Source organism: Ramlibacter alkalitolerans (assembly GCF_016722765.1).
In the GTDB taxonomy this organism is placed as follows: Bacteria; Pseudomonadota; Gammaproteobacteria; order Burkholderiales; family Burkholderiaceae_C; genus Ramlibacter; species Ramlibacter alkalitolerans.
The window spans coordinates 278,984-334,414 of the sequence record NZ_JAEQND010000003.1; the positions used below are offsets into that span (position 1 = coordinate 278,984).

Genomic DNA, 55,431 nt, shown 5'->3' on the forward strand with positions numbered 1-55,431 from the left:
GCGCCGCGCGATGGCGAACTGGTCGAAGTGAGCGGGCGGCTGGGCGTATACGAGCAGCGGGGCGACCTGCAACTGGTGGTCGAGAGCATGCGCCGGGCCGGGCAGGGCGCGTTGTTCGAGCAGTTCTTGCGCCTGAAGGCGAAGCTCGAAGCCGAAGGCCTGTTCGAGGCCGGCCGCAAGCGCCCGCTGCCCTTGCTGCCGCGCGGCATCGGCATCGCCACTTCGCTGGGCGCGGCGGCGCTGCACGACGTCGTGACGTGCCTGCGCCGCCGTGCGCCGCACGTGCCGGTGGTGCTCGCGCCCGCGGCGGTGCAAGGGATGCAGGCCCCTGCAGAACTCGTCGCAGCGCTCGAATCGCTGTACCGGCTGGCGGGCCGCGGCACGATCGACGCGATCCTGCTGGTGCGCGGCGGCGGCTCCATGGAGGACCTGTGGGCCTTCAATGACGAACGGCTGGCGCGCACCATCGTGCGCAGCCCCGTGCCGCTGGTGAGCGGCGTGGGGCACGAGACCGACTTCACGATCGCCGATTTCTGCGCCGACCTGCGCGCGCCCACGCCGACGGCCGCGGCGGAACTCGCGGCGCAGCCGCGCGAGGCGTGGCTGGGGGCGCTGCGCATCCTGCACGAGCGGCTGCAGGAAGCTGCGCAGCGCCGACTCGACCGGGCGGAGCAGCGACTCGACCAGGCGGCGGCGCACCTGGGCCGGCCGTCCGCGCGCACCGCCCAGCAGCACCTGCGCATCGAACGCCAGGCGCAGCGCCTGCGGCTGGCGCTGGCGTCGCGGCTGCGGCGCGCGCAGGAGGAACTGCGCGCCGCCCGCGACGGCCTGCGCGGCGGCATCGCCGAGCGCGTGAGCCGCGCGGCGCGCCAATGCGAGCGCGTGGAGATGCGGCTGGAACTGCTCGATCCGCGCCTCGTGCTGCAGCGGGGCTATGCGCTGCTGACGGATGCCGCCTCGGGCCAGCCACTCACGAGCGCGCGCGCCCTGCACGAAGGGCAGGCCGTGCGGGCCGCCCTTGCGGATGGCGAGGTTGATCTTCGCGTGGCGCCGCGAAGCGGGAATCCTTCCTAGAATCGGCGGTTCGACACCACAACCAGCGAAAGAAGAGCCATGGAACACGTCCTGCCCCCCCTGCCGTATCCCATCGACGCACTGGCCCCGCACTATTCCCGCGAGACGCTCGAGTATCACCACGGCAAGCACCACAACGCGTACGTGGTGAACCTGAACAACCTGCAGAAGGGCACCGAGTTCGAGAACATGCCGCTGGAGGACATCATCCGCAAGTCCTCGGGCGCCATCTACAACAACTCCGCCCAGGTGTGGAACCACACCTTCTTCTGGAACTGCATGAAGCCCGAGGGCGGCGGCGAGCCCACCGGCGCGCTGGCGCAGGCGATCACCGGCAAGTGGGGCAGCTACCAGGCGTTCCGCGAAGCCTTCGTGAAATCCGCCGTCGGCAACTTCGGATCAGGCTGGACCTGGCTGGTGAAGAAGGCGGACGGCACGGTGGACATCGTCAACACCGGCGCCGCGGGCACGCCGCTGACCACCGCCGACCGCGCGGTTCTGACGGTGGATGTGTGGGAACACGCGTACTACATCGACTACCGCAACCTGCGCCAGAAGTTCGTGGAGACCTTCCTGGACAAGCTGGTGAACTGGGAATTCGCGGCGAAGAATTTCGGTTGATCGGGCGCTGCGCGCAATGACGGAAGGGCCGCTTGCGCGGCCCTTCCTGCTGGGGTTCGCAGGGCTCACCGCCAGCCTACCGCCGGACCGCCGTGCGTAGGCTGGCGGTGAACCGCGAAGCGCGTGAACCCCAGCGACCCCTCAACGAAAGATCGGCCCCCCCAGCTTCGTCCCCGCCTTGATCCCCTTCTTGGCGAACCACCCCTTGTTCATCTCCAGCACGTAGCGCACGGGCTTGTCGGAGCAGTGCGCATCGAGCGTCTGCGGCTTCATCTCGTCGGTGTTGACGATGGTGCCGTCGTCGGCGACGAAGGCGATGGCCAGCGGCAGCAGCGTGTTCTTCATCCAGAAGCACTGCTGGCTCGGCGCCTCGAACACGAACAGCATGCCCTCGTGCTGCGGCATCTCCTTGCGGTGCATCAGCCCCGTCATGCGCTGCTCGTCGGTGGCGGCGACCTGCGCGTCGATCACGTGCATGCCGGCGGTGAGCTTCACGCGCGGCAGGTTCATCTGCGGCTCCTGCGCGTGCGCGAGGGGGGCCAGCAGCAGGGCGGCGAGGGCGAGGGACTTCATCATGCGGCGATTGTGCGGTGGAAACAAAAATGCCCGCGCGCGGCGGGCATTCCGGGCCGGGACCCAGGACTCAGTTCTTGTCCTTCTTGGCGGTCTTCTTGCTGGACTTCTTGGCGACCTTCTTGGTGGCCTTGGCGTCCTTCTTGGCGTCCTTCATGTCCGCCTTGGCATCGGCCTTGACTTCCGTCTTGGCAGCCGAGGCACCAGCCATCGGGGCACCGGCGTGCGAAGCGGCGAAGGCGGTGGACATGGCGAACACGGAGGCGGCCAGGACGGCGAGCAGCTTGCTCATGGAAAATCCTTTCAGGGTTGGGAAGTTCTTTTCTTACCTCCCGTACCACCGGGCGGCCCATCCGTAACGGAGCGGAGCAGCGGCCGGTTGACAGCCGCCGCGAAGGCGGCACTCAGGGTCATCCCGAGCCCACCAAGACAAAGGCCCGCCAGGGGCGGGCCAGTGACGCGGCCGCGCGATGCGGCCGGCAAGGGGAAGCAGCCGATTACGACTTCTTCTCTTCCTTCTTCTCTTCCTTCTTCACTTCGGCCTTCGGGGCGGCCTTCTTGGCCTTCTTGTCGGCCTTGGCGACCTTCTTTTCTTCCTTCTTGGCTTCGGCCTTGACTTCGGCCTTCTCTTCCTTCTTCTCGGCCTTCACGACGGCCTTTTCTTCCTTCTTCGCTTCGACCTTGGCCGGAGCAGCGGCGGCGGCCGGGGCGGCGGCGGCGGCCGGGGCGGCGGCGGGGGCCTGGGCGAACACGGCAGCGGAGAACAGGCCGGCGATGAGGGTGGCGAGCAGCTTGGTCATTGGATTCCTTGGGAGCTTTCGTTTTGAAAAAAATGCCCAACGCGATGTCAGACCCTCCGCCAACGCGGCAATGCGGCGGCCGGTTGACACAACCGCGGCAGACCTTGATCTGGCGCATTCTTCGCTGCAAGGAAGCCGACAGCTTCGCCGCTAGAATCCGCTCGTTTCCCCCGCCGGCCCGCCCGGTGCGGCACATCCGATCCCTTCCGGAGACGTTTCCCCCATGGCTTACCAGCACATCCAGGTCCCCTCGCAGGGCCAGAAGATCACCGTGAACGCCGACATGTCGCTGAACGTGCCGGACCAGCCGATCATTCCCTACATCGAGGGCGATGGCACCGGCCTGGACATCACCCCCGTGATGCTGAAGGTGGTGGATGCCGCGGTCCAGAAGGCCTACGGCGGACAGAAGAAGATCCACTGGATGGAGATCTTCGCCGGCGAGAAGTCGACCCGCGTCTACGGCCCGGACGTCTGGCTGCCCGACGAAACCCTGCAGGCGGCGCGCGAGTACGTCGTCTCGATCAAGGGCCCGCTGACCACGCCGGTCGGCGGCGGCATCCGCTCGCTGAACGTGGCGCTGCGCCAGGAGCTGGACCTGTACGTCTGCCTGCGGCCGATCCAGTACTTCCGCGGCGTGCCTTCGCCCGTGAAGGCGCCCGAGAAGACCAACATGGTGATCTTCCGCGAGAACTCGGAAGACATCTACGCCGGCATCGAGTACGAGGCCAACACCGACAAGGTCAAGAAGCTGGTCGATTTCCTGATCAAGGAAATGGGCGTGAGCAAGATCCGCTTCCCGCAGACCTCCGCCGTCGGCATCAAGCCGGTGTCCGTCGAAGGCACCGAGCGCCTGGTGCGCAAGGCGATCCAGTACGCCATCGACAACGACAAGCCCAGCGTGACGATCGTGCACAAGGGCAACATCATGAAGTTCACCGAGGGCGGCTTCCGCGACTGGAGCTACGCGCTGGCGAAGAAGGAGTTCGGCGCGGTGGAGATCGACGGCGGCCCCTGGTGCAAGTTCAGGAACCCGAAGACGGGCAAGGACATCATCGTCAAGGACTCGATCGCCGACGCCTTCCTGCAGCAGATCCTGCTGCGCCCGGCGGAATACAGCGTGATCGCCACGCTGAACCTCAATGGCGACTACATCTCCGACGCCCTGGCGGCGCAGGTCGGCGGCATCGGCATCGCGCCCGGCGCCAACCTGAGCGACACGGTCGCCATGTTCGAGGCCACGCACGGCACCGCGCCGAAGTACGCCGGCAAGGACTATGTGAACCCGGGTTCCGAGATCCTGTCGGCCGAGATGATGCTGCGCCACATGGGCTGGACCCAGGCCGCCGACCTGATCATCAGCTCCATGGAAAAGTCCATCCTGTCCAAGAAGGTCACGTACGACTTCGCGCGCCTGATGGAGGGCGCCACGCAGGTGTCGTGCTCCGGCTTCGGGCAGGTGATGATCGACAACATGTAGCGCGGCGCCTTGCGAGCCGCCATTCAATAGCCGGACCCAGAGGACGCAAAGGGTACGCAAAGGACGCAAAAGACATCCCTTCAAAGGTTTTCTTTGCGTTCTCTGCGTACCCTTTGCGCCCTCTGCGTCCGGCTGTTGCATTGGTGCCCCTCAAGCGTCCGCGATGCACATTGATTGATGCGCGTCAGAACGCGGGCCGGTACGCGCGCGTATCGTCGGCGGCATCCGTCCCTTCCGGGCGCGGCAATCCACTCCATGTCCGTCGTACCAACACCTCCAGCCAATCCCTTCGAGCTGGTCTGCCCGGCGGGCAGCCTGCCCGCCCTCAAGGCCGCCGTCGACGCCGGCGCCGACTGCGTCTACATGGGGATGCGCGACGCCACCAACGCGCGCAACTTCGCCGGCCTGAACTTCGACCGCGCCGCGACCGAGAACGGCATCCGCTATGCCCACGAGCGCGGCAGCAAGGTGCTGATGGCCATCAACACCTATCCGCAGGCGGGGCAGGGCGAACGCTGGCGCAGCGCCGTGGATACCGCGGCGCAACTGGGCGTCGATGCCGTCATCGTCGCCGATCCGGGCCTGCTGCAGTACGCCGCCCGCCAGCACCCGCAGCTGCGGCTGCACCTGTCGGTGCAGGGCTCGGCCACCAATTACGAAGCGATCAACCTTTATCGCGAGCAGTTCGGCATCCAGCGCGCCGTGCTGCCGCGCGTGCTGTCGCTCGAGCAGGTCAAGCAGCTGGCGCAGCGCACGCAGGTCGAGATCGAGGTGTTCGGCTTCGGCAGCCTGTGCGTGATGGTGGAGGGGCGCTGCCAGCTGTCGTCCTACGTCACCGGCGAGTCGCCCAACACGCACGGCGTGTGTTCGCCGGCCAAGGCGGTGCGCTGGCAGGAAACGCCGCGCGGCCGCGAGGCGCGCCTGGGCGGCGTGCTGATCGACGTCTACGGTGAAGGCGAGAACGCCGGCTACCCCACGCTGTGCAAGGGCCGCTTCGATGTCGACGGCGAACAGAACTACTACGCCATCGAGGAGCCGACCAGCCTCAACACGCTGGACCTGCTGCCGCAGCTGATGAAGATCGGCGTGCGTGCGATCAAGATCGAGGGCCGCCAGCGCAGCCCCGCCTACGTCGCGCAGGTCACGCGCATCTGGCGCGAGGCGATCGACCAGTGCGTGGCCGCCGGCCACCGCTACGCCGTCAAGACCCAATGGATGGCGGGCCTCGACCAGCTCGCCGAAGGCCAGCAGCACACGCTCGGCGCCTACCACCGTTCCTGGAAATAAGAAGAAGTCCCATGAAGCTGTCCCTGGGCCCCCTGCAGTACTACTGGCCGCTCGCGAACGTGCAGGCCTTCTACGCCGGCATCGCCGACACGCCGGTCGACATCGTCTATCTCGGCGAGGCCGTGTGCTCGCGCCGGCACGAGGTGAAGCTGGCCGACTGGCTGGAGATCGCGCACATGCTGCGCGGCGCCGGCAAGGAGGTGGTGCTGTCCACGCAGGTGCTGCTGGAGTCCGGCGCCGACGTCACCGGGCTGCACAAGATCGCCGCCAACGGCGAGTTCCACGTCGAGGCCAACGACATGGGCGCGGTGCACTGCTGCGCGGGCAAGGTGCCCTTCGTCGCCGGCCCGCACCTGAACATCTACAACGGCGACACGCTGCGCTGGGTGGCGGGGCTGGGCGCGGCGCGCTGGGTCATGCCGGTGGAGATGAAGCGCGAGGACCTCGCCACGCTGCACAGCGAGCGCCCCGAGGGCCTGGAGACCGAGGTGTTCGCCTTCGGTCGCCTGCCGCTCGCCTTTTCCGCCCGCTGCTTCACGGCGCGCCACCTGAACCTGCCCAAGGACGACTGCGGCTTCAGCTGCATCGCCCACCCCGACGGCCAGGTGCTGCGCACGCGCGAGAACGAGCCCTTCCTCGTGCTCAACGGCATCCAGACGCAGTCCGCGCGCGTGCACTCGCTGCTGGGCGACCTGCCGTCGCTGGCGCAGGCCGGCGTCGACGTGGTGCGCCTGTCGCCGCAGTCGCAGCACATGCCGCAGATCATCTCCCTGTTCGATGCGGTGCGGCGCGGCACGACGAGCCCCCGCGCGGCGCATGCCGCCAGCCTGGAACTCCTCCCTGACGAGCCCTGCAACGGCTACTGGCACGGCCGCTCCGGCCTCGAGCAGGTGACCGAGGCCTTCGCATGACCACGCCGCTCTTCTCGCTTTCCGCCTTGCCCGAGTGCCCGAAGCCGATCGCCGCGGTGCTCGAGCGCCTGCCGTCGTTCCCGGGTTCGCTGGTGCTGGCCACCGCGCTCAACGCCATCCTGGCGCCGCAACTGCCGGAAGACGTCAAGCAGATGATGTCCGGCCGGCGCTTTCGCATCCATGTGCGCGACGCGCGCCTGTCGTTCGACTTCGCGTGGAACGGCAGCCGCTTCACGCCCCTGTCGCGCCAGGCGCAGCCGGACCTGACGATCAGCGCCAGCGGCCCCGATTTCCTGCGCATCGCGCGCCGGCAGGAAGACCCGGACACGCTGTTCTTCAACCGCCGCCTGAGCATGGAAGGCGACACCGAACTGGGGCTGGTCGTGAAGAACACGCTCGACGCCCTGGAGCTGCCGGTGTTCGATCTCTCGCGCTTCACGCGCGGCCGCGGCGCGCCCAGGCCTTGACGTACCGCGACCTGCGCGAATTCGTCGCCCAGCTGGAGCAGGGCGGCGAGCTGAAACGCGTCGCCCAGGCGGTGTCGCCGCACCTGGAAATGACGGCCGTCTGCGACCGCGTGCTGCGCGCCGGCGGCCCGGCGATCCTGTTCGAGAACCCGACGGGGCACCGCATCCCCGTGCTGGCCAACCTGTTCGGCACGCCGCAGCGCGTGGCGCGCGCCATGGGCGTGCCCGACCTGAAGGGCGTGCGCGTGTTCGGCGAACTGCTGGCGCGCCTGAAGGAGCCCGAGCCGCCGCGGGGCTTCAAGGAGATGCTGGGCCTGGGCGACCTGCTCAAGCGCCTGTGGCACATGGCGCCGCGCGAGGTCGGCAAGCCGGCCTGCCAGCAGCAGGTGTTCGAAGGCCCCGACGTCGATCTCACGCGGCTGCCGATCCAGCATTGCTGGCCCGGCGACGTGGCGCCGCTCATCACCTGGGGCCTGGTGATCACTCGGGGGCCCAACAAGGCCCGCCAGAACCTGGGCATCTACCGCCAGCAGGTGCTCGCGCGCAACAAGGTGATCATGCGCTGGCTGCCGCACCGCGGCGGCGCGCTCGATTTCCGCGACCATGCGCTGGCGCATCCGGGGCAGCCGTATCCCGTCGCGGTGGCGCTGGGCGCCGATCCGGCCACGCTGCTGGGGGCGGTCACGCCGGTGCCCGACTCGCTCTCCGAATACCAGTTCGCGGGCCTGCTGCGGGGCAGCCGCACCGAGGTGGCGCCGGCGCTGGGCGTGCCGCTGAACATCCCGGCGACGGCGGAGATCGTGCTCGAAGGCCACATCCAGCCGGATCCGAATCACACCAGTGGCTACGAGCACGCGCTGGAGGGCCCCTACGGCGACCACACGGGCTACTACAACGAGCAGGCCGCCTTCCCGGTGTTCACGATCGACCGCATCACGCAGCGGCCGGACGCGCTCTACCACTCCACCTACACCGGCAAGCCGCTCGACGAGCCCGCGGTGCTGGGCCTGGCGATGAACGAACTGTTCATCCCGCTGCTGCAGCGGCAGTTCCCCGAGATCGTCGACTTCTACCTGCCGCCGGAAGCCTGCAGCTACCGCATGGCGGTGGTGAGCATCCGCAAGGCCTACCCGGGGCACGCGCGGCGGGTGATGATGGGCGTGTGGAGCCACCTGCGCCAGTTCATGTACACCAAGTTCGTGCTGGTCGTCGACGACGACATCGACGTGCGCGACTGGCGCGAGGTGATGTGGGCCCTGTCCAGCCGGATGGACCCGGCGCGCGACACGATGACGATCGAGAACACGCCCATCGACTATCTCGACTTCGCCTCGCCGGTGGCGGGCCTGGGCAGCAAGATGGGCATGGACGCGACCAACAAGTGGCCGGGCGAGACCCAGCGCGAATGGGGCCGCACGATCCGCATGGATCCCGACGTCACGGCGCGCGTGCAACGCCTGTGCGAGGACCTGGGCTGCTAGGCTTCACGATCGCGCGTGGGAAGCGGCTGTTGCAGGCCTCGTTGCAGTCCGGTCACCGCGCGGCCGGGAATCCAGCTGGTAGACCAGCATCCGACAAGCAGGGAAACGCCATGCGTCCTTCCATCCTCCTGGCCGCCGTGGCGGCCCTCGTGGCTGCTGCACCGGCCCTGGCCGACCTGCCGTGGATGGTCCGGCAGCAAGGCGGCTACGAGTACAAGCCGCAGTACCGCCCGGCGCAGGTCGCGGGCACCTCCCGTTGCAACAGCCGCGCGGTCGGCGGCGTCCTGGCCGGCATCGTGGGCGGCGCGCTGGGCGAGCAGATCGGCCGCGGCGAAGGGCGCACCCTCGCCACCGTCGGTGGCGCGGTCGCCGGCGTGCTGGTGGGCGGCGAGGTCGGGCGCCGCATGGACGCGGCCGACCACGCCTGCGTCGGCGAGGTGCTCGAAGTCGCTCCGGAGGGCAGGCAGGTGCAGTGGCAGGACGGCGGCAGGCGCTACACGGTCGTGCCGGGCAAGGTCAATTACGTGCAGGGCGCCTATTGCCGGCCGTACACGCTGACGGTCCACACCGGGCGCAGTCCGCAGCGCCAGCGCGGAACCGCCTGCCGGCGCCCGGATGGCGTGTGGATGGCGGGCTGACGCAGCCGCAATCGGGGAGAAAGGCCCGGGACTGGGCATCGTGGCCGCAGCAGTGCGCCCGTGCGGGATGAGCCTCTCGCGTTCCTCCGGGCGAGCTGCAAAAGCGCCGAGAGCCGCCCGCAGGCGGCTCCGGAATCTCACGCGCTCAGGGCGTCAGGCCTTGTTGGCGTGGTCGCTGTGGCCGCCGGCCGCATGGAACTGCGGCGCGCGGACCTTCGGCTGGCGCGGCGGCCGATCGGTGGGGGCAGGCTGCGTCTGGATGACGCCAGGCTGCGCCTGGATGTTCTGCGCGAGCTGGCCCTTGGGACCTTGCTGGATGTCGAAGCTGACGCGCGACCCCTGCTTGAGAGTCTTGAAGCCCTCCATCGTGATCGCCGAAAAATGCGCGAACACATCCGAGCCACCGCCATCGGGTTCGATGAACCCGAAGCCCTTGGCATCGTTAAACCACTTCACAGTTCCGGTCGCCATGATGCGCGCCCCCGTTTATTGTTCCCTCAGTGATCGTCGAGTCTCCTAGAACACCGCTCATCTGTCAACATTTTCACTTAGTCAATCGCAAGTGCCCGTCAGGAAACGTTTTTTTATTTCCAAGCTCCCTGCGCGCAGGCCGTCGAAATCAAGCTGGCACGCATGTCGCTTGAATGTGACGGGACCGTCTCCAATTCACCTAGGGTCTACGGGCGGCGATGGCGCTCGATAGAATGATTTTCATGGCCAGTCAGACACCACTCCCGCCCCCCGCCGGACCGGCGATCCGGCCGTCGGAGGACGATGGCGGATCGGTGGTCGCGGAGCGGAAGACGCAGAAGACGAAGCCACCGCAGATGTACCAGGTGGTGATGTTGAACGACGACTACACCCCGATGGAATTCGTGGTGGTGGTGATCCAGGAATTTTTCGGCAAGGACAGGGAGACGGCCACGCAGATCATGTTGAAGATCCATCTGGACGGGAAGGGCATCTGCGGCGTGTACTCGAGGGACGTCGCGGCCACGAAGGTCCAGCAAGTGCAGGAGGCGGCCCGCCAGGCGGGACACCCGCTGCAGTGTCTGAGTGAACCGGTCGAGTGATCAGTACTCGAACATCGGAAAAGGTTTTGAACGCAAGGCAGAAGGAAATCTCATGATTGCCCAGGAATTGGAAGTCAGCCTCCACATGGCGTTCGTGGAAGCGCGTCAGCAGCGCCACGAATTCATCACCGTGGAGCATCTCTTGCTGGCCCTGCTGGACAATCCCAGCGCGGCCGAAGTGCTGCGCGCGTGCTCCGCGAACATCGACGACCTGCGCAAGTCGCTGTCGAACTTCATCAAGGACAACACGCCGCAGGTCGCGGGCACCGACGACGTCGACACGCAACCCACGCTGGGCTTCCAGCGTGTGATCCAGCGCGCGATCATGCACGTGCAGTCCACCGGCAACGGCAAGAAGGAAGTGACCGGCGCCAACGTGCTGGTGGCGATCTTCGGCGAGAAGGATTCGCATGCCGTGTACTACCTGCACCAGCAGGGCGTCACGCGGCTGGACGTGGTGAACTACATCGCTCATGGCATCAAGAAGAGCGATCCGCCCGAGCCCGCCAAGAGCGGCGAGAACCCCGGCTCCGAAGGCGAGGAGGGCGGCGAGAAGAACGAGAAGGCTTCGCCGCTCGAGCAGTTCACGCTCAACCTCAACCAGTCGGCCAAGGAGGGCAAGATCGATCCGCTGATCGGCCGCGAGTACGAGGTCGAGCGCGTGATCCAGATCCTGTGCCGCCGCCGCAAGAACAACCCGCTGCTGGTGGGCGAGGCGGGCGTGGGCAAGACCGCGATCGCCGAAGGCCTGGCCTGGCGCATCGTGCAGAAGGAAGTGCCCGAGATCCTGGCCGAGTCCGTCGTGTACTCGCTCGACATGGGCGCGCTGCTGGCCGGCACCAAGTACCGCGGCGACTTCGAGCAGCGCCTCAAGGGCGTGCTGCGGTCCCTGAAGGACAAGCCGAACGCGATCCTGTTCATCGACGAGATCCACACGCTGATCGGCGCCGGTGCGGCGTCGGGCGGCACGCTGGACGCGTCCAACCTGCTCAAGCCCGCGCTGTCGCAGGGCTCGCTCAAGTGCATAGGCGCGACGACGTTCACCGAGTACCGCGGCATCTTCGAGAAGGACGCGGCGCTGTCGCGGCGCTTCCAGAAGGTCGACGTGGTCGAGCCGAGCGTGGAGCAGACGATCGAGATCCTCAAGGGGCTCAAGAGCCGCTTCGAGGAGCACCACAGCGTCAAGTACGCCGCGGGCGCCCTGCAGGCGGCGGCGGAGCTGTCGGCCAAGTACATCAACGACCGGCACCTGCCGGACAAGGCGATCGACGTCATCGACGAGGCCGGCGCCGCCCAGCGCATCCTGCCGGTGAACAAGCGCAAGAAGACCATCTCCAAGCTGGAGGTGGAAGAGATCGTGGCGAAGATCGCGCGCATTCCGCCCGCGTCGGTCTCGAGCGACGACCGCAGCAAGCTGCAGAACCTGGAACGCGACCTGAAGTCGGTGGTGTTCGGGCAGGACAAGGCGCTGGAAGTGCTGGCGGCCTCCGTGAAGATGGCGCGCAGCGGCCTGGGCCGCGGCGACAAGCCGATCGGCGCGTTCCTGTTCTCCGGCCCCACGGGCGTCGGCAAGACGGAAGCGGCCAAGCAGCTGGCCTACATCATGGGCATCGACCTGATCCGCTTCGACATGTCCGAGTACATGGAGCGGCACGCGGTGTCGCGCCTGATCGGCGCGCCTCCGGGCTATGTCGGCTTCGACCAGGGCGGCCTGCTCACCGAGGCCATCACGAAGAAGCCGCACGCGGTGCTGCTGCTCGACGAGATCGAGAAGGCGCACCCGGACATCTTCAACGTGCTGCTGCAGGTGATGGACCATGGCACGCTGACCGACAACAACGGGCGCAAGGCCGACTTCCGCAACGTGATCATCATCATGACCACGAACGCGGGGGCCGAGACCATGAACAAGTCGGTGATCGGTTTCACCAACTCGCGCGAACAGGGCGACGAGATGGCCGACATCAAGCGCCTGTTCACGCCGGAGTTCCGCAACCGCCTCGATGCGATCGTGAGCTTCCGGGCGCTCGACGAGCAGATCATCCTGCGCGTGGTCGACAAGTTCCTGCTGCAGCTGGAACAGCAGCTGGCCGAGAAGAAGGTGGAAGTGACTTTCACCGACGGCCTGCGCAAGTACCTGGCGAAGAAGGGCTTCGATCCGCTGATGGGTGCCCGCCCGATGCAGCGCCTGATCCAGGACACGATCCGTCGCGCCCTGGCCGACGAACTGCTGTTCGGCAAGCTGACCGAAGGTGGCCGCCTCACGGTGGACATCGAGATCAAGACCGACGACAAGGGCACCGAGACGCCGGACGTCAAGCTCGACATCCAGCCGCTGCCGAAGAAGGAAGGCCGCGCCAAGCCGGAGCCGGAGGAGATCTCCACCGACGGGCAGTAGGCTGCCTCGCGTCGATGAAAAAGCCGCCCTCGGGCGGCTTTTTCTTGACGTGGCGTAGGCTGGTGGTGAGCCGCGAAGCGCGCGAACCCCAGCGTTGACACCGCAGACAAATGGCGGTGCTTGAGCGAGCCGTTGGAACGCAGAAGCCGCAAAAGTGACGCAAAAGCCGCGAAAGGATTCCCTGCAAATCTCCTTTCTGCGGCTTTGGCTGTTTCTTCTGCGGTTTCTGCGTTAGAAAAAGCTCAACCCGACGCGGCGCCCCTTCAGGACCCCAACCCCTTCTGCCGCAGCAACGGCTCGATCACCGGATCCCTCCCGCGGAACGCCCGGAACGCCGCCCCCGGCTCCACGCTGTTGCCGGTCGAATAGATGCAGCGCTTCAGCCGCTCGGCCACGGCAACGTCGAACGGGCTGCCCGCCTCCATGAACGCATCCCACGCGTCCGCGTCGAGCACTTCGGCCCACAGGTACACGTAGTAGCCCGCCGCATAGCCGCCCCCGAACAGGTGCTGGAAGTGCGCGAGCCGGTGGTTGATGCCTGCAGCTTCCGGCAAGCCGCGCTCGCGCAGCAGCTGATCCTCGAACGCCGGCCAGTCGCTCACCGCGGCGGAATCGGGGTGGCGGTGCACCGCCATGTCCACGATCGCGCTGCCGCAGTAGCGCACCGTCTCGTAGGCCTCGCCGAACATCGCGGCGGCCCGCAGGCGCTCGATCAGCGCATCGGGAATGGGCTCGCCCGTCTCCACGTGCTTGGCGTGCCGGCGCAGCACCTGCGGCTCCGCCATCCAGTGCTCGAACAACTGCGAAGGCAGTTCGACGAAATCGCGCAGCACCTGCGTGCCGGCGAGGTCGCCGTAGGTGACGTTCGACAGCAGCCCGTGCAGCCCGTGCCCGAACTCGTGGAACAGCGTGCGCACGTCGTCGAAACTCAGCAGCGTGGGGCTGCCCTCGGCGAAGTTGTTGTTGTTCAGGATCACCGGCAGCACCTCGCCGCCATTGCGCGCCTGCACCGCGAGGCTGCTCATCCAGGCGCCGCTGCGCTTGCTGGTACGGGCGAAGTTGTCCTGGATGAACAGGCCCACGGCGCGCCCCTGCGCATCGTGCACTTCGTAGGCCCGCGCGTCCGGGTGGTACAGCGTGAGGTCGGTGCGCGGCGTGAAGCGCAGCCCGAAGAGCCGCTGCGCGCAGTCGAAGGCGGCTTCCACCATCGCGGGCAGGGGGAAATAGGGCTTGACCTGTGCGTCGTCGAGGGCGAAGTCGCGCTGGCGCACCTTCTCGGCCCAGTAGCGCCAGTCCCAGGCTTCGACGGTCTCCGTGCTGCCGGCTGCGCGCTGCGCCGCTTCCAGGCTGGCGCGCTCATGCTGCAGCGCCGCCTTCGCGCGCTCGAACACGTTGTCCAGCAACTGGTCGACGGCCTCCGGCGTGCGCGCCATGCGATCGACCAGCGCGTAGTCGGCATACGTGGCGTAGCCGTGCAGCCGGGCCTGCTCCTGGCGCAGCTGCAGGATACGGCCGATCAGGGGCCGGTTGTCATGCTTCCCTTCGTGCGCGCCGCGGCCGACCCAGGCCCGCCAGGCCTGCTCCCGCAGGTCGCGCCGCTCGGAAAAGGTGAGGAAGGGCACGATCGAGGACCGCGACAGCGTGATCGCGAGCACGTCGCCCAGTCCGCGCTGCTGCGCCGCCGTGCGCGCGGCGGAGCGCACGAATTCCGGCAGCCCCGCGAGTTCGGCCTCCTCGCGCAGCACCAGCGCCCAGGTCGACTCGTCGTGCAGCACGTTCTGGCCGAAGCTCGTCTGCAAGGCGGCCAGCTCCTGCGCGATCTGCGCATAGCGTTCCTGCGCGGCCGGTCCCAGCAGCGCCCCGGCGCGCACGAAGTTCAGGTGCGTGCGTTCCAGCAGCCTCATTTGTTCGGGATCGAGTCCGAGCCGCGCCCGCCGCTCGTGCAGGGCATCGACGCGCGCGAACAGGGGCTGGTGCATCGCGATCGCGCTCCAGTGCGCGGCGAGCACAGGCGCCATGCGCCGCTGCACGTCCTGCAGTTCGGGCGATGTCTCGGACGTGCACAGGTTGTGGAACACCATGCTGATGCCGGCGAGCCGCCGGTCGCAGCAGTCCAGGGCGGCCAGCGTGTTCCCGAAGTCCGGCGCCTGCGGGTTGTGCGCGATGGCGTCGACGGCGGCGCGGTGTTCCTGCAGCGCCTGGGCGAAGGCGGGCTCGAAGTGCGAAGGCCGGATCTCGGCGAAGGGCGCCAGGCCGTAGGGGGCGGTCCAGGGGGCGAGGAGGGGATTGGGTGCGGGCTGGGAAGGCATCGCCCATTCTAGGAAGCGGGGCCCGCCCCTGCTCGCTCACCGCGACTTCTTCACCCCCACCGTGTACTGCCCGGTGGCCGCTGCCACCTTGTGCCGCACGGTCAGCCAGTACTGGCCCGGCCGCAGCTTGCGCACGATCCTGGCGTTCAGCCCGCGGCCGCGATCGTCGTCCCACGTGACCACCGTCCCCGGATCGTCCGGCCCGTGCAGGGTGAGCACGGTGTCGGTCGGCCCCTCGGTGGTCAGGATGTGCGTGGCAGCCTGGTCGACCACGAAGTGGAAGGTATCGACTTCACCGGCCGTGGCCAGGTCGGCGGCCACGCGCGGCCCGCCGACGGTGAGTTCGGTGAGCGCCGGCGCGTTGCTGGGATACTGCCGCCGCATGAAGGCGATGTCCGTCTGCGAGAACTCCGTGTTCCAGCCTACCGCGTAGGAGCCGATCGTGAGCGCGTCGGGGATGGCGTACTCCATGATCGAGGTCGGGTCGAACTGCGTGTGGTTGGTGCTGTCCTCGGAATACACCTGGAAGATGTTGAAGTCCACGTCGGCCTTGCTCCAGCCCTGCTGCGCGTAGTAGGCATAGACCTTGGGCTTGTCCCAGGGGATCTGGCCCTGGGCGGCGGGATTCTGGTGCTCGTGGATCATGCCGAGCGCGTGGCCGAACTCATGCCGCACCACGCGCTGGTATTCGCGCAGGTCGGTGTCCGGCTCGAGCCAGCCGTAGTTCATGGTGGCCTCCGACGGGCCCACCGTGAGCGCGTCGGTGCCGACGGTGGACCAGGAAAAATCCTTCTCCGCGAAGCTCACGCGGATGTCGCCGGCGCCGCTGGTGACGAACTCCAGCTTCAGGTTCGCCACGCTTTCCCACTCGCGCGCGATCTGCTGCACCCTGGCCTGCACCGACGGCTCGCCGTCCAGGAATTTCACCTTCAGCGTGCGGCCGTTCTCCCACAGCTTCAGCCGCTCCACTGCGGCACGCGTGCGGCCGGGGACGGACGACCGCAGCGGCGTCACGCGAACGTTGTCGGGCCGCTCGCGGGCCGCCACTTCGTCGCCCGCGCCTTCCGCCGCGTCGCCGGTGAGTCCCGGCACGAAAGGTGAACAGATCTTGCACGTGAGTCGCATGGCGTTCTCCTCTGGAAGCTCGGTCGCAAAACTAGCACGCGGGTGTCCGGGTGCATAGCGTACGAAGGAGGAGGGCCGACCGGCGGGGGGTGATCCATTCCCCTCGCACCGCTGGCTCGACGGGGATGGCGACGCTGGCCTGCCGCTTACCGCAGCAGGGCCGCCACCGCCGGCCCGATCAGGCCCGCTCCGGTGACCAGCAGCAGGCCGCACACGACCTTCAGCACCGTCTCGCGCCGCCACGCCGGCGGATGCCGCCGCATCCACCAGGTGATCGTCATCACCAGGGGCACGGTGACCGCGGACAGCCACAAGGCCCGCGGGCTGAACTGGCCGGTGGGGATCACCAGGGCCAGGCGCAGCAACGAGCCGAACGCCAGGCTCGCGACCAGCGTGTCGCGCAGCGAGTCCAGGTCCCAGGGCTGGCGATAGAAGTGGTAGACGAGCGGCGGGCCCGAGGCCGAGAACAGGCCCCCGAGCAGGCCGGACAGGAAGCCGTAGCCGCCGAACGAGATGCCGGACGACTGCGTGGCCCGGGGGAGGGTGCGCACCAGCACGACGATGGCGCAGGCAATCACCACGACGCCCAGCAGCAGCCGCAGCACCATGACGACGTTCGCGCTCAGCCAGGCGAGCAGCGCCACGCCGGCCGCCACGCCGAACACGCTGCCGCTGACCGTGTGGCGCCAGGCGCTCCAGCGCAGCGACTTGTGCGTGCCGCGCAGCTGGATGGCCGCATTGGCGAGCGACAGCACCGTCGCCACGTTGGCCACGTCGGGCAGCGGCGCGAGCTCGAACAGTCCCGTGAGTCCCAGCAGGATCAGCGCGAGGGCGAAGCCGGTGATGTTCTGCAGCGAGGAGGCGAGCGCGACGCAGACCAGGAAGCCCGCGAACTGCAGCGCGCTCATGATCCGGCGTCGAGCTTCTTCAGGATCCGCCGCCAGTGCACCGGCTCCACCGGCGTGATCGACAGCCGGTTGCCCTTCTTCAGCACCAGCAGGTCCTGCAGGTCCGGGTCGGCGCGCAGTTCCGGCAGCGTGAGGTTGCGGGTCTTGCGCAGCACCTGCACGTCCACCAGCATCCAGCGCGGCGCCTCGGCCTTGGACGCGGGGTCGTGGTACGGCGACCCGGGATCGAACTGCGTCGGGTCGGGGTAGGGCGTGGACGCGACGCGCGCAATGCCGACGATGCCCGGCTCCGCGCAGCTCGAGTGGTAGAACAGCACGCCGTCGTCGATGCGCATCTGGTCGCGCATGAAGTTGCGGGCCTGGTAGTTGCGCACGCCGGTCCAGGGCACGGTGGATTCCGGCGCCGCGAGCGCGTCGTCCACCGAGACCTCGGCGGGCTCGGATTTCATCAGCCAGTAGTGCATTGCCCGCCGATTATGGGCAAGCGGCCGCCGCGGCGTGGGCCGCGGTCAGTCGCGCGGGCGCAGCCGCATGCGCAAGGGCGTGGGCGCCATGGTGAAGGCGAGGTGCTCGCGCGTGGCCTCGGGCGTCGCGGACTCCACCGCCTCGAGCTCGAACGAGCCGAGCACCGTGGCCATCGCCACCTTGATCTCCAGCAGCGCCAGGTAGCGGCCGGGACAGATCCGCGGGCCGGCCCCGAAGGGCATGGCCACGCGCTTGCCGGGGCCCGCCTCGGCACCGAGCCAGCGTTCAGGCCGGAAGCTTTCGGGCGCCTCGAAGTAGCGCGCGTCGGTGGCGCCCGGGCGCATCAGGAAGATGCACATGGTGCCCTTGGGGATCGCCACGCCGGCCAGCACCGTGTCGCGGGCGGCCTGCTGCGGCAGCAGCGGCGCCACCGGCTTCAGGCGCATCGTTTCGTGGGCGCAGGCTTCGACGAAGGGCAGGTGCTCCATCTGCTCGTAGCACGTGGGCACGCGCTCGTCGCCGAGCGCCGCGCGCACCTCCTCGCCGGCGCGCCGCAGCGCCCCGGCGTCGCGGCACAGGAGCCATAGCATCCACGACAGCGTGTTGGCCGTCGTGTCCTCGCCGGCCAGCAGCATGGTCACCACGTTGGCGGCCACGTCCTGGTCGGTCAGCGCGTTGCCGGGCTGCTCGCGCGCGGCCAGCATCGCCTCGATGAGGTTCGAGGGCGAGGCCCGCAGCGCCGGATCGGCCTGCAGGCGCTCGCGCGCGGCGGCGATGAACCCGGCCACGGCCGCATCGAGCGCCTGCAGGTGGGCGTCGAGCCGGCGGTCGCGCGGCAGCTTGAACCAGCGCCAGTAGGGAACGGGCGCCAGCAACCGTCGGGCCACCATGGGGAAGATCTGGTCCATGTGCTGCTGGATCGGGTCCTGCTCGTTGCCCAGCGTGTCGATGTCGGCGCCGAAGGCCAGGCCCGCGATCACGTCGACCGTGAAGCGCATCAGGTCCTGCTGGACCGGGACCGGCTCGCCCAGGGCGCCCGCCCGCGCGAAGCGCTTGGCCAGCCGCTGCGCGACCTGCGCCAGCGCCGGGAAATAGCGCTTCACGTGGCCGGGATCGAAGGCCGCCATCACCATGGTCCGCTGCCGGCGCCACTTGTCGCCGTTGGACGCGAACAGGCCGCCGAAGTGCAGTTCCTCCGCGATGGAAGTCATGCGGTCCGTGCGCTGGAAGGTGCCGGGGCGATCGCGCAGGGCCTCGGTGACGACCTGCGGATCGGCCACCACCACGAATTCGCGGCCCCAGACCCGCACGCGGTAGAAGTCGCCGAAGCGCGACTGCCAGCCTTCGAGGTTCTGGTGGAATTCCGGCAGGTGGATCTGGTGGGCATTGCCCATCAGCGGCAGGCCCGGCGGGGCGGGCAGGTCGGCTATCCGGCGCAGTGGAACGACAGCATCCATGCGGATCTCCCGGCAGTGGGAGCCCCAGCATAGACCCTGCGCGCCGCCAACGCCTCGCGCAAACAGGCGAGCGTCAGCGGCGCCGGGCCAGCGCGCCGCGGCCGGCGTAGCCGGAAGGCGGCGCGGGTCGGGTCTGCAGCCGCACGCCTTCGTTCCACTTGGCCATGCGCTCGGAGCGCGCGAACGAGCCCACCTTGAGCTGCCCGGCGTCCCAGCCGGTGGCGAGGTGCACGATGGCGACATCCTCGGTCTCGCCGGAGCGGGCCGAGACGATCGTCGCGTAGCCGAGCGCCTTCGCTGCGTCGAGCGCCGCCCGCGTTTCGGTGACGGTGCCGGCCTGGTTCGGCTTGATGAGGACGCAGTTGCACGCGCCTGCGGCGGCCGCTGAGCGCACGCGCGGCGCGCTCGTCACGAGATAGTCGTCGCCGACCACCTGCACCCTATCGCCCACCGCCCGCGTGAAGGCGACCAGGCCGGCCTCGTCGTCCTCGGCCAGCGGGTCCTCGATGGAGACGATCGGGTAGCGCTCGACCCAGCGCACCAGCCGCTCGCACAGCCCATCCGAATCGAGCTCCTCGTTTTCCAGCGCCAGGCGATAGCGGCCGCCGTGGCCGAACTCGGACGCAGCGATGTCCAGCGCGATGGCCACCTGCTCGCCCGGCACGTAGCCGGCCCGCTCGATCGCCGCCACCAGCGTGTCGAGCGCTTCCTCGTTGCGGCGGAAGCTGGGCCACCAGCCGCCTTCGTCGGCCACGCCGGCCAAGGCGCCGCGCTCCTGCATCAGCTCGCCGGCGGCCCGGTACACCTCCGCCGTCATCTCCAGCGCCTGCGAGAAGCTTTCCGCTCCGGTGGCGATCACCATGAAATCCTGGATGTCCACGCGCCGGCCGGCATGCGCGCCGCCGCCGAAGATCTGGATCTGCGGCAGCGGCAGGCGCACGTCGCGACCTTGCGCGAGGTAGCGCCACAAGGGCAGCCGCGCCTGGGCCGCGGCCGCGTGCAGCACCGCCAGCGAGGTGGCGATCAGCGCGTTGCCGCCCAGCCGCGACTTCGTCGGCGTGCCGTCCAGCGCGATGAGCATGGCATCGATGCCGGCCTGGTCCGCGGCATCGCGGCCGACCAGTGCCGGCGCGATTTCGCGCGCGATGCCCGCGAGCGCCTGCTGCACGTCGCGGCCGCCGAAGCGCTCGCCGCCATCGCGCAGTTCCACGGCTTCGCGGCTGCCGCGCGAGGCGCCGGCCGGCGCGATGCCGAGGCCGGAGGTGCCGTCGGCGTTGAGCACTTCGACTTCGATGGTGGGACGGCCGCGCGAATCCCAGATGCGGCGGGCGAGAACGGTTTGGATGGTCATGCGAATTCCCGGGCCCAGGAGCCCGCGATGGAGGCCAGGGAGGCGGGCTCCTGCTGCAGCAGCGCGATGGCAGCGCGGCGCACCGCCTGCCGCTGCGGCTCGGCCAGGTATTCGACCGGCGACTTGCCGTCGACGCGCGCCAGCGTGAGGCCCGGCAGGAGCGTGGCGACGCGTTGTTCCAGCGCGGCGACCGGCTCCCAGCGCACCTGCGGCCAGTAGGCCTGCAGGAAGCCAGCGAAGCTGTCCATCAGCGCGCCCGTGCACGCCGGCAGGTGCGCCGCCTTGAGCAGGAAGTGGTTGAGGCAGAAGGCGAGGTCGAAGGCGGGGTCGCCGAACCAGGCGCATTCGGCATCGAGCAGCACCGGCCCCTTCGGGCCGAGCAGGATGTTCTTGGGGCTGACGTCGCCGTGCACCAGCACCCGGCGGGTGATGGCCGTGCGCTCCACCACCTGCAGCAGGCGCCCGGCGAGTTCGGGATGCTCGCGCGCCGTCTCCACCAGGTAAGGCTCCAGCCGCAAGGCATGGAAGTCGGCGTCGTTGGCGAATTGCGCCGCCAGCCGCGCGTCGTCCGCCGTCGCGGCGTGGATGCGCCCGAGGATGGCACCGGTGGCGCGGGCCGTTTCCACGTCGATGCGGCCGGCCAGCAGTTCGGCCTTCCAGTTGCGGTATTCCGGCCCGAGGAAGGCCATGACGAAGCTCTTGCTCGCGGCGTCCTCGCCCAGCACCTGCGGCACGTGGCCGGGCACCATCGCGCCGACGGTGCGCAGGTAACCGATCTCGGCGAACACGCGCTCCACCGGCACCTTCCAGTCCTTGGCGACCTTCAGCTTCGGCAGCGCCTGCTTGACGCAGTAGCTTCCCGAGCGCAGGTCCACGCGGTAGATGCCCGAGGACACGCCGCCTGCGAGTGGCTGCGCGCGCACTTCCTCTTCGGGCGCCGCGAGTCCCAGCGCGAGGAAGATGCGCCGCATCGCCGCGGGGTCGTGCGAGAGGTCGACGTGGGGCATGGCCGGCCGATTCTAGAATGCGGGTCCCCTCGCAACGCAGACAAGCCATGGCTTCCAATGCTCCCCTGAAGGTCGCCGTCATGGGGGCCGGCGCCGTCGGCTGCTACTTCGGCGGCATGCTGGCCCGCGCCGGCCACCCGGTCACGCTGGTCGCGCGGCCGCAGCACGTGGAGGCGATCGCACGCGACGGCCTGCGGATGGAGACGAAGACCTTCGACGAGCGGGTGCGGCTCGCGGCGACCACCGAAGTGGCCGGGGCGAAGGAGGCCGACGTGGTCCTCTTCAGCGTCAAGTCGCCCGACACGGAATCCGCCGGCCGCGCGCTCCTGCCGTTCCTGAAGCCCGACACGCTGGTGCTGTGCCTGCAGAACGGGGTCGACAACGCGGAGCGCCTGCGCACCGTCCTCCCCGAACACGAGGTTGCGGCCGCGGTCGTCTACGTCGCCACCGAAATGGCCGGCCCGGGGCACCTGAAGCACCACGGCCGCGGCGAACTGGTCATCGAGCCCGCCCGGGCCAGCGGGGGCGTGGCGCAGGCGCTCGTGGCGGCCGGCGTGCCGACCGAGATCTCCTCCAACGTGCGCGGCGCGCTCTGGCTCAAGCTGATCATCAACTGCGCCTACAACGCCATCTCCGCCATCGCCCAGCGGCCCTACGGCGAGAACGTGGGCAGCGTCGGCATCTGGGACGTCATGCACGACGTGGTGGACGAATGCGTTGCGGTCGCCCGGGCCGACGGCGTGCAGTTGCCGGCCGACCCGCACGAGACCACGCGCAAGCTGGTGGCCACCATGCCCGCGCAGTATTCCTCCACGGCGCAGGACCTCGCGCGCCACAAGCCCACCGAGATCGACTACCTGAACGGCTACGTGGTGCGGCGGGGCCAGGCCCTGGGCATCGCCACGCCGGCCAACCGGGTCCTGTGGGCGCTGGTCAAGCTGATGGAAAGCAAGCGCTGATCCAGCCGGGCGCCCGTGTATAAAGGGCGCAGTTGGGAGAATCGTTTGGATCCGCAGTTGTTCATGGTCCTTGTCGCCGGCGTGGCCGGCCTTGTTCTGGGTGCCGTCGTGGTCTGGCTGGCCGGCCGCCAGGGCTTGCAGGCGCGGGTCGATACGGCGGTGGCGCGCACTGAAGCGGCCCTCCAGGGCGATCTCGCGCAGGCCCGGGAGCGGGCGCGGCTGCTGGAGGAGGAACGGCGCGCCGACCTGAATGCCCTGGCCGAAAGCCGGGCCCAGGCGGACCGCTGGCGCAACGAGCTCGATCTGGCGCGCGACGATGTCTCCAAGCTCACCGAACGCGCCGTCCGCGTCCCCACGCTGGAAGACGAACTGCGCCGGCTCGCCGAGGACCTGCGCGCCAGGACGGCCGACGTCCTGCGCCATTCCGGCGAGGCGGCGCAGAAGGGCGCTGCGCTGGAGGAACAGGCGCAACGCATCGCACCGCTGGAAGCGCGCCTGCGCAGCACCGAGCAGCAGCTCGCGCAGGCGGCGCAGCAGCTGGCCGACCTGCGCGAGACCTCCGGCGGCGAGCTGTCGCAGCTGCGCACGCGGCTGGAAGCGGAGCGCAGTGCCGCGCAGGAGAAGTTGGCGCTGCTGGTGGAGGCGAAGAACACGCTCACCGAACAGTTCCGCAACCTCGCCACCGAGATCCTGGAGGAGAAGTCGAAGCGCTTCGCCGAACAGAACCAGACGGCCATCGGCCAGCTGCTGGATCCGCTGCGCACCCAGTTGAGCGAGTTCAAGGGCAAGGTCGAAGAGGTCTACGTGCAGGAAGGCAAGGACCGCTCGGCGCTGTCCGAGCAGGTGCGCCAGCTCGTAGCGCTGAACCAGGCCCTGAGCCAGGACGCGCAGAACCTCACCATGGCCCTGAAAGGCAACGCCAAGGCGCAGGGCAACTGGGGCGAGCTGGTGCTGGAACGGGTGCTCGAGGCCTCCGGGCTGCGCAAGGGCCAGGAATACCAGGTGCAGGACAGCCAGGTTCGCGAGGACGGCAGCCGCGCGCAGCCGGACGTGGTCATCCTGCTGCCCGAGGAACGCCGCCTGGTGGTCGATTCCAAGGTGTCGCTGATCGCCTATGAAGAGATGATCGTCGCGCAGGGCGACGAGGAGCGCGCGCTGGCCACCCGGCGCCACCTCGAGTCGGTGCGCAACCACATCAAGGGCCTCTCCGGCAAGCAGTACCAGACGCTGTACGGCCTGAAGTCGCTGGACTTCGTGCTGATGTTCGTGCCGATCGAGCCGGCTTTCATGATGGCCGTCACCAACGACGGCAACCTGTTCATGGACGCCTGGGAGAAGAACGTGCTGCTGGTCAGCCCGTCGACCCTGCTGTTCGTGGTGCGCACCGTGGCCCACCTGTGGCGGCAGGAGGCGCAAAGCCGCAACGCGCAGGACATCGCCCGCCGCGGCGCGGAGCTGTACGACAAGCTGGCCGACTTCGTCAAGGACCTGGAGACCGTGGGCACGCGCCTGAAGCAGGCGCAGGACGCCTATGGCGAGGCGCACAAGCGGCTGTCCACCGGCCGCGGCAACGTGATCCGGCAGGCCGAGATGCTGCGCAGCCTGGGCGTGAAGCCGACCAAGACCTTGCCCGGGGCGCTGCTCGACGCGGCGCTGGAGGACGACGCGGAGCCGGACCTCGCCCCGCTGGCGGCGCTGGCCGCGAGCAATACCGCGCGGCTCGTCGCCGATGAACCCGGCGAGGCCGCGGCCTAGCCGGGCTCGGGACTGGCCGTCGTCCCGAGCGGATCTTGCTCCGGCTTGAGCACGCCGAGCAGGTCGGAGGTCGTGCGCAGGATCAGGTTGGCCCCTGCTTCCTGCAGCTCGCGCTCGGTGCCGAAGCCGCACAGGACGGCGACGGTCTGCGCCCCGGCCAGGCGGCCGCAGCGCACGTCGATGGTCGTGTCGCCGATCATCACGCAGGCCTTCGGGTCGACCTCCATGATCCTGGCGGCATAGAGCAGCGGCTCCGGGTGCGGCTTCATGCGCCGCGTGGTCTGCGCGCCGACCACCACCTTGAACAGCTCGCGCACGCCATAGTGCTCCAGGAAGCGTTCGACGCGCGGCGCGCCGCCGGTCGTGATGGTGCACATGGGATAGTGCTGCGCCAGCTTGTGCAGCATCTCCTGCACGCCGGCCACCATGTCGTGCGGCACTTCGTCGATCGCCTCGGGGTTGCGGGTGTGGGCCGGGTCCAGCTGGCGCACCTTCATGGCCTTGAGCCGGTCGCGCAGGCGCTGCGCCGGCACGTCCAGGCCCAGCCGGTCCAGCCAGGCGTAGGCGCCGTGCACCGGCGTCTCCAGCCCCATCACGGCCTGGCGGGCGAGCTTCTCGCTGCGCCGGCCGCTCACCAAGGGCACCTTGTCCAGCATCGCCGCCAGCTGGGCGACCAGGTGGTCGTCGGTATCGGCGAGCGTGCCGTCGATGTCGAAGCACAGGGCCTGGATGCGGGTGAGGTCGAGGGACATGGCGAAACGGCGCGTGACGTGCCAGCATAGGAGAACCCGAGTGCCGCGGGGTCCCCCGCATTGACCGGGCAGGCACGGTCGAGCAGACTCGGGGCCAAAATACCAGGAATAACCATGCGTTCGTTCGTTCGTTTCGCGCCCCTGCTGCTGGCCGCGGCCGGCGCCTTCGCCCAGGCCCAGGGTGCCCCCAAGGAATTGCCCAAGGACCTGCACGGCCGCTGGACGATCGTTGCGGCCGGCAGCAAGCCCGTCACCGCGCCTTTCGACCTGGAGAACATCCAGCGCAAGGACGACGGCACGTTCGCGGCCCGCCTGACCTGGACGACCGCCGACCCGAAGTGCATCGTGCGCTACCAGCCGATGACCGGGCGCGTCACGCCGAGCGGCCTGAGCTTCGAGACGGTCACCAGGTGCGACGTGGCGATCAGCGCCGAGCTCGCGCAGCAGGGCAGCACCTGGATCGGCAAGGCGACGAGCAAGGCCACGCCGCCCACGGTGATGGACCTGACGGCGAAGTAAGGGCGCCCCCGGCTTCTCAGAGCCCGGTGTACTTGCTGCTGGAGCCCCTGGCCTTGTCGACGGGGTACTTCAGCGCGTTCTTGCGCAGCTTGGCGGCGAGCGCGGCGGACAGGTCGATGCCCAGGTCGTGCGCCATCAGGAGCGTGTAGCACAGCACGTCCGCCAGTTCGTCGGCGAGGTCGTCCTTGCGCGCCTGCGCGGTCTCGGCCACGCCGGCCGCGTCCTTCCACTGGAAGATCTCCAGCACCTCGCCGGCTTCCAGCAGCAGCGACAGCGCGACGTCCTTCGGGTTGTGGAACTGCTTCCAGTCGCGCTCGTCGCGAAAGTGCAGCACGTCGGCGGTGAGTCGCTCGAGTTCGTTCATGGCTGGCGCAGGAAGTCGATGGTGCGCGGCACCTCGCCGACCACGATCTGCGGCAGCACCGGCGCGGTGGACGCCACCAGCCGGCCGCGCTTGAACACCTTCAGCCGGGTGGCGCGCAACCGGATCGCCTCCACCACGTCGCGCGCCTGCAGCAGCACGAAGCTGGCCTCGCAGCCGGGCGCCAGCCCGTAGCCTTCCAGGTGCATCACCTTCGCCGCATTCACCGTGACGGCATCGAAGCAGGCGCGCATGCCCTGCAGGCTGGTCATCTGCGCCACGTGCAGGCCCATGTGCGCCACCTCCAGCATGTCGCCCGAGCCCATGCCGTACCAGGGGTCCATCACGCAGTCGTGGCCGAAGGCGACGTTGACGCCGGCGGCCATCAGCTCCGGCACCCGGGTCATGCCACGGCGCTTCGGGTAGGTGTCGTGCCGGCCCTGCAGCGTGATGTTGATCAGCGGGTTGGCGACGACGCTCACGCCGCTCTCCGCGATCAGCGGCAGCAGCTTGGAGACGTAGTAGTTGTCCATGCTGTGCATCGAGGTGCAGTGCGAGGCGTTCACCCGGCCCTGCAGGCCCAGGCGCTGGGCCTCGAAGGCCAGCGTCTCGATGTGGCGCGACAGCGGGTCGTCGGTCTCGTCGCAGTGCATGTCGACCAGCGCGCCGCGGCGTGCGGCGGCCTCGCACAGCAGCTGGATGCTGATCGCGCCATCGCTCATCGTGCGCTCGTAGTGCGGGATGCCGCCGACGATGTCGACGCCCAGGTCCATCGCGCGCTTCATGTTCTCGATCCCGCCCGGAGTGCGCAGCACGCCATCCTGCGGGAAGGCGACCAGCTGCAGGTCGATCACGCCGGCCACGCGGCGCTTGACCTCGAGCAGCGCTTCCACCGGCAGCAGGCTGGGGTCGCTGGTGTCGACGTGGCTGCGGATCGCCAGCAGCCCGCGCGCGACCGCCCAGTCGCAGTAGGCGAGGGCGCGCGCGACCAGGTCTTCCGCCTTCAGCAGCGGCTTGAGTTCGCCCCACAGCTGGATCCCCTCCAGCAGCGTGCCGCTTTCATTGACGCGCGGCAGCCCGTAGCTGAGGGTCGCGTCCATGTGGAAGTGCGGGTCGCAGAAGTGCGGCGACAGGAGATGGCCGCCGGCGTCGACGGTCTCGTGCGCCGGTGCGGACAGTCCCGGCGTCGCTTCGGCGATGACGCCGGACTGCACGGCGACCGACATGCCGGTGCGGCCGTCGGGGAAGGTGGCGTTGGTGATGAGGAGGTCGAGCATCAGGAAGGTGCCAGGTCGAAGGCCCGCTGGACGAACCACCACGCGGCCACCAGCGCCACGCACAGCGAGCCGAAACGCAGCACGCCGACGCGGTAGAAGCTGGTGCTGCGCAGCAGGTAGGCCACGGGCAGGAAGGCCGCGACGATCGCCAGCTGGCCGATCTCCACGCCCAGGTTGAAGCCGACCAGCGCCAGCGCCAGCGCGCCTTGCGGCAGGCCGAGGTCCGCCAGGACGGAGGCGAAGCCGAATCCGTGCACGAGGCCGAACACGAAGGCCATGACCCAGCGCTTGCGGTCGATGGTGCCGCGCAGGTTGTTGAGGGCCGCCACGACCACCGAGGCGGCGATCACGGATTCGACCAGCCGCGAAGGCAGGCTGATGAAGCCCAGCACGGCGAGGCTGAGGGTGATGGAGTGGGCCAGCGTGAAGGCGGTCACCACCTTGAGCACGTCGACGGCGGCGGCGCGCAGGCTGGGCGTGGGACTCCAGGCCTGCGCGCGGCGCACCAGCACCGCCGGCAGCAGCAGGGCGACCAGGAACAGGATGTGGTCGAAGCCGATCCAGATGTGCCAGATGCCTTCGACGACGTACTGGCGCAGCGTCTCCCAGCCACTGGTGGCGGCGAGCTGGAGGTCCTGGGTGGCGGAGTCGGCGGCGAAGACCAGCGGCTGCGGCGAGGAGGCGCCGGCGGGCGTCCACTGCACCAGGCCGCGGTGCGTCGGGTCGACGTCGAACAGCATCGCGTAGTGGACCTGCACGCTGCCGGCGAGCTTGTCGCACTGCGCGCGCAGGGACAGCACCGCGTACGTGCCGTCGCTGTGCTTGTCCAGCATCAGCGGGCCGGCGGATTGCAGGGGACACGCGGCGCCCTGCGACGAGAAGGTGAGCTTGGCGATCGCGAGCTTCTCGAGGTCGGCGCTGCGCTGGCGCACCTCGCCCCAGGTCAGTTCGCCGTTGCCGTCGCGATCGAGCTGCAGCACGTAGTCGAGGTCGCGCAGCGCGATGTCCCAGCGCACGGCGATGCCGTCCGGCTCGCCGCGCAGGGTGAGGTAGGAGTCGCTGGGTTTGTGGGCCCAGGCGGGCAAGGAGACGAGGGCGAGGAGGAGGACGTAGGCTGGCGGTGAGCCGCGCCAGCGCGCGAACCCCAGCGGTGCGCCAGCGCAGCGAAGCGCTGGGGTTCCGGCGCTGGCGCGCGTCACCACCAGCCTACGAAGCCAGCACCAGACGGAAAGCAGCACCCCTCTCACCGCGTCCCCCCCAGCTTCGCCGCCACTTCCTGCAGCACCGGATCCTCATACCCGCTCGTCTTCAGCCACTCCAGCGCCGGCTGCGCGGCCGCAGGATCGCGGGCAGCCAGTGCCGCGCGCAGCAGCACCTCGGCGTCGCGCGGCTCCTTCTGCTTCGTGTAGTTGCTCTTCGCGTAGGCCAGCGCCTTGGCCGCATCGTGTTCCAGTTCCAGCTCCCAGCGCGCGGCCTCCTGTTCGTGCAGGCGATCGCCGCGCCTGGCGGCTGCCTCGAAGCGGTCGCGCAGTTGCGACAGCCACTCGCCGGTGCGCGGATGATTCACCGCCCGGCCGGCCAGGGCCAGGCGCAGCAACAGGACGTCGGAGCGCTCCCAGCCATCGAGCAGCTGCACCACTTCCTGCGGCCGCCCGCGCTGCAGCAGGAAGTCGGCATACGACGCCAGCAGGAACTGGTCGGTGATGCCCTGGGCGAGCGCGGCAGCGTAATGCCGTTGCGCGTCGCCCCAGCGCTGCAGCCGCACGGCCATTTCGGCCAGCCGCGTCTGGACCCAGAGCATCAATCCCGGCGCGACGTCCTTCGCGTTCGACACGGCATCGGACAGCATCTCGTAGGCGGGCACCAGCTGGCCCGTCGTGGCACGCACATAGGCGGTGCAGCCCTGCGCGAACAGGCCGGGCGCGATCCGCCCCATGCGGTCGCATTCCGCCGCGGCCCACGCGTACTGCGCTTGCACCATGTAGATGGCCGCGCGCCAGGCCACCGGCTCCACCGCCTGGGGATCGAGCTCGCTGGCGCGCTTGAGGCTCGCCAGCGCGCCCTCGAAATCATGGCTGTACTGCTGCAGCTGGCCGCGCACCAGCCAGTAGCGGCCGTCCTGGCCGGCGCCCTGCGCCAGCGGCGCGATGCTGGACATCGCGTAGCCCACGTAGCGCGGATCGCCCTGCGCCATCGCCAGCGCGAAATAGCGCTCGCCCAGGTCGAGGCGCAAGGCCTGGTCCTGCGGCCGCGAGGCGAGCTGCCGCCGCAGCGATTCGACCACGCGCAGGGCCGGGTCGCTGGCCACCGGCAGGCGCTCGACGACCTCGGTGTCGCTGGCCGGCGTGTAGGGCGCGGCGGGGGCGCGCGCGGCCAGCAGGCACAGCGCAGCCGCCGCCACGCACGCGCATCGCGGACTGGGCATCGGGCGGCTTACTTGGTGCCGAAGATGCGGTCCCCGGCGTCGCCGAGGCCGGGCAGGATGTAGCCGTGCTCGTTGAGCTCGCGGTCGATCGCTGCGGTGTAGATCGGCACGTCGGGATGTGCGCCCTGCAATGCCGCCACGCCCTCGGGGCAGGTGAGCAGGCAGACGAACTTGATCGACCTCGGATTCAGCTCCTTGAGCCGTTCGACGGCGGCGATGGCGGAGTTGCCGGTGGCGAGCATGGGGTCGACCACGACGACGTCGCGGTTGTCCATGTTCTGCGGCATCTTGAAGTAGTACTCCACCGCCATCAGCGTCTTGGGATCGCGGTACAGGCCGATGTGGCCCACGCGCGCGCCCGGAACGACGCTGAGCATGCCGTCCAGGATCCCGCCGCCGGCGCGCAGGATCGAGACGAACACGAGCTTCTTGCCGTCGATCACCCTGGCGCGCATCGTTTCCAGCGGCGTCTCGATCTCCACTTCGTGCATCGGCACGTCGCGCGTGACCTCGTACGCCATCAGCGTCGACAGTTCGTTCAGGAGGCGGCGGAAGCTGTTGGTGCTGGCTTCCTTGTTCCGCATCAGCGACAGCTTGTGCTGCACCAGCGGATGGTCGATCACATGGACGTTGTGGCTTTGCATGGATTTCGGTTCAGAACACGGTGCCGTCGCTTGCCACCTGCAGCGGCGGCAGGCCGCCGCGGCGCTGCTGCGCGAGTTCGCGTCCGGTGGCCCAGGTGCCGCCTTCCAGGACGGCACCCATGCCCAGGTGGCTGGCGTCAGTGTGCAGCAATTTCCGCAGCTCCACCGCGAGTTCGTCGAGCAGGGCCACCGTGAGGGCGCGCCATTCGACGACCAGCTCGTCGCCCGGCTGCCACACGTGCTGCGTGACGGCTTCGTCGCGCAGCCGCAGCACGCCGGTATCGAGCAGCAGGCCGCCGTTGCGGTACTCGGCCAGGCCGGTGAGCGCGTCCAGGCCGTGCAGCTGCACGCCGGCCCACTCGAAAGGCTCCAGCAGCGAATAGGTGAGCCACTGCGACAGCTTGTGGAAAGGCACCCAGCCGTCGCTGGCGCCTTCGCCGCGCACGGCTTCGTGACGCCAGCAGTCGCCCAGCGGCACGTTGCCGATCGCGTTGCCCAGGGGCCAGATGCCGGAGCAGGTGAGCAGGATCTCCGAGAGGATGTCGTGCGCCGAGTCTTCGGCCGTGCGCGGCGGCACGGTGGACCCGAAGGGCGTGAGGATCAGGTCGAACAGGCCGGAGGGGCGGCCTTCCTCGTTGAAGACCTCGGGCTGCTCCGCCATCGCCTCGCCGAAGCGGCGCAACAGGATCGCCCGGTTTTCCAGGCCCAGGAGCGGATTGTCCTCGCGCACCTGGAAGGCGCTGGCCAGGCGGTCGGTGGAAAGCGCGCGCAGGCCGGCCGCGTCGACCTGCAGGGGGCGGTTGCGGTCGCTGGAAAAGACCCCGGCGATGAACGCGTGGTAGCTCGCCACGGCGAGGCCTTCGGAGCGGGTGTAGGCCTGGCCGGTGCCGGATTCGGTGTAGCGCCAGTCGGGGCCGGCGCCGCCATCGAGCAGCACGCTCGCGAAGGTGAAGTCCACCAGGGCGTGGATGCGCGTCGCGCGCGGCAGGTGTTCCACCCGCCGCTCCAGTTCCGCCTTGCGATCGACGCCGCCGGCTTCCAGGTGGCGCCAGCGGCTGTGCAGCGGGACGTGCAGCTTCGGGAAGCGCCTGCGGGTGATGTCGGCGACGTCGCGCGCCGCGCCGGGCAGGGCGCCGTCATCGACCGTGAACCAGCGCGACTGGCCCTCGCGCGCGCGCCGCAGCAATTGGCCGCAGCGTTCGCGGATGGCGTGCGTGCTGCGCAGGAGGCTGGCCGCGGCCTCCGCTTCGGCGGCGCCCGTCACGGATTGCACGGTGCTCATAGGCTCCGGCCTTTCGTTTGCTTCAGTTCTTCTTGGTCCGGTGCGCCGCCCGGCGTGAAATAGCCGGCGGCCTTCTTGGCCTGCATCTCGACCTGCGCGTCGGCCGGGATCAGGCCCGCGGGGATGTCGACCCGCTCGCCCACCTCGATGCCGGATTGCGTGATGGCGTCGTACTTCATGTTGCTCATGGAGACCAGGCGGTGGATCTTGCGCACGCCCAGCCAGTGCAGCACGTCGGGCATCAGCTCCTGGAAGCGCATGTCCTGCACGCCGGCGACGCATTCGGTGCGCGCGAAGTACTGGTCGGCCGTGTCGCCGCCCACCTGGCGCTTGCGCGCGTTGTAGACCAGGAACTTGGTGACTTCGCCGAGGGCCCGGCCTTCCTTGCGCGAATAGGACACCAGGCCCACGCCGCCGCGCTGGGCGCCCTGGATGCATTCCTCGATGGCGTGGGTGAGGTAGGGGCGGCAGGTGCAGATGTCGGAGCCGAACACGTCGGAGCCGTTGCACTCGTCGTGCACGCGGGCGGTGAGTTCGACCTCCGGGTTCGCCAAGTCGCGCGGGTCGCCGAAGATGTAGACCGTCTGGCCGCCGATGGGGGGCAGGAACACTTCGAGGTCGCTGCGGGTGACCAGTTCGGGGTACATGCCCCCCGTCTCCTCGAACAGCACGCGCCGCAGGTCGGACTCGCTGCAGCCGAAGCGCCTGGCCACGCCGGGGAGCCACCAGACCGGCTCGATCGCGGCCTTGGTGACGCAGGCGGCGCCGCCGTCCATCAGGATCTTCCGGTCCGGCGTGAGGCGCCCTTTCTGCAGCGCCTCGATCACCTCCGGCAGGATCACGTGGGCCTTGGTGATCGCGATGGTGGGCCGGATGTCGTAGCCGGCCTGCAGTTCGGTGGCGAAGACCTCGGCCACCTGCGCGCCCCAGGGATCGAGGCTCACGATCTTCGCCGCATCGGTCCATTGCGGGTAGGGACCGATGATGTCGGTGGGCGCGGTGTTGGTGAGGTCGGCCTTGTGTTCGCGCTTGAGGGCCCCGGCGGCCACCGCCAGCGCGCGGTACACGCTGTAGGAGCCGCTGTGGGTGCCGATCACGTTGCGGTGGCTGCGCCTGGTGGTCGTGCCCACGATGGGCCCGCGTTCGGCGGGCGTGGCCGCGCCCCAGACGATCGGCAGCGCGCCGAAGCCGCCGTGGTGCGAGGTCAGCCGGATGTGGCGGGGGGCGGATGCTTCGGAGGCCATGATGTCCTGCGGTGCAAAGTCCGACTCTAGCAAAGCGGCGGGGTCAGCGACACTGTTGGGCCTACCCGTTGCGAAGCGCGCGAACGCACTCTGGCGCGGCCCTCGGCCGCGGAAGGTGAACCGCGAAGCGCGTGAACCCCAGCAAATAAAAAAAAGCAGGAAACCTACTCCCCGAACTGCCCCTCCACCGTGGCGCTGATCCCCCAATCCGGCGCCACGATCCCCTCCCGCACGAACCGGTGGAAGCTGGAATACGGCCATTCGTTCGCCCGCGCCACCCATCCGTGCTTCACCGGGTTGTAGTGGATGTAGTCCACGTGCCGCTGGAAGTCTTCCTCATCGTGGATCTGGTGCTCCCAGAAGCGGCGCTGCCAGAGCTTGCGCTCTCCCTTCAGGCCACGCCCGGGTGCAACGTCATCGCGCAGGACGCCGTTGGCGACGAGCGACTGCGTGTGCCGTGTCTTGGCGTGCTTGACGGCAGCGCGCAGGAGGTCGACGTGGTCCACCAGCCAGCGGGCGCCGCGGTCCTGCAGGGTCAGGGTGAAGAAACAGGTGGCGCCGGCGGCGTCGGCGCGGATGTAGGTGCGCATGGTGTGCGTACAACGCGCGGCAGGCGGGGCGGGACGGTGATGGAATGCCCGTGGCGGGGGGTATTCGTACGCTGCTATCGAAAGCGGAACTCGCGCGCAAGCGCTGGGGTTCGCGCTGGCGCGGCTCACAGCCAGCCTGCCCATGGACGCAGGCAGCGCCCTCAGCGCTTCTTCCCCCCCAGGATGCTCCCCAGCACTCCCCGCGCGATCTCGCGGCCGACCGAACTGCCGATGGTGCGGATGGCCGATTTGGCGAAGTTCTCGACCAGGCCGTCGCGCTTGCCGCCGCGCGGGCCGGTCGAGCCGAAGAGCACGTCCGACAGGCCGCCCAGCACGCTGCCGGCAGCGCCGGAGGTGCCGACGGTGCCACCGGCGCCGGGAACGCCCGCCGCCTCGGCGCGGCCCTTCAGCTTCTCGTAGGCCGACTCGCGGTCCACCAGCTGCTCGTACACGCCGGCCACGATGGAGTTCGCCCGCAGCGCCTGGCGCTGCTCCGGGGTGATCGGGCCGATCTGGCTGCCGGGCGGCAGCACGTACAGCCGCTCGGTCACGCTGGGCCGACCCTTCTCGTCCAGGAAGCTGACCAGGGCCTCGCCCACGGCCAGTTCGGTGATCGCGGCGGCGATGTCCAGGCCCGGCTTGGGCCGCATCGTCTCGGCCGTCGCCTTCACCGCCTTCTGGTCGCGCGGCGTGAAGGCGCGCAGTGCATGCTGCACCCGGTTGCCCAGTTGCGCGAGCACGGCATCGGGGATGTCCAGCGGGTTCTGCGTCACGAAATAGACGCCCACCCCCTTGGAGCGCACCAGCCGCACGACCAGTTCGATGCGCTCGACCAGCACCTTGGGCGCGTCGTCGAACAGCAGGTGCGCCTCGTCGAAGAAGAACACCAGCTTGGGCTGCTCGAGGTCGCCCACCTCGGGCAGGATCTCGAACAGCTCCGACAGCAACCACAGCAGGAAGGTGGCGTACAGGCGCGGCGCGTTCAGCAGCTTGTCGGCGGCCAGGATGTTGATCACGCCGCGGCCGTTCGGGTCGGTCTGCAGGAAGTCCGCGATGTTGAGCATCGGCTCGCCGAAGAACTTGTCGCCGCCTTGCGACTCGATCTGCAGCAGCCCGCGCTGGATGGCGCCCACGCTGGCCGGGCTGATGTTGCCGTACTCGGTGGTGAACTGCTTTGCGTTGTCCCCCACGTGCTGCAGCATGGCGCGCAGGTCCTTCAGGTCCAGCAGCAGCAGGCCGTTGGCATCGGCGATCCGGAACACGATCTGCAGCACCCCGGCCTGGGTCTCGTTGAGGTTCAGCATGCGCGCCAGCAGCAGCGGCCCCATGTCGCTCACGGTGGCACGCACGGGGTGCCCCTGTTCGCCGAACACGTCCCACAGCGTGGTCGGGCAGGCCTGCGGCTGCGGCTCGGGCAGGCCGCGCTCCTTGACGGCGGCCGCCAGCTTGCCCTCGATGCGGCCGGCCTGGCTGATGCCGGTCAGGTCGCCCTTGATGTCGGCCAGGAACACGGGCACGCCGATCTGGCTGAAACTTTCCGCCAGTTTCTGCAGCGTCACGGTCTTGCCGGTGCCGGTGGCACCGGTGACGAGCCCGTGCCGGTTGGCAAGGGCGGGCAGCAGGAACGCCTCGGTTTTCCCGTTCTTCGCGATCAGCAGGGGTTCGGCCATGGGGCGAAAAGTAGAATGTTGGTCTTCGTAGAGTACAGCACGCGAGCAACAGGGGATCATTCCGTGGCCGGACACAGCAAATGGGCAAACATCCAGCACCGCAAGGGGCGCCAGGACGAGAAGCGGGGCAAGATCTGGACGCGCGTCATCCGTGAAATCATGGTGGCGGCGCGGCAGGGCGGGGGCGACCTCACGGCCAACCCGCGCCTGCGGCTGGCGGTGGCCCAGGCGAAGGCGGCCAACATGCCCGCCGACACCATCAAGCGCAACATCGACAAGGCCACGGGCGCCCTCGAGGGCGTGAGCTACGAGGAGATCCGCTACGAGGGCTACGGCATCGGTGGCGCGGCGATCATCGTCGACACCATGACGGACAACAAGGTCCGCACCGTGGCGGAGGTGCGCCACATCTTCAGCAAGTACGGCGGCAACATGGGCACCGAAGGTTCGGTGGCCTTCCAGTTCAAGCATTGCGGCCAGCTGGTCTTCGCGCCGGGCACCAGCGAGGACAAGGTGATGGAAGTGGCGCTGGAAGCCGGCGCCGACGACGTGATCGCCGACGACGAGGGCGCCATCGAGGTCCTGACGGCCCCCGGCGAGTTCGAAAAGGTCAAGAATGCGCTGGAAGCCGCCGGCCTGAAGCCGGAGGTGGCGGAAGTGACCATGCGGCCCGAGAACACCATCGAACTGACCGGCGAGGACGCCGCACGCATGCAGAAGCTGCTCGACATGCTGGAAGACCTGGACGACGTGCAGAACGTCTACAACAACGCGGAAATCACCGAGTGAAAGTCCTCGTCATCGGCGGCGGCGGCCGCGAGCACGCGCTGGCGTGGAAGCTCGCGCAGTCGCCCAAGGTGCAGGCCGTCTATGTGGCGCCGGGCAACGGCGGGACCGCGCTCGATCCGCGGCTGGAGAACGTGCCGATCACGGACCTGCGGCAACTGCGCGACTGGGCACTGAAGGAAAGGATCGCGCTGACCGTCGTGGGCCCCGAGGCACCGCTGGCCGCCGGCGTGGTGGACGAGTTCCGCACGCACGGGCTGCGCATCTTCGGCCCGACGCAGGCGGCGGCCCAGCTCGAAAGCTCCAAGGCCTTCGCCAAGGCCTTCATGGCCCGCCACCAGATCCCGACGGCGGAGTACGAGGCCTTCACCGACGCCGCGCAAGCCCATGCGTACGTCGACCGCAAGGGCGCCCCGATCGTGGTGAAGGCCGACGGCCTCGCGGCCGGCAAGGGCGTGGTGGTGGCCACCACCGCCGCCGAGGCCCATGAAGCGATCGACTTCATGCTCCTGGACGACAAGCTGGGCGTGTCGCACAACGCCGGCGGCGCCCGGGTGGTGATCGAGGAATGCCTGCAGGGCGAGGAAGCCAGCTTCATCGTGCTGTGCGACGGCAGGAACGTGGTGGCGCTGGCCACCAGCCAGGACCACAAGCGCCTGCGCGACGGCGACCAGGGCCCCAACACCGGCGGCATGGGCGCCTATTCGCCCGCACCCGTGGTGACGCCCGAAGTGCATGCACGGGCGATGCGCGAGATCATCCTGCCGGCCGTGCGCGGCATGGAAAAGGACGGCATTCCGTACACCGGCTTCCTCTATGCCGGCCTGATGATCGATGCCCAGGGCCAGCCGAAGACGCTGGAATTCAACTGCCGCATGGGCGACCCGGAGACGCAGCCGATCATGATGCGGCTGAAGTCCGACCTGTTCGACGTGATGCTCGCCGCCACCTCGGGCACCCTCGACCAGGTCAACCTCGACTGGGACCGCCGCACGGCCCTCGGCGTGGTGATGGCCGCCGCCGGCTACCCGATGGATCCGCGCAAGGGCGACGTGATCCGCGGCTTGCCGAAGGAGGCCGAGGACGCGATGGTGTTCCACGCCGGCACCGCCGCGCATGGCAACACCACGGTCAGCGCCGGCGGGCGCGTGCTGTGCGTCACGGCGCTGGCCGATACCGTCAAGGCGGCGCAGCAGCGGGCCTACGAGGTCCTGCGGGGCATCCAGTTCGACGGCGCGCAGTACCGCCGCGACATCGGCTTCCGCGCCGTGAAGGGCTGAAAACCTGATGGAACCGAACATCACCGCCGTGCGCACCTGGCTCACGGGCCTGCAGCAAAGCATCACGCACACCATCGCCGGGATCGACGGCCAGGCCTTCCGCGCCGACGCCTGGAAGAAGGAGCCCGGCGAGAAGCTGCAGGGTGAAGGCGTGACCATGATCCTGGAGCAGGGCCAGGTGTTCGAGCGCGCCGGCGTCGGCTTCTCGCACGTGCGCGGGCCGCAGCTGCCGCCTTCGGCGACCCAGCACCGGCCGGAACTCGTCGGCGCCTCGTTCGAGGCGATGGGCGTCTCGCTGGTGTTCCACCCGCGCAACCCGTACGCGCCCACGGTGCACATGAACGTGCGCATGCTCGCCGCGCTGCCCGCCAACGCGCCGCCGGTGTACTGGTTCGGCGGCGGCATGGACCTCACGCCCTACTACGGCTGGGAGGAGGACGCCGTCCACTTCCACCGCGTCTGCCGCGACAGCCTGCTGCCCTTCGGCGAGGACCGGTATCCGCGCTTCAAGGCCTGGTGCGACGAGTACTTCTTCAACCGCCACCGCAACGAGCCGCGCGGCATCGGCGGCATCTTCTTCGACGACTACTTCGAGGACGGCTTCGAGCGCAGCTTCGGCATGCTGCAGTCGGTCGGCGACAGCTTCCTCGAAGCCTACGTGCCGGTGCTCAAGCGCCGCAAGGACATCCCCTGGGGCGAGTGCGAGCGGGCCTGGCAGCTGCTGCGCCGCGGCCGCTACGTCGAGTTCAACCTGGTGTGGGACCGCGGCACGCACTTCGGCCTGCAGTCGGGCGGCCGCACCGAGTCGATCCTGATGTCGATGCCGCCCATGGTCAGCTGGGCCTACCAGCACCAGCCCGAGCCGGGCTCGCGCGAGGACGAACTGCTGCGGCGCTTCCTCGTGCGCAGGGACTGGGTTTGATCCCTGCGATGCGCCGGGTCGGCATGTTCGGCGGGGCCTTCGATCCGCCGCACCGGGCGCATGTCGCGCTGGCGGGCGCCGCCGTGCAGCAGCTGGCGCTCGACCGGCTGTACGTGCTGCCCACCGGCAATGCCTGGCACAAGGCCCGCACGCTCTCGTCGGCCGGGCACCGGCTGGCGATGACGCGGCTGGCCTTCGCGCCGCTACCCGCCGTGCAGGTCGACGACCGAGAGCTCAGGCGCACGGGCCCGACCTACAGCGTGGAGACCTTGCGCGAGCTGCAGGCCGAGCATCCCGGCGCGCTGCTGCACCTGCTGATGGGCGAGGACCAGGCCGCGGGCTTCACCGGCTGGCAGGCCTGGCAGGAGATCGCGCAGCTGGCCGTGCTGTGCGTGGCCGGCCGGGGTGCCGGCGAGGGCATCGCCACCTTGCGCGCCTTGCCGGGCGTGCGGGTGCAGGTGCTCAAGTTGCCGCAGATGCCCGAGAGCGCGACCGACGTCCGCGCGCGGCTGACACGCGGGCAGGAGATCGGCGAGCTGGTTGGGCCAGCCGTCGCCGGTTATATTGAATCCCATCATCTTTACCAGAACACCTGATGACGCAAGAAGCCGCCGCCAAGAAGGACACGCAGAAACTCCAGCGGGCCATCATCGATGGCCTGGAGGACGTGAAGGGGCAGGACATCCAGGTCTTCAACACCGAGCACCTGTCGCCCCTGTTCGAGCGGGTCATCGTCGCGTCGGGCACCTCGAACCGGCAGACCAGGGCGCTCGCTTCCAGCGTGATCGATGCCGTGCGCGAGGCGGGCTTCCCCAAGCCGCGCATCGAGGGCGAGGACAACGGCGAGTGGATCATCGTGGACTGCGGTGCCGCCGTCGCCCACATCATGCAGCCCGCCATCCGCCAGTACTACCACCTGGAGGAGATCTGGGGCGAGAAGCCGGTGCGCTTGCGCGTCGGCGCCCCCAAGCCGCAGGCGCCGGTGCAGACCGCCGCGCCCACGCCCGCGAAGAAGGTCGGCACCTCCCTGCGGCGCAGCAGTGCCGCGAAGTCGGCGGCGCGTGATGCGGACCGCGAAGCGGCTGCGGCGAAGAAGGCGCCGGCGAAGCGGGGCGCGGGCAACGGCGCGGCGAAGGCGACGCCCTCGCGGGCGCCGGCACGGTCGACGGCGAATTCGCCGGCCGGCAAGGCAGCGACGAAGCGGCCGTCCGCACCCGCGAAGAGCATGGTCGCGAAGAGTGCGCCGGCGAAGAGCACCACGGCAAAGAGCACCACGGCAAAGAGCACCACGGCAAAGAGCGCCACGGCGAAGAGCGCCGGCACGGCGAAGGGCACGGCGGCGAAGAGCACGGCCGCGAAGAGCGCGCCGGCGAAGAGCACGGGCGCCAGGAGCACCGGGGCGAAGGGCACCGCCGCTCGCGGCACGCCCGCGAAGAAGGCGCCGGCCAGGTCCGCCGGCAAGAGCACCGCCTCGCGCCACTGACCATGCGCCTGCTGGTCGTGGCGGTCGGCCAGCGCGTGCCCGACTGGGCGCAGACGGCCTGGTACGACTACGCCAAGCGCTTCCCGCCGGAGCTGCGGCTGGAACTCCGGGCCGTCAAGACCGAACCGCGGGCGTCGAAGACGCTCGCCACGCTGCTGGCCGCGGAGCGCGAGCGCATCGAGGCGGCCATCCCGAAGGGCGCGCGGGTGGTGGCGCTCGACGAACGCGGCACCCCCCTCAAGACCCTGGCCCTGGCCGCCAAGCTCGAGGCGTGGCAGCTCGAAAACGACAGCGTGGCGCTGGTGATCGGCGGGCCCGACGGGCTCGATCCGGCGTTCCGCCACGCCGCGCATGAACGCATCCGCCTGTCCGACCTCACGCTGCCGCACGCGATGGTGCGGGTGCTGCTCGCCGAGCAGCTCTATCGCGCATGGTCCATCAACGCCGGCCATCCGTACCACCGCGAATGAGCCGGGGCTTCATCTATCTCGCCTCGCAGAGCCCGCGCCGGCGGCAATTGCTCGAACAGCTCGGCGTGCCCTACGAGCTGCTGCTGCCGGAACCGGGCGAGGACAGCGAGGCGCTGGAAGAAGTGCATGCCGGCGAAGCGCCGGCGCGCTACGTGCGGCGTGTCACCGGCCTCAAGCTCGATGCCGCGGTGGCCCGCATGCAACGCCGCGGCCTGCCTGCGGCGCCCGTGCTCTGCTCCGATACCACGGTGGCCATGGGCCGCACCATCTACGGCAAGCCGGCGGACGGGCGCGATGCGGCGCGCATGCTGCGCGAGCTGTCCGGGCACACGCACCGCGTGCTGACCGCGCTGGCGGTGCAGGCGGGGCGCCGGCGCGCCGAGGCCCTGAGCGATTCACGCGTGAGCTTCGCGCCCCTGAGCGCGGCGGACATCCGCGCCTACGTGGCCACCGGCGAGCCGATGGGAAAGGCGGGCGCCTATGCGGTGCAGGGCAGGGCGGCGGCGCACATCCGCCGCATCGATGGCTCGTACACGGGGATCATGGGGTTGCCGCTGCATGAGACGGCGCTGCTGCTGAAGGGGCTCGGTTTGCGCTGGTGATGCGCTGGTGCGACGGGGTTTCGTAGGCTGGCGGTGGAGCGCAGCGAAACCCCAGCGATGCGCGAAAGCGCTGGGGTTCCGGCGCCTTCGCGCGTCACCACCAGCCTACGGATTCAGCATCCACACGCCGAGCCCGGAATTCACACTCGGGTGCCCACGCCCCCTCAAGCCGCCAGCTTCTCCGCCGGCTCCCGAGCCTCCTGCGCCTCCGGCACCAGGCCGACGACTTCCTTCCTCGCGTTGAACACCGGCCGCAGCGAAAAGAGGAAGCTGCGCCAGCCGTCCGGCAGCCGCACGCGCATGAGCATGCGCACGACTTCGCCCCTGGCGGCGGTTGCGACGGCTGCGCGCACGCGTTCCGGTGCCTCGGGCGTCTCGCTGAACCACTCCGTGTCCCAGAACGCACGGCCGACCACCTGCTGCAGCGTGCGCCCGATCGCGGCCAGCGACGTCGGGTTCGCATCGAGCACGGTCCCCTGCGTGTCCAGGAAACCCTGGAAGATCAGGTCGGTGGCGAAGGTGGCGCGCAGCCGGTCGGTCACGGCGTTCTGCGCCTCCAGGGCGCGCGTGAGTTCCGCGGTGCGATGCTTCACGTGCGCTTCCAGCGTCTCGTTCAGGCGGCGCAGTGCCTGCTGCGCCCGCTGTTCCGCCTCGATCAGGGCGGCCAGCCGGGCCCTTTCCTCGCCGAGCTGCCAGTTGCTGACGCGCAGCGCCGTTTCCGCCCGCGCGCGTTCCGTCACGTCGCTGGCGAGCACGAAGATGCCATCGACCTCGCCGCCCGCATTGCGCATCGGCTGGTACACGAAGTCCAGCACGCAATCCTCGGCCGGCGCACCGGGCGTGCGCTGCAGCTTCACCTGCACGCCGGTGCCCAGGTAAGCCTCGCCGCTGCGGTAGACGCCATCGAGCAGTTCGACGAAGCCCTGGCTGCGCACCTCGGGCAGGGCCTCGGCCACCGGCTTGCCGACGATCTCGCGGCCGGCGACCAGTCGCCGGTAGGCGTCGTTCGCGAACTCGAACACGTGATCGGGCCCGCGCAGCAGCACGATCGGCGCAGGCGCCTGCCGGAACAGCTCGCGCCAGCGGTCGATCTCCGCCTGCCGCTGGCGTCGGGCGTGCACCACCGCGGTGATCTCGTTGCCCTGGTTGAAGATGCCGCCGATGCCGTGCCCGGCGTCGCGGATGGCCGTCAGGCTGTAGTTCCACCAGGTTTCGCAGGCGCGGCCGCCGCGCACCATGGGCAGCATCTGCTCGTAGAACGCCATGCCTTCCCCGCTGTCGTACACGCGCTGGAACTGCGGGCCCACGATGTCCCAGATGTCGCTCCAGGCCTCGTGCGCGGGCAGGCCCAGGATGGCCGGATGCTTGTCGGCCGGGATCTCCGACCAGGCGTCGTTGTACAGGACGTACAACTCCGGTCCCCAGTAGATCGCGGTGGGGAAGCTGGAGTTGAGGCACAGGCTCATCGCCATGCGCAATGCCGAAGGCCACCGGGACGGCTCGCCCAGGGGATGGGCCGCCCAATCGAACTGGCGGATGCGCTCGCCCATGGCGCCGCCGCCCTGCAGGAACGCCGGTGCCGGCGAGGAAAGGGTCATGACTGCGAAGGACTCTAGCAGGCCCTCTGCGATGCGGGGGCTGAGGTATCCTTTCCCTTACATGCAGCAGGACATCCTGGTCAACTGGTCGCCGCAGGAGACGCGCGTCGCCATCGTCGAAAGCGGCGCCGTGCAGGAACTGCACGTCGAACGCACCCTCGAGCGCGGGCTCGTGGGCAACGTCTACCTCGGCAAGGTCGCGCGGGTGCTGCCCGGAATGCAGTCTGCCTTCATCGACATCGGGCTGGAGCGCGCCGCCTTCCTGCACGTGGCCGACGTGTGGCAGCGCCAGCCCGATGGCGAGCCGCCGGCCTCGGCCCGCGGGGCCGCCGCGCAGCAGGTGCCGATCGAAAAGCAGGTCTTCGAGGGCCAGGCGCTGATGGTGCAGGTGATCAAGGACCCGATCGGCACCAAGGGCGCGCGGCTGTCCACGCAGATCAGCATCGCCGGCCGGCTGCTGGTGTTCCTGCCGCAGGACGACCACGTGGGCGTGTCGCAGAAGATTCCCTCCGACCAGCGCGATGCGCTGCGCAAGCGCCTGAACAAGCTGGTGGGCGAGGCGGGCGGCGGCTTCATCCTGCGCACCAACGGCGAGGACGCGAGCGACGCCGAACTGGCCGACGACATAGCCTACCTGCGCAAGACCTGGGCGCGCATCCGCGAGTCCGCCACGCGCCTGCCGCCGCCGGCGCTGCTGCACCAGGACCTGAACCTGCTGCAGCGGGTGCTGCGCGACCTGGTGACCGACCAGACGCAGAACATCCGCATCGATTCGCGCGAGCAGTTCGCGGCGCTGCTGGAGTTCGGCCAGGAGTTCATGCCGGCTGCCGTCGCCAAGCTGCAGCTGTACAAGGGCGAGCGGCCGATCTTCGACCTCTTTTCGGTCGAAGAGGAGATCGCCAAGGCGCTGGGACGGCGCGTGGAGCTCAAGTCCGGCGGCTACCTCATCGTCGACCAGACCGAGGCACTCACCACCATCGACGTCAACACCGGCGGCTACGTCGGCTCGCGCAACTTCGACGAGACGATCTTCAAGACCAACCTCGAGGCGGCGCAGGCCATCGCGCGCCAGCTGCGGCTGCGCAACCTCGGCGGCATCATCATCGTCGACTTCATCGACATGCAGCGCGAGGACCACCGCGAGTCGGTGCTGGCCGAGTTCCGCAAGCAGCTCGCGCGCGACCGCGTCAAGACGATGTCCGGCGGCTTCTCGCAGCTCGGGCTGGTGGAGATGACGCGCAAGCGCACCCGCGAATCGCTGGCCCACCTGCTGTGCGAGCCCTGCCCGCTGTGCCAGGGCAAGGGCACGGTGCGCACGCCGCGCACGGTGGCCTACGACATCCTGCGCGAGATCCTGCGCGAGGCGCGGCAGTTCAACCCGCGCGAATACCGCGTCATCGCCGCACCCAAGGTGATCGAGCTGTTCCTCGACGAGGAGAGCCAGCACCTGGCTGGCCTGTCCGATTTCATCGGCAAGCCGATCTCGCTGCAAAGCGAATCAGCGATGGGGCAGGAGCAGTACGACATCGTGCTGCTCTGATTCGTCATTCCCGCGGAGGCGGGAATCCAGGGCATCCGCTTTCACGCGCTGCGCGCGTGCTCTGGGTCCCCGCCTGCGCGGGGATGACGGGAATGGGCCAGGATCCGCAGCGCCTCCTGCGCCACCCGCTCCGGCCGGATCGCGGGCAGGCATTCCGTGCCGCTCATGCGGTGGTCCTCGCAGCCGGCCTTGCCGCAGGGGGCGCAGGGCAGTTCCGCCTGCATCAGCGTGACCTGCCCGACGCTCTGCACGCTGGCGCGCCGCTGCCAGTGCACGACCTGCTCGCGGGGCAGCGCCGGCCACGGGGCCCAGCGCTGCGGATGGGTCGGACCGAAGATCGCGAGCACCGGCACCTCGCAGGCGGCGGCGAGGTGCGACACGGAGGTGTCCGGCCCGATGTACAGGGCCGCGCCGCGCAGCAGGCCGGCCAGCTGGCCGAAATCCAGCAGGCCGGCGTCCACCAGCAGCGGCGCGGGCGCGGCACCCTGCATGGCGCCGATCGCCGCGCGGTCCCCGGCGGAAGGCCCGCCAGTGAGGACCACTTGCCGGCCGGCCGCCGCGAGCAGGCCCAGCAGGGTGCGGAAGTGCTCCAGGGGCCACTGCTTGTACGGCCACATCGACGGCGTGTGGACGACGACGTAGCCCGGCGCGAGCTGCCGTGCGAGCGGCGCGGGCAGCGGCTGCGAAGGCGGCGCGACCAGCCGCGCCGGCGGCGCAAGCTCCTGCCACGGCGCGAGCAGCGCCAGCTTCTCCTGCACCACGTGCACCTCGCCCAGGTCGCCCGCCACGACGACCGCGTGATCGAGCAGGCGCTTCTTCAAGCCGCTGCTGCCCCCCGCGGGCGGGACGAGTCCGGCGCGGTGGCGCGACGCGACGGCGCCCATCAGGTGCGCGCGGTCGCTCGCCTCCGCGACCAGCGCGAGGTCATAGCGGCGCCACAGGCGGCGCATCAGGCGCAGCCCGCCGGCGAAGCCCAGTCTCGGTGGCGTCGCGATCAGTTCGCGCACATCCGGGTTGCCGCGCAGCATCTCGAGCGTGCCTTCGAAACCGAGCACGTCGATGGCGGCATCCGGCCAGCGGTGCCGCGCCGCGTGGATCAAGGGGGTGGTGAGGAGCACGTCCCCGATCTGCCGCGTGACGATCACGAGCAGCGAGTGCACCTGCAGGGTTCTCACAGCTCGGGGCCGCCGGCGCCGCCCAGTGCATGCAGGCGCGCGTACAGGCCGCCGCGCGCCAGCAGTTCGGCATGGGAGCCGAGTTCCAGCAGGCGCCCGCGGTCCAGCACGGCCACGCGGTCGGCGTGTTCGATGGTGGACAGCCGGTGCGCGATGATCATCGTGGTGCGCCCCGCCATCAGGCGGCGCAGCGCCTCCTGCACCAGCCGCTCGGACTCGTTGTCCAGCGCCGACGTGGCCTCGTCGAGGATCAGGACCGGCGCGTCCTTGTACAGCGCGCGGGCGATGGCCAGGCGCTGCCGCTGCCCGCCGGACATGGCGACGGCGTTGTGGCCCACGGGACTGTCGATGCCCTGCGGCAGGGAAGCGACCACGGCGCCCAGGTTGGCGGCTTCCAGGGCCGCCTGCACACGCGGGCGGTCGATGTCGCGGCCCAGCGCCACGTTGGCGGCCAGGCTGTCGTTGAACATCACCACGTCCTGGCTGACCATGGCGAACTGGCGCCTCAGGGCCTGCAGCGTCCACTCCGCCAGCGGGATGCCGTCGACCCGGATGGTGCCGGAGGCGGGCTCGACGAAGCGGGGCAGCAGGTTGGCGAGCGTCGTCTTGCCGGAGCCGGAGGGCCCGACCAGCGCGATGGTTTCGCCGGGACGGATGTCGAGCGAGAAGCGGTCCAGCGCCGGCGCCTGCCCGCCGGGGTAGCGCACCGTGACGTTCTCGAACTCGATGCGCCCCTGCGTGCGCCCGGGGTCGTGGCTGCCCCCGCGCTCGGGCGGCGAGTGTTCCACCAGGTCGAACGAGCGGTCCAGCACCGCCAGTGCGCGGGTGATGGGGCTGGTCGCCTCCGACAGCCGCTTGACCGGAGCAATCAGCATCATCAGGGCGGCGATGAACGACGCGAACGTGCCCACCGTCATGCCTTCGTTGCTCTGCGCCAGCGCGATGGCGATCACGATCGACAGCGCCGCAGCCGCGAGCATGTGCATCAGCGGCGTGATGGCCGCCGAGGCGACGGCGGACTTCATCGCCAAGCGGCGCAGGGCCAGGCTCAATACGCGAAAGCGCTCGGCCTGCGCTTCCTGGGCCCCGTGCAGCCGCACGACCCGGTTGGCGAGCACGTTTTCTTCCACCGCATAGGCGAGTTCCACCGTGGCAGCCTGGCTGGTCTTGGCGAGCCGGTGCAGCCGGCGCGACGCCGTGCGCATCAGCCAGGCCACGGCCGGTGCCAGGAAGGTCACCACCAGCGTGAGCTGCCAGTTGACGTAGATGAGGTACAGCAGCAGCGCCACCAGTGCCAGGCCATCCTTGACCAGGCCGGTGAGGGCGTTCACCAGCATCGTGATCGCGTTCTGCACCTCATGCACGATGCTGTTGGACAGCGAACTGGCGGACTCGGTGCGGAACAGGTCCATGCGGGCATCGAGCATGCGGCCGAACAGGGCCCGACGCAGCATGAACATGCCTTCGTTGGCGATCTTCGCGAGCGCGATGTCGGCGATGAACCCGGCGCTGCCGCGAATGGCGAACAGCAGCAGCAGCGCCACGGGGACCAGCCAGGGATTGAAGCTGCCCGGGCGGAAGCCGCGATCGAGCAGCGCCTTGAGCAGCGCCGGCGCGGCCGGCTCGGTGGCCGCGCCGACGATCGTTGCCAGGAGCACGACGATCCAGTAACGCTGGACGTGCCGGATGTAAGGAAAGAAACGGCGGACGCGATCGACCAGGCCGGCAGGTGCCGGCGGGACCGGGGCGACCGCAGATGCTCCGGAAGCGTCAGGCACAATAGGCGAGGCGGACTGCATGCAGCCCGCCATTATCCAACCAAATGGCTGGGCGGCCCGTGCGGCACGGCCTGCCGTCGGCGCCCTGGCGCCGGTCCTTCTACCCGATGCTGTCTGTGTTCGACTTCCACCGAGGCGCGGCCGATCCGGTGCCATCCGGGCGTCTGGTGACCGCCACCGGTCTGCTGGTCTGCTGCGCGCCACTGCTCGTCCTCGCCGTGCGAGGGTGGGCGAATGCAGTGCTGTTCCTCGGCGCGCTGTTCAGCGCGATCGTGATCACCTGGGGCAGCTTGCCGGCGGCGCGCCTGCCGCGCCAGGACAGGCGCTGGATCGGCCTGCTGGTGTTCGCATACGTTGCACCGATCCTGTCGGTGCTGCTCAGCGCCACCCTGCGGCAGGACTTCGAGGCATCGCAATTCGACTCCCCCTCGCGCTTCCTGCTGGCGGTGCCGATCTTCCTGTTCGTGCTGCGGGCGGGCTGGCCGGTCGCGCGGGTCATGCAAGTCGTGCTGCCGCTGGCGCTGATGGTGGCCTTCGTGGACCTGCAGGTGGTGGGCCCGGACCCGCGGTGGCCGTCCTTTCGCGTGACCACCCGCGTCGTCGATCCGCTCGTGTTCGGCTACTTCAGCCTGGCCTTCGGCCTGATGTGCCTGGCCTCCATCTCGCCGCGCGAATGGCACGCCGGGTCGCGGTGGACGATCCTGCTGCGGATCGCCGGCTTTGCGCTCGGGGTGTACCTGTCGATCCTGTCGTCCTCGCGCACCGGCTGGGCGGCCGTGCCGCTGGTGCTGGGCGTCTGGGCGCACTACCACTGGGGGCGGAAGCATCCGATGGGAAGCGTGGGGGTCGCGGCCGCGATCGTGATCCTGCTGCTGGCCGCGTACTGGCTCGTGCCTTCGGTCAACCTGCGCATCGACGAGGCCGTGAGCGACGTCGTGGAGTATCCGTGGAATGGCGTGCTGCAGCACGAGACCTCCCTCGGCTATCGCATCACGTTTGTGCGCATGTCGCTCGATTTCTTCGCCCTCCATCCCTGGGCCGGCGTGGGAGACCTCTCCCGGGTCGCTGCCGCGCCGCCGGCAGTGCATGCCTATGCGTCAGCCGACGCGATCGCCTACGCGCTGCGCTCGGGCTTCCACAACCAGATCGTGAGCAATGCAGTGCGCACCGGCATCGGCGGCCTGGTGGCGACGGCTGCTCTCATGGTGGTGCCCTTCCTGATCTGCGCCCGCGCCCTCTACCGCGCCAGCCCCGCGGCGCGCAAGGATGCGGCGATGGGCTTCGCGTACTGCACGTGCCTGCTGGTGAGCAGCGTGAGCACCGAGGTGGTCGACCTCAAGTTCGCCGCCAGCTTCTACGCGGTGATGACCGCCGTGCTCTGTGGCGCGGTGCTGGGGCGACGCGGGGCGAGCGAGGACGCCTCTTAGGCTTCGCAGGCCCGCAGCAGCGCGGCGGTGTTGGCGGCCGGATCGAACTGCGACAGCACCTGCGCGCGCCCGCGCTGCGCCATGGCGCGCGCCGCGGCCGGATCCGCCAGGACATCGGCCAGCGCCTGCGTCCACGCCTGCAGCGCCCCGGGCGCATCCGGCGCGGGACAGACGCGTCCCGTCTCGGCGTCCTGCACCGTCTCGGGCAGGCCGCCCACGGCGCTGACCACCACCGGAATCCCGAGCGCCAGCGCCTCGATCTGGCTCATGCCGAGCGGCTCGTAGAGCGAGGGCATCACCAGCACGTCGGCGCGGCGGATCAGCGGCGCCACCGGCTGCAGCATGCCGGGGAAGTGCACGTGCTGCGCAATGCCCAACTCCTGCGCATCCCGCTGCAGTTCCTGCAACAACACCCCTTCGCCGGCGGCGACATACAGCAGCCCGGGGAAATCGGCTGCGAGTTGCTGCACCACGCGCAGCATGAAGGCGTGCCCCTTCTCCGGCCGCAGCATCGCAGCGTGCACCAGCAGGGGCCCGTGCCCGCCAAGCCGCTCCTGCAGCGGGGCAGGCAAGGGCGCCTGCGCCGAGCGCTCCAGCTGCGGGAAATCGATCGCCGGATACAGCACGCCGATGCGCTCCGGCCGAATCTTCGGGTTGCGCAGCAGCTGCCCGCGCAGGGCGGCAGAGGGCGTGAAGCTCGCATCGAACAGGTGGTTGTAGCCGAAGGCACCCGCCTTGCCCGGCTGGTAGGTCCGCATCCGGACCAGGCGCGGCCGCGGCCGCAACAAGCCCAGGGCGGCACCGCTGCGCACCGCCAGCGCACATACGTTGGCATCGTGCCCGCTGTGGCAGACGACCGCCACCGGCCGATGCTGGCGCACGAGCGCGATCACGCACTTGAAGCTGCCCGGATCGAGCGCGCTGCGAAAGCGCACGGCCTCGACGGCAAGTCCGCGAGCCTGGGCTTCCGCGCCGATGCGGCTCCCCGATCGGCACAGGATGCGCGGCGTCCAGCCGCTGGCCTGCAGCGTCTGCGCCTGCTGCAGGAGCTGCAGTTCCTGCCCGCCGATGTTGGGGCTGCTTTCGGCGAAAAAGATGCTGCGACCCACGCTCAGCGCCAGGCGAACTGGCCGTCGCGGCGCTCGCCGTGCAGCGTCATGCCGTACTGCGCGAGTTCCTCGGCACGCCAGCGGCGCTCCTGCGCCTTGCGCTGCATCTTGTCCCACTTGCGCCGCACGAACGACTTGCCCAGCAGCCGGTGGTTGTTGCGCGCCCCGAGTCCCTGCTTCTGCGACAGCCCGAGTTCCTGCTTGATCGCGCTCACCGTCATGGAGCCGTAGTGGTGCAGCCACGAAGCGCCCACGATCGCGCTGCCGACCCGCGCCTGGTCCAGCGCGTTGAAGAACAGCGTGTCCTCGTAGCCCCACAGGCTGGGCTGGGCCTGGAAATACCCGACCTGGGCCCAGATGGAGCGGTGCACCAGCAGGCACACCGCGTGGCGCGCGCCCACCCGCGCGACGTCCTTCATGCGGGCGGACGCGTCGGGGGCGAAAGCCTCGAAGTCGTAGTCCAGCGGCCCCTCGACCAGCGCCGGCGACACGACCTTGAGCCCACGCGCCTGCGCGGCGCCGATCAGGTTCTCGAGCCAGCGGGCCGAGACGAGCACGTCGTTGTTCATCACCACCGACCACTCGGACTGGAAGGCCAGCACCCCCTGGTTCCAGGCGACGCCGCAACCCAGGTTCTGCCGGTTCAGGATCCGGCCGCCGAGGGGCAGCGAGGCCAGGTAGTCGCGCGTTTCGTCGCTGGAGCCGTTGTCGACGGCCACCACCCGACCGAGGTCGTAGCCGTGCCGCACGAGGCTGTCGACGCACTGGCGGGTGTACGCCACCTGGTTGTAGCAGGCGAAGGTGATTGCATAGTCCATCATTCCTTCACGCCCGGAGATCATCCACTTTCATGCGCGGATTATCCGGTGAATCGCCGGGCCGCACGCGCGGGACAGGCTCCCGGTGCTGCTGCATCATCCACAGCCGCAGGTACTTGTAGTAGGTGGTCTGTGCGTTGTAGATCGCCAGCACCAGGCCCATGCGGCCGTCGCGGAATCCCTGGCGCAGCACGTACGTGCGCAGGAAGGCCCAGGCGCCGCTGGCGAGAGCGCGCGCCAGGGAGCCCGACTGCCCGCGCTCGAAGCCGTCGCGGGCCGCGCCGTGCGAGTAGCGCCTGAGCTTGTCGAGCACATCGTCGAGGTCGCGATAGCTGTAGTGGATGATCGGCGAGCGCAGGTCGGCCCGGCGCCCGTCCACCGTCATGTGCGCATGCAGGAAGTGGTCCGTGAAACCGGCGCGCTCTCGCCGCACGAGGCGCAGCGTGTAGTCGGGGCGCCAGCCGCCGTGGTGGATGAACTCGCCGCAGAAGCTGGAGAAGCGGGGCAGGCGGTAACCGTCCGCAACGGGCTGCTCGATGGCCGTGCGGATCTCGGCGGCCAGCTCCGGGGTAATGCGTTCGTCCGCATCGAGCGACAGGACCCAGTCTCCCCGGGCGAGCGCGATCCCGCGCAGCTGCTGCGGACCATAGCCCGGCCAGTCCGTCACATGGACCTCGGCACCTGCGCCACGTGCAACGTCGGCCGTGCCATCCGTGCTGGATGAATCAAGTACGATCACCTGGTCAGCGAACGATACGCTGCGCACGCACTCAGCGATCTGGTGTGATTCGTTCCTCGCGGCGATGACGACGGACAAGGTGGGCCGGGACATCCATGGATTGTCTCAAATGCCCGTACGGGGCAACGCGGCCCCGCCGCTCCGGTCATCGCACAGGCGCTGCGCGACGTTGAAGGAGACAGTCTCTTTTCTCATGACCCAACCATCCCTTGTCCGGCGCGCCTGCGCCGCTGCCCTTGCCCTGATGCCGCTGGCCCCGGCGCTCGCGCAGTTCCGCGTCGAAGTCACCGGCGTGGGGCTGACGCAGTTGCCCATCGCCATCGCGCCGTTCCGCGGCGAAGCCGAACTGCCGCAGAAGATCGCCTCCATCGTCCAGGCCGACCTGGAACGCAGCGGCCAGTTCCGCGGCATCGACCCGGCGGGCAGCGCCCCGCTGGACGAAACCAGCCGCCCCGACCTGAGCCCGTGGCGCCAGAAGAGCGCCGATTCGCTGGCGGTGGGCAGCATCTCGCGCCTGGCCGACGGCCGCTACGACGTGCGTTATCGCCTGTGGGACGTCGTCAAGGGGCAGGACCTCGGCGGCCAGAGCTTCGTGGTGCCGGGCCTCGACCTGCGCCTGGCCGCGCACCACATCGCCGACGCCATCTACGAGAAGCTCACCGGCGACAAGGGCGTGTTCTCCACCCGCATCGCCTACGTCACCAAGTCCGGCACGCGCTACAACCTGTGGGTGGCCGATGCCGACGGCGAGAACGCGCAGTCGGCCCTGGCCAGCCCCGAGCCGATCATCTCGCCGGCGTGGTCCGCCAGCGGTTCGCAGCTCGCGTACGTGTCCTTCGAATCGCGCAAGCCGGTCGTCTACGTGCACGAGATCGCCACCGGGCAGCGCCGCCTGATCGCCAACTTCCGCGGCTCCAACAGCGCGCCGGCCTGGGCGCCGGACGGCCGCAGCCTGGCCGTCACGCTCACGCGCGAAGGCGGCTCGCAGATCTACACGATCCCCGCCACCGGCGGCGAGCCGCGCCGGCTCACGCAGTCGGGCAGCATCGATACCGAGCCGGTCTATTCCGCCGATGGCCGCAGCATCTATTTCGTGAGCGACCGCGGCGGCTCGCCGCAGATCTACCGCATGTCCGGCACGGGCGGGGACCCGCAGCGCGTGACCTTTACAGGGACTTACAACATTTCGCCGGCCCTCAGTCCCGACGGACGGTGGCTGGCCTACATTTCCCGCATCAACGGGGCCTTCAAGCTGCAGGTGATGGAACTCGCCACCGGCAACGTGCAGTCGGTCACCGATACGACCGGCGACGAAAGCCCGAGCTTCGCGCCCAACGGCCGGCTGATCATCTATGCCACCCGCCAGGGTGGGGCCGAAGCCTTGATGACCACCACGCTCGACGGCAAGATCAAGGCCCGCCTGCCGGGCAAGGGCGGCGACATCCGCGAGCCCGACTGGGGCCCCTTCCGCCGCTGACCAACCCATGCAACCTCAGGAGATTTCCGGAATGAAGAAGCGCGTGTTCCTGGCCCTGGCGCTCGCCGCTGCACTGGCGGGCTGCGCCAGCGGCGTGAAGCTCGACGACGTGCCGGTGGAAGACAAGCAAGGCACCGCGATCACCACGCCGACGCCGGGCCCGGGCGCGACGCCGGGCGCCGGCGCCGAGTCGCGCGTCGCCCCGGTGGACGCCACCCGCGGCGCGACCGACATCGCCGGGCCGAGCGGCGTGGGCCGCATCGTCTACTTCGACTACGACAGCAACGTCATCAAGCCGGAGTTCCAGAACGTCATCGAGGCCCACGCGCGCTTCCTCAAGGCGAACGGCGGCCGGCACGTGGTGATCGAGGGCCACACCGACGAGCGCGGTGGCCGCGAATACAACCTCGCCCTCGGCCAGCGCCGCTCCGAAGCCGTGCGGCGCGCCCTCGAACTGCTGGGCGTGAAGGACTCGCAGGTCGAAGCCGTGAGCTTCGGCAAGGAAAAGCCCGCGGTTCCGGGCAGCGATGAAACTGCTTTCGCGCGGAACCGCCGCGCCGAGATCGCCTACCGATGATGACCATGAAACGTTCCGCGCTGGCCGTTGCGCTCACCGCCCTCACGCTGTTCACCGCCTCCGCGCAGGCCGCGCTGTTCGAGGACGACGAGGCGCGCCGCGCCATCATCGAGCTGCGCCAGCGCGTCGAGCAGCAGCGGCAGGCCGCGGCCACGCAGCAGCAGCAGCTGGCCGACGACCTCAAGCGCGCCACCGACGAGAACGCGAACCTGCGCCGCGCGCTGCTGGAACTGCAGAACCAGATCGAGTCGCTGCGCACCGATCTCGCCCGCCTGCGCGGCAACGACGAACAGCTCGCGCGCGACCTGTCGGACGTGCAGCGCCGGCAGAAGGACATCGCCGCCGGCGTCGAGGAGCGCCTGCGCAAGTTCGAGCCGGTGCAGGTGACGGTGGACGGCCGCGAGTTCAGCGCCGACCCCGCCGAGCAGCGCGAATTCGAGGCCGCACTGGCGGCGTTCCGCAAGGGCGACTTCCTGGCCGCGCAGACCGCGTTCGCCGAGTTCCTGCGCAAGTACCCGAGCAGCGGCTACCGTCCGAGCGCGCTGTTCTGGGTCGGCAATGCGCAGTACGCCAACCGCGACTACAAGGGCGCCATCGGCAACTTCCGCGCGCTGCTGCAGCAGGCCCCCGACCACCCGCGCGCGCCCGAGGCCGTGCTGTCGATCGCCAACTGCCAGATCGAGCTGAAGGAAAACGCGAACGCGCGCCGCACCCTCGACGAACTGGTCAAGGCTTACCCGCAGTCGGAAGCGGCCGTGGCCGCGCGCGAGCGGCTGGCGCGCCTGCGTTGAGCGCGCACCCGGGCGCATGACGCACCTGGACGAAGCGGCGGACCTGCAGCGGCGCTTCGGCGGGCTCGAGCGGCTCTATGGCATGGAAGGCGCGCAGGCGATCCGCCGCGCGCATGTCGCCGTCGTCGGCATCGGCGGCGTCGGCTCCTGGGCCGCCGAGGCGCTGGCCCGCAGCGGCGTCGGCGTGCTCACCCTGGTCGACCTGGACCACGTCGCCGAATCCAACATCAACCGCCAGGTCCACGCGCTGGAGAGCACGCTGGGCCAGGCCAAGGTGCTGGCCATGCGCGAGCGCATCGCGCAGATCCATCCGCGCTGCACCGTGCATGCGGTGGAGGAGTTCGTCGAGCCGGAGAACTGGCCGCAGCTCCTGCCGGAGGGCGTGACCGCGGTGATCGACGCCTGCGACGAACTGAAGGCCAAGACGGCGATGGCCGTGTGGGCGCGTTCGCGCAAGGGCCTGTTCATCTCCTGTGGCGCGGCCGGCGGCAAGCGCCTGGCGCACAAGGTCGACGTCGACGATCTCGCCGCCACCACGCACGATCCGCTGCTCGCGCAGCTGCGCTACCGGCTGCGCCGCTTCCATGGCGCGCCCAAGGAGGGCAAGCGCATCGGCGTCCCCTGCGTGTTCAGCCGCGAAGCCGTGGCGCCGCCGGACCCGTCGTGCGCCATCGAGGGCGACGGCTCGCTGAACTGCCACGGCTACGGATCGGTGGTCAGCGTGACCGCGACCTTCGGTCAATGTGCGGCCGGATGGGTGCTGGATCGCATCGCCGCCGGGAAAGCCCCGAAACCATCGCTATAATCGCGGGCTTTGCTGCTGTGCAATGCAGCGGCAAGCAGGCCGGGACGTTAGCTCAGTTGGTAGAGCAGCGGACTTTTAATCCGTTGGTCGCAGGTTCGAATCCTGCACGTCCTACCACCAGCCTGCTTGTCCGTACCTAAGAGATAGGTGACGGGCCGTACCTAAGTCATGGGTAACAACCTCGCGCCGAACGGGTTGTCGAGGGGTTGCAATGTCTTCTGTTCCAGGTCGATGTAGCCCAGATCGTAGTGCATGAAGCTCACGAGCCAGATGCCCTCGTCTACCTCCTTCACGCCGACCCGCTGACCGGCCAGCACGCTGGTGATGTTGATTTTCTTGCGGTGCATGCAGATGCGCCCGCAGGCGGTCACCAGGATGTCGCGGTCATGCAGGGGATAGGACAGTTCCGGCAGGCCCAGATAGGGCCGTGTGCTGGGCAGGTACACCTCGGCGGGTGTCTTCATCTCCAAGGCCTCGTGTGGCCGCTCGGTGTTGAACTCTTCCATGAAGGCGTCGAAACGGGCTTGCTGCTGCAGGCTCTTGGTGCCTGGCGGCCGTGTGGCCTCCTTCTTCAGCGTCAGGTGCATGCGCTCGTGACGCCCGTTTTGCTGCGGCTTGCCGGGGCGAATGCGCTCGATCTGGATGCCCAGGCGCAGCCACCACACGGAGAGCTTCGAGAGGTTGAACAGGGCGTTCGGGCTGGCAAACGGGACGCCGTTATCGGAGCGGATCGCCTGAGGCAGCCCGCGGTCGCGAAACAGCTGCTCGAACGCGGTGATGGCGGGGTCCTCGCAGGTGGATTCCAGGGCCTCGCACAGCAGCAGGTAGCGCGAGGCATGATCGGTGACGGTCAGGGGGTAGCAGTAGTGGCCATTTCCGAGCTTGAACTCGCCCTTGAAGTCCACGCACCACAGCGCGTTGGGCGAGCTGCCCGGCGACAGGGCTGTTCCTGTGGCACGCGGCCTTGGTCGACCCGCCACCTTCACCAAGCCGTGACGGTGCATCACCGCGTGAATCGTGCTCTTGGCCGGCACGCGCACGTCATGGTCCAGGCGCCGAACCAGCATCTCGCGAATCTTGCGAGCGCCCCAATGGGGTTTCTCGCGCTTGCACGTGACGATCAGCGATTCGATGGCTGCCGGCAGCTGATT

53 protein-coding genes, 1 tRNA gene and 1 pseudogene (2 of these 55 only partly in view) are annotated in these 55,431 nt (G+C 69.4%); 27 read left to right on the plus strand and 28 right to left on the minus strand.

From position 1 onward, the window contains the following. Positions 1-1,074: the 3' portion of an exodeoxyribonuclease VII large subunit gene (gene xseA / locus JI746_RS06700; RefSeq protein ID WP_201688024.1), read on the plus strand. It extends 225 nt beyond the left edge of the window; 1,074 of the gene's 1,299 nt are visible here — the last part of the coding sequence; its start codon lies beyond the left edge, outside the window; its stop codon occupies positions 1,072-1,074. A gap of 39 nt (positions 1,075-1,113) precedes the next feature. Continuing rightward, positions 1,114-1,695 carry a superoxide dismutase gene (locus tag JI746_RS06705; RefSeq protein WP_201688025.1) on the plus strand — a complete coding sequence of 194 codons (582 nt, stop codon included), beginning with the start codon at positions 1,114-1,116 and terminating at the stop codon, positions 1,693-1,695. A 141-nt stretch (positions 1,696-1,836) separates the two neighbouring features. On the opposite strand, the gene JI746_RS06710 is transcribed toward JI746_RS06705, so the two are convergent. From JI746_RS06710 to JI746_RS06720, 3 genes are all read right to left on the minus strand, one after another. Then, positions 1,837-2,271 (minus strand): DUF192 domain-containing protein, encoded by a 435-nt coding sequence (locus tag JI746_RS06710; RefSeq protein ID WP_201688026.1) that lies wholly within the window; start codon positions 2,269-2,271, stop codon positions 1,837-1,839. Between the two features lie 67 nt (positions 2,272-2,338). After that, the gene (locus JI746_RS06715) at positions 2,339-2,560 is read right to left on the minus strand and encodes a hypothetical protein (RefSeq protein WP_201688027.1); all 222 of its coding nucleotides are present in this window, start codon (positions 2,558-2,560) and stop codon (positions 2,339-2,341) included. A gap of 205 nt (positions 2,561-2,765) precedes the next feature. Continuing rightward, positions 2,766-3,068, minus strand: coding sequence for a hypothetical protein (locus tag JI746_RS06720; protein ID WP_201688028.1), 303 nt, complete (start codon positions 3,066-3,068; stop codon positions 2,766-2,768). A gap of 223 nt (positions 3,069-3,291) precedes the next feature. On the opposite strand from JI746_RS06720, the gene icd reads away from it, so the two are divergent. The 6 genes from icd (at position 3,292) to JI746_RS06750 (ending at position 9,332) form a co-directional block, all read left to right on the plus strand. After that, entirely contained in the window at positions 3,292-4,548 is a 1,257-nt protein-coding gene (gene icd / locus JI746_RS06725) for an NADP-dependent isocitrate dehydrogenase (RefSeq protein ID WP_201688029.1), read from the plus strand. Positions 4,549-4,803: 255 nt separating this feature from the next. Beyond that, positions 4,804-5,835 (plus strand): ubiquinone anaerobic biosynthesis protein UbiU, encoded by a 1,032-nt coding sequence (gene ubiU / locus JI746_RS06730; protein ID WP_201688030.1) that lies wholly within the window; start codon positions 4,804-4,806, stop codon positions 5,833-5,835. Positions 5,836-5,846: 11 nt separating this feature from the next. Continuing rightward, a complete protein-coding gene (locus tag JI746_RS06735) occupies positions 5,847-6,746 on the plus strand; it encodes a U32 family peptidase (RefSeq protein ID WP_201688031.1) in 900 nt (299 codons plus the stop codon). Then, complete coding sequence (gene ubiT / locus JI746_RS06740; RefSeq protein WP_201688032.1) at positions 6,743-7,213, plus strand: ubiquinone anaerobic biosynthesis accessory factor UbiT; 471 nt, start codon at positions 6,743-6,745, stop codon at positions 7,211-7,213. The genes JI746_RS06735 and ubiT overlap by 4 nt, the downstream gene beginning before the upstream one ends. Then, entirely contained in the window at positions 7,210-8,694 is a 1,485-nt protein-coding gene (gene ubiD / locus JI746_RS06745) for a 4-hydroxy-3-polyprenylbenzoate decarboxylase (protein WP_201688033.1), read from the plus strand. The genes ubiT and ubiD overlap by 4 nt, the downstream gene beginning before the upstream one ends. 110 nt (positions 8,695-8,804) lie before the next feature. Beyond that, complete coding sequence (locus tag JI746_RS06750) at positions 8,805-9,332, plus strand: glycine zipper 2TM domain-containing protein (RefSeq protein WP_201688034.1); 528 nt, start codon at positions 8,805-8,807, stop codon at positions 9,330-9,332. A 273-nt stretch (positions 9,333-9,605) separates the two neighbouring features. Here JI746_RS06750 and JI746_RS27585 read toward each other — a convergent pair. Then, positions 9,606-9,803 (minus strand): annotated as a pseudogene (locus tag JI746_RS27585) (cold-shock protein); the annotation flags it as partial. A 233-nt stretch (positions 9,804-10,036) separates the two neighbouring features. On the opposite strand from JI746_RS27585, the gene clpS reads away from it, so the two are divergent. Continuing rightward, positions 10,037-10,405 carry an ATP-dependent Clp protease adapter ClpS gene (clpS, locus tag JI746_RS06760; RefSeq protein ID WP_201688036.1) on the plus strand — a complete coding sequence of 123 codons (369 nt, stop codon included), beginning with the start codon at positions 10,037-10,039 and terminating at the stop codon, positions 10,403-10,405. Positions 10,406-10,457: 52 nt separating this feature from the next. Beyond that, entirely contained in the window at positions 10,458-12,803 is a 2,346-nt protein-coding gene (gene clpA, locus JI746_RS06765; protein ID WP_201688037.1) for an ATP-dependent Clp protease ATP-binding subunit ClpA, read from the plus strand. Positions 12,804-13,066: 263 nt separating this feature from the next. Here clpA and JI746_RS06770 read toward each other — a convergent pair whose 3' ends face one another. The 7 genes from JI746_RS06770 to JI746_RS06800 all read right to left on the minus strand — a co-directional run bounded on the left by JI746_RS06770 (position 13,067) and on the right by JI746_RS06800 (position 21,425). Further along, positions 13,067-15,112 (minus strand): M3 family metallopeptidase, encoded by a 2,046-nt coding sequence (locus tag JI746_RS06770; protein ID WP_201688038.1) that lies wholly within the window; start codon positions 15,110-15,112, stop codon positions 13,067-13,069. Positions 15,113-15,148: 36 nt separating this feature from the next. After that, positions 15,149-16,237: a M12 family metallopeptidase gene (locus JI746_RS06775; RefSeq protein ID WP_201688039.1), complete on the minus strand. Its 1,089-nt coding sequence runs from the start codon at positions 16,235-16,237 to the stop codon at positions 15,149-15,151. A 146-nt stretch (positions 16,238-16,383) separates the two neighbouring features. Next, the gene (locus tag JI746_RS06780; RefSeq protein WP_201688040.1) at positions 16,384-17,145 is read right to left on the minus strand and encodes a TSUP family transporter; all 762 of its coding nucleotides are present in this window, start codon (positions 17,143-17,145) and stop codon (positions 16,384-16,386) included. Continuing rightward, entirely contained in the window at positions 17,142-17,609 is a 468-nt protein-coding gene (locus JI746_RS06785; protein ID WP_201688041.1) for an EVE domain-containing protein, read from the minus strand. Before JI746_RS06785 ends, JI746_RS06780 begins: the two co-directional genes overlap by 4 nt. Positions 17,610-17,654: 45 nt before the next feature. Then, positions 17,655-19,067, minus strand: coding sequence for a cytochrome P450 (locus tag JI746_RS06790; RefSeq protein WP_201688042.1), 1,413 nt, complete (start codon positions 19,065-19,067; stop codon positions 17,655-17,657). Between the two features lie 73 nt (positions 19,068-19,140). After that, positions 19,141-20,418 carry a phosphopyruvate hydratase gene (eno, locus tag JI746_RS06795; protein WP_201688043.1) on the minus strand — a complete coding sequence of 426 codons (1,278 nt, stop codon included), beginning with the start codon at positions 20,416-20,418 and terminating at the stop codon, positions 19,141-19,143. After that, on the minus strand, positions 20,415-21,425 hold the full coding sequence (locus JI746_RS06800; protein WP_236599616.1) for a phosphotransferase: 1,011 nt from the start codon (positions 21,423-21,425) through the stop codon (positions 20,415-20,417). Before JI746_RS06800 ends, eno begins: the two co-directional genes overlap by 4 nt. Before the next feature lie 65 nt (positions 21,426-21,490). Between JI746_RS06800 and JI746_RS06805 the strand changes: the two genes are divergently transcribed. Together JI746_RS06805 and rmuC are read left to right on the plus strand one after the other, a co-directional pair. Further along, positions 21,491-22,384, plus strand: a complete 894-nt coding sequence (locus tag JI746_RS06805; RefSeq protein WP_201688192.1) for a ketopantoate reductase family protein — start codon at positions 21,491-21,493, stop codon at positions 22,382-22,384. Between the two features lie 45 nt (positions 22,385-22,429). After that, on the plus strand, positions 22,430-24,139 hold the full coding sequence (gene rmuC / locus JI746_RS06810; protein ID WP_236599617.1) for a DNA recombination protein RmuC: 1,710 nt from the start codon (positions 22,430-22,432) through the stop codon (positions 24,137-24,139). On the opposite strand, the gene JI746_RS06815 is transcribed toward rmuC, so the two are convergent. Further along, positions 24,136-24,891 carry an HAD family hydrolase gene (locus JI746_RS06815; protein ID WP_201688045.1) on the minus strand — a complete coding sequence of 252 codons (756 nt, stop codon included), beginning with the start codon at positions 24,889-24,891 and terminating at the stop codon, positions 24,136-24,138. The two genes, rmuC and JI746_RS06815, sit on opposite strands and share 4 nt — an antisense overlap. A 114-nt stretch (positions 24,892-25,005) precedes the next feature. On the opposite strand from JI746_RS06815, the gene JI746_RS06820 reads away from it, so the two are divergent. Further along, complete coding sequence (locus tag JI746_RS06820) at positions 25,006-25,410, plus strand: hypothetical protein (protein ID WP_201688046.1); 405 nt, start codon at positions 25,006-25,008, stop codon at positions 25,408-25,410. Positions 25,411-25,426: 16 nt separating this feature from the next. Here JI746_RS06820 and JI746_RS06825 read toward each other — a convergent pair whose 3' ends face one another. The 9 genes from JI746_RS06825 to JI746_RS06865 all read right to left on the minus strand — a co-directional run bounded on the left by JI746_RS06825 (position 25,427) and on the right by JI746_RS06865 (position 34,903). Continuing rightward, the gene (locus JI746_RS06825) at positions 25,427-25,774 is read right to left on the minus strand and encodes a nucleotide pyrophosphohydrolase (RefSeq protein WP_201688047.1); all 348 of its coding nucleotides are present in this window, start codon (positions 25,772-25,774) and stop codon (positions 25,427-25,429) included. Then, complete coding sequence (locus JI746_RS06830) at positions 25,771-27,048, minus strand: amidohydrolase family protein (RefSeq protein ID WP_201688048.1); 1,278 nt, start codon at positions 27,046-27,048, stop codon at positions 25,771-25,773. Before JI746_RS06830 ends, JI746_RS06825 begins: the two co-directional genes overlap by 4 nt. Next, on the minus strand, positions 27,048-28,133 hold the full coding sequence (locus JI746_RS06835) for a HupE/UreJ family protein (protein WP_236599618.1): 1,086 nt from the start codon (positions 28,131-28,133) through the stop codon (positions 27,048-27,050). Before JI746_RS06835 ends, JI746_RS06830 begins: the two co-directional genes overlap by 1 nt. Positions 28,134-28,291: 158 nt before the next feature. Then, entirely contained in the window at positions 28,292-29,473 is a 1,182-nt protein-coding gene (locus JI746_RS06840; RefSeq protein WP_201688049.1) for a tetratricopeptide repeat protein, read from the minus strand. 8 nt (positions 29,474-29,481) lie between these two features. Further along, entirely contained in the window at positions 29,482-30,117 is a 636-nt protein-coding gene (gene upp, locus JI746_RS06845) for a uracil phosphoribosyltransferase (protein WP_201688050.1), read from the minus strand. A gap of 10 nt (positions 30,118-30,127) precedes the next feature. Further along, on the minus strand, positions 30,128-31,399 hold the full coding sequence (locus JI746_RS06850; protein ID WP_201688051.1) for a URC4/urg3 family protein: 1,272 nt from the start codon (positions 31,397-31,399) through the stop codon (positions 30,128-30,130). Then, positions 31,396-32,643, minus strand: coding sequence for a GTP cyclohydrolase II (locus tag JI746_RS06855; protein ID WP_201688052.1), 1,248 nt, complete (start codon positions 32,641-32,643; stop codon positions 31,396-31,398). The genes JI746_RS06850 and JI746_RS06855 overlap by 4 nt, the downstream gene beginning before the upstream one ends. 164 nt (positions 32,644-32,807) lie before the next feature. Further along, on the minus strand, positions 32,808-33,233 hold the full coding sequence (locus tag JI746_RS06860; protein WP_201688053.1) for a hypothetical protein: 426 nt from the start codon (positions 33,231-33,233) through the stop codon (positions 32,808-32,810). Between the two features lie 161 nt (positions 33,234-33,394). Then, complete coding sequence (locus tag JI746_RS06865; RefSeq protein WP_201688054.1) at positions 33,395-34,903, minus strand: helicase HerA-like C-terminal domain-containing protein; 1,509 nt, start codon at positions 34,901-34,903, stop codon at positions 33,395-33,397. Positions 34,904-34,966: 63 nt separating this feature from the next. On the opposite strand from JI746_RS06865, the gene JI746_RS06870 reads away from it, so the two are divergent. From JI746_RS06870 to JI746_RS06900, 7 genes are read left to right on the plus strand one after another with little or no spacing between them, the layout of a single operon-like run. Next, the gene (locus tag JI746_RS06870; RefSeq protein WP_201688055.1) at positions 34,967-35,692 is read left to right on the plus strand and encodes a YebC/PmpR family DNA-binding transcriptional regulator; all 726 of its coding nucleotides are present in this window, start codon (positions 34,967-34,969) and stop codon (positions 35,690-35,692) included. After that, positions 35,689-36,969: a phosphoribosylamine--glycine ligase gene (gene purD / locus JI746_RS06875; protein WP_201688056.1), complete on the plus strand. Its 1,281-nt coding sequence runs from the start codon at positions 35,689-35,691 to the stop codon at positions 36,967-36,969. The genes JI746_RS06870 and purD overlap by 4 nt, the downstream gene beginning before the upstream one ends. Before the next feature lie 7 nt (positions 36,970-36,976). Beyond that, a complete protein-coding gene (gene hemF, locus JI746_RS06880; protein ID WP_201688057.1) occupies positions 36,977-37,891 on the plus strand; it encodes an oxygen-dependent coproporphyrinogen oxidase in 915 nt (304 codons plus the stop codon). Positions 37,892-37,899: 8 nt separating this feature from the next. Next, entirely contained in the window at positions 37,900-38,487 is a 588-nt protein-coding gene (gene nadD / locus JI746_RS06885) for a nicotinate (nicotinamide) nucleotide adenylyltransferase (RefSeq protein ID WP_201688058.1), read from the plus strand. After that, positions 38,487-39,374, plus strand: coding sequence for a ribosome silencing factor (gene rsfS, locus JI746_RS06890; RefSeq protein WP_201688059.1), 888 nt, complete (start codon positions 38,487-38,489; stop codon positions 39,372-39,374). Before nadD ends, rsfS begins: the two co-directional genes overlap by 1 nt. A gap of 2 nt (positions 39,375-39,376) precedes the next feature. Continuing rightward, on the plus strand, positions 39,377-39,844 hold the full coding sequence (gene rlmH, locus JI746_RS06895; protein ID WP_201688060.1) for a 23S rRNA (pseudouridine(1915)-N(3))-methyltransferase RlmH: 468 nt from the start codon (positions 39,377-39,379) through the stop codon (positions 39,842-39,844). Continuing rightward, positions 39,841-40,446 carry a Maf family protein gene (locus tag JI746_RS06900; protein ID WP_236599620.1) on the plus strand — a complete coding sequence of 202 codons (606 nt, stop codon included), beginning with the start codon at positions 39,841-39,843 and terminating at the stop codon, positions 40,444-40,446. Before rlmH ends, JI746_RS06900 begins: the two co-directional genes overlap by 4 nt. Positions 40,447-40,610: 164 nt before the next feature. Here JI746_RS06900 and JI746_RS06905 read toward each other — a convergent pair whose 3' ends face one another. After that, the gene (locus JI746_RS06905; protein WP_201688062.1) at positions 40,611-42,044 is read right to left on the minus strand and encodes a PAS domain-containing protein; all 1,434 of its coding nucleotides are present in this window, start codon (positions 42,042-42,044) and stop codon (positions 40,611-40,613) included. 61 nt (positions 42,045-42,105) lie between these two features. Here JI746_RS06905 and rng point away from each other — a divergent pair, with 61 nt between their 5' ends. Then, a complete protein-coding gene (rng, locus tag JI746_RS06910; protein ID WP_201688063.1) occupies positions 42,106-43,584 on the plus strand; it encodes a ribonuclease G in 1,479 nt (492 codons plus the stop codon). A gap of 41 nt (positions 43,585-43,625) precedes the next feature. Here the strand turns inward: rng and JI746_RS06915 are convergent, their stop codons facing one another. Beyond that, entirely contained in the window at positions 43,626-44,744 is a 1,119-nt protein-coding gene (locus JI746_RS06915; protein WP_201688064.1) for a glycosyltransferase family 9 protein, read from the minus strand. An 11-nt stretch (positions 44,745-44,755) separates the two neighbouring features. Next, positions 44,756-46,558, minus strand: coding sequence for a lipid A export permease/ATP-binding protein MsbA (gene msbA, locus JI746_RS06920; RefSeq protein WP_201688065.1), 1,803 nt, complete (start codon positions 46,556-46,558; stop codon positions 44,756-44,758). Between the two features lie 146 nt (positions 46,559-46,704). Here msbA and JI746_RS28160 point away from each other — a divergent pair, with 146 nt between their 5' ends. Further along, positions 46,705-47,964 (plus strand): O-antigen ligase family protein, encoded by a 1,260-nt coding sequence (locus JI746_RS28160; RefSeq protein ID WP_201688066.1) that lies wholly within the window; start codon positions 46,705-46,707, stop codon positions 47,962-47,964. On the opposite strand, the gene JI746_RS27970 is transcribed toward JI746_RS28160, so the two are convergent. The 3 genes from JI746_RS27970 to JI746_RS06940 are packed head-to-tail and all read right to left on the minus strand — an operon-like array spanning position 47,961 to position 50,723. Continuing rightward, complete coding sequence (locus tag JI746_RS27970) at positions 47,961-49,073, minus strand: glycosyltransferase (RefSeq protein ID WP_201688067.1); 1,113 nt, start codon at positions 49,071-49,073, stop codon at positions 47,961-47,963. The two genes, JI746_RS28160 and JI746_RS27970, sit on opposite strands and share 4 nt — an antisense overlap. A 2-nt stretch (positions 49,074-49,075) precedes the next feature. Continuing rightward, on the minus strand, positions 49,076-49,891 hold the full coding sequence (locus JI746_RS06935) for a glycosyltransferase family 2 protein (RefSeq protein WP_201688068.1): 816 nt from the start codon (positions 49,889-49,891) through the stop codon (positions 49,076-49,078). 7 nt (positions 49,892-49,898) lie between these two features. Continuing rightward, positions 49,899-50,723 carry a glycosyltransferase family 2 protein gene (locus tag JI746_RS06940; RefSeq protein ID WP_201688069.1) on the minus strand — a complete coding sequence of 275 codons (825 nt, stop codon included), beginning with the start codon at positions 50,721-50,723 and terminating at the stop codon, positions 49,899-49,901. A 100-nt stretch (positions 50,724-50,823) separates the two neighbouring features. Here JI746_RS06940 and tolB point away from each other — a divergent pair, with 100 nt between their 5' ends. The 5 genes from tolB (at position 50,824) to JI746_RS06965 (ending at position 54,397) form a co-directional block, all read left to right on the plus strand. Continuing rightward, entirely contained in the window at positions 50,824-52,107 is a 1,284-nt protein-coding gene (gene tolB, locus JI746_RS06945) for a Tol-Pal system beta propeller repeat protein TolB (RefSeq protein ID WP_201688070.1), read from the plus strand. Positions 52,108-52,138: 31 nt separating this feature from the next. Beyond that, positions 52,139-52,684, plus strand: a complete 546-nt coding sequence (pal, locus tag JI746_RS06950; protein ID WP_201688071.1) for a peptidoglycan-associated lipoprotein Pal — start codon at positions 52,139-52,141, stop codon at positions 52,682-52,684. Positions 52,685-52,689: 5 nt separating this feature from the next. Continuing rightward, positions 52,690-53,475, plus strand: a complete 786-nt coding sequence (ybgF, locus tag JI746_RS06955; RefSeq protein WP_201688072.1) for a tol-pal system protein YbgF — start codon at positions 52,690-52,692, stop codon at positions 53,473-53,475. Positions 53,476-53,491: 16 nt separating this feature from the next. Then, positions 53,492-54,280 (plus strand): tRNA threonylcarbamoyladenosine dehydratase, encoded by a 789-nt coding sequence (locus JI746_RS06960; RefSeq protein WP_201688073.1) that lies wholly within the window; start codon positions 53,492-53,494, stop codon positions 54,278-54,280. Positions 54,281-54,321: 41 nt separating this feature from the next. Continuing rightward, positions 54,322-54,397 (plus strand) — tRNA-Lys (locus JI746_RS06965). Between the two features lie 44 nt (positions 54,398-54,441). On the opposite strand, the gene JI746_RS06970 is transcribed toward JI746_RS06965, so the two are convergent. Then, positions 54,442-55,431: the 3' portion of an IS481 family transposase gene (locus JI746_RS06970; RefSeq protein WP_201688074.1), read on the minus strand. Its footprint extends 171 nt past the window's final position; only the last 990 of its 1,161 coding nucleotides appear in the window; the start codon falls outside the window, past its right edge — the gene reads right to left on this strand; the stop codon is at positions 54,442-54,444.

What these genes read in the sequence shown, in the direction of transcription:
- clpA (WP_201688037.1), top strand. Translation starts at nt 10,458, where the DNA reads ATGATTGCCCAGGAATTGGAAGTCAGCCTCCACATGGCGTTCGTGGAA.
- JI746_RS06860 (WP_201688053.1), bottom strand. Translation starts at nt 33,233, where the DNA reads ATGCGCACCTACATCCGCGCCGACGCCGCCGGCGCCACCTGTTTCTTC.
- JI746_RS06820 (WP_201688046.1), top strand. Translation starts at nt 25,006, where the DNA reads ATGCGTTCGTTCGTTCGTTTCGCGCCCCTGCTGCTGGCCGCGGCCGGC.
- rsfS (WP_201688059.1), top strand. Translation starts at nt 38,487, where the DNA reads ATGACGCAAGAAGCCGCCGCCAAGAAGGACACGCAGAAACTCCAGCGG.
- JI746_RS06830 (WP_201688048.1), bottom strand. Translation starts at nt 27,048, where the DNA reads ATGCTCGACCTCCTCATCACCAACGCCACCTTCCCCGACGGCCGCACC.
- JI746_RS06785 (WP_201688041.1), bottom strand. Translation starts at nt 17,609, where the DNA reads ATGCACTACTGGCTGATGAAATCCGAGCCCGCCGAGGTCTCGGTGGAC.
- JI746_RS06840 (WP_201688049.1), bottom strand. Translation starts at nt 29,473, where the DNA reads ATGCCCAGTCCGCGATGCGCGTGCGTGGCGGCGGCTGCGCTGTGCCTG.
- rng (WP_201688063.1), top strand. Translation starts at nt 42,106, where the DNA reads ATGCAGCAGGACATCCTGGTCAACTGGTCGCCGCAGGAGACGCGCGTC.
- JI746_RS06775 (WP_201688039.1), bottom strand. Translation starts at nt 16,237, where the DNA reads ATGCGACTCACGTGCAAGATCTGTTCACCTTTCGTGCCGGGACTCACC.
- JI746_RS06720 (WP_201688028.1), bottom strand. Translation starts at nt 3,068, where the DNA reads ATGACCAAGCTGCTCGCCACCCTCATCGCCGGCCTGTTCTCCGCTGCC.
- JI746_RS06710 (WP_201688026.1), bottom strand. Translation starts at nt 2,271, where the DNA reads ATGATGAAGTCCCTCGCCCTCGCCGCCCTGCTGCTGGCCCCCCTCGCG.
- tolB (WP_201688070.1), top strand. Translation starts at nt 50,824, where the DNA reads ATGACCCAACCATCCCTTGTCCGGCGCGCCTGCGCCGCTGCCCTTGCC.
- JI746_RS06905 (WP_201688062.1), bottom strand. Translation starts at nt 42,044, where the DNA reads ATGACCCTTTCCTCGCCGGCACCGGCGTTCCTGCAGGGCGGCGGCGCC.
- ubiU (WP_201688030.1), top strand. Translation starts at nt 4,804, where the DNA reads ATGTCCGTCGTACCAACACCTCCAGCCAATCCCTTCGAGCTGGTCTGC.
- hemF (WP_201688057.1), top strand. Translation starts at nt 36,977, where the DNA reads ATGGAACCGAACATCACCGCCGTGCGCACCTGGCTCACGGGCCTGCAG.
- JI746_RS06850 (WP_201688051.1), bottom strand. Translation starts at nt 31,399, where the DNA reads ATGAGCACCGTGCAATCCGTGACGGGCGCCGCCGAAGCGGAGGCCGCG.
- JI746_RS06935 (WP_201688068.1), bottom strand. Translation starts at nt 49,891, where the DNA reads ATGGACTATGCAATCACCTTCGCCTGCTACAACCAGGTGGCGTACACC.
- JI746_RS06940 (WP_201688069.1), bottom strand. Translation starts at nt 50,723, where the DNA reads ATGTCCCGGCCCACCTTGTCCGTCGTCATCGCCGCGAGGAACGAATCA.
- ybgF (WP_201688072.1), top strand. Translation starts at nt 52,690, where the DNA reads ATGAAACGTTCCGCGCTGGCCGTTGCGCTCACCGCCCTCACGCTGTTC.
- clpS (WP_201688036.1), top strand. Translation starts at nt 10,037, where the DNA reads ATGATTTTCATGGCCAGTCAGACACCACTCCCGCCCCCCGCCGGACCG.
- JI746_RS06865 (WP_201688054.1), bottom strand. Translation starts at nt 34,903, where the DNA reads ATGGCCGAACCCCTGCTGATCGCGAAGAACGGGAAAACCGAGGCGTTC.
- JI746_RS06800 (WP_236599616.1), bottom strand. Translation starts at nt 21,425, where the DNA reads ATGCCCCACGTCGACCTCTCGCACGACCCCGCGGCGATGCGGCGCATC.
- rlmH (WP_201688060.1), top strand. Translation starts at nt 39,377, where the DNA reads ATGCGCCTGCTGGTCGTGGCGGTCGGCCAGCGCGTGCCCGACTGGGCG.
- JI746_RS06825 (WP_201688047.1), bottom strand. Translation starts at nt 25,774, where the DNA reads ATGAACGAACTCGAGCGACTCACCGCCGACGTGCTGCACTTTCGCGAC.
- nadD (WP_201688058.1), top strand. Translation starts at nt 37,900, where the DNA reads ATGCGCCGGGTCGGCATGTTCGGCGGGGCCTTCGATCCGCCGCACCGG.
- JI746_RS06855 (WP_201688052.1), bottom strand. Translation starts at nt 32,643, where the DNA reads ATGGCCTCCGAAGCATCCGCCCCCCGCCACATCCGGCTGACCTCGCAC.
- JI746_RS06780 (WP_201688040.1), bottom strand. Translation starts at nt 17,145, where the DNA reads ATGAGCGCGCTGCAGTTCGCGGGCTTCCTGGTCTGCGTCGCGCTCGCC.
- JI746_RS06815 (WP_201688045.1), bottom strand. Translation starts at nt 24,891, where the DNA reads ATGTCCCTCGACCTCACCCGCATCCAGGCCCTGTGCTTCGACATCGAC.
- JI746_RS06790 (WP_201688042.1), bottom strand. Translation starts at nt 19,067, where the DNA reads ATGGATGCTGTCGTTCCACTGCGCCGGATAGCCGACCTGCCCGCCCCG.
- icd (WP_201688029.1), top strand. Translation starts at nt 3,292, where the DNA reads ATGGCTTACCAGCACATCCAGGTCCCCTCGCAGGGCCAGAAGATCACC.
- pal (WP_201688071.1), top strand. Translation starts at nt 52,139, where the DNA reads ATGAAGAAGCGCGTGTTCCTGGCCCTGGCGCTCGCCGCTGCACTGGCG.
- JI746_RS06960 (WP_201688073.1), top strand. Translation starts at nt 53,492, where the DNA reads ATGACGCACCTGGACGAAGCGGCGGACCTGCAGCGGCGCTTCGGCGGG.
- JI746_RS06770 (WP_201688038.1), bottom strand. Translation starts at nt 15,112, where the DNA reads ATGCCTTCCCAGCCCGCACCCAATCCCCTCCTCGCCCCCTGGACCGCC.
- JI746_RS06750 (WP_201688034.1), top strand. Translation starts at nt 8,805, where the DNA reads ATGCGTCCTTCCATCCTCCTGGCCGCCGTGGCGGCCCTCGTGGCTGCT.
- JI746_RS06715 (WP_201688027.1), bottom strand. Translation starts at nt 2,560, where the DNA reads ATGAGCAAGCTGCTCGCCGTCCTGGCCGCCTCCGTGTTCGCCATGTCC.
- JI746_RS06900 (WP_236599620.1), top strand. Translation starts at nt 39,841, where the DNA reads ATGAGCCGGGGCTTCATCTATCTCGCCTCGCAGAGCCCGCGCCGGCGG.
- JI746_RS06705 (WP_201688025.1), top strand. Translation starts at nt 1,114, where the DNA reads ATGGAACACGTCCTGCCCCCCCTGCCGTATCCCATCGACGCACTGGCC.
- JI746_RS06735 (WP_201688031.1), top strand. Translation starts at nt 5,847, where the DNA reads ATGAAGCTGTCCCTGGGCCCCCTGCAGTACTACTGGCCGCTCGCGAAC.
- msbA (WP_201688065.1), bottom strand. Translation starts at nt 46,558, where the DNA reads ATGCAGTCCGCCTCGCCTATTGTGCCTGACGCTTCCGGAGCATCTGCG.
- ubiT (WP_201688032.1), top strand. Translation starts at nt 6,743, where the DNA reads ATGACCACGCCGCTCTTCTCGCTTTCCGCCTTGCCCGAGTGCCCGAAG.
- eno (WP_201688043.1), bottom strand. Translation starts at nt 20,418, where the DNA reads ATGACCATCCAAACCGTTCTCGCCCGCCGCATCTGGGATTCGCGCGGC.
- upp (WP_201688050.1), bottom strand. Translation starts at nt 30,117, where the DNA reads ATGCAAAGCCACAACGTCCATGTGATCGACCATCCGCTGGTGCAGCAC.